General features: G+C 60.5%; 56 protein-coding genes and 1 pseudogene (1 of these 57 running past the window's edge). 22 read left to right on the top strand and 35 right to left on the bottom strand.

What is annotated here, in order from left to right:
• Positions 1-189, top strand: partial view of a DUF1697 domain-containing protein gene (locus tag NKH70_RS12935; RefSeq protein WP_352977179.1) — the end only. Its footprint begins 351 nt before the window's first position; only the last 189 of its 540 coding nucleotides appear in the window; its start codon lies beyond the left edge, outside the window; it ends in the stop codon at positions 187-189.
• 30 nt (positions 190-219) lie between these two features.
• On the opposite strand, the gene NKH70_RS12930 is transcribed toward NKH70_RS12935, so the two are convergent.
• The 5 genes from NKH70_RS12930 to NKH70_RS12910 form a co-directional block, all read right to left on the bottom strand.
• The gene (locus tag NKH70_RS12930; RefSeq protein WP_352977180.1) at positions 220-1677 is read right to left on the bottom strand and encodes an NCS1 family nucleobase:cation symporter-1; all 1458 of its coding nucleotides are present in this window, start codon (positions 1675-1677) and stop codon (positions 220-222) included.
• Between the two features lie 128 nt (positions 1678-1805).
• Complete coding sequence (otsB, locus tag NKH70_RS12925) at positions 1806-2648, bottom strand: trehalose-phosphatase (RefSeq protein WP_352977181.1); 843 nt, start codon at positions 2646-2648, stop codon at positions 1806-1808.
• Positions 2645-4426 carry an alpha,alpha-trehalose-phosphate synthase (UDP-forming) gene (locus NKH70_RS12920; protein WP_352977182.1) on the bottom strand — a complete coding sequence of 594 codons (1782 nt, stop codon included), beginning with the start codon at positions 4424-4426 and terminating at the stop codon, positions 2645-2647. The genes otsB and NKH70_RS12920 overlap by 4 nt, the downstream gene beginning before the upstream one ends.
• Positions 4427-4605: 179 nt before the next feature.
• Entirely contained in the window at positions 4606-6768 is a 2163-nt protein-coding gene (locus NKH70_RS12915) for an amylo-alpha-1,6-glucosidase (protein WP_352721458.1), read from the bottom strand.
• Between the two features lie 47 nt (positions 6769-6815).
• Positions 6816-7877, bottom strand: coding sequence for a glycosyltransferase family 4 protein (locus tag NKH70_RS12910; protein WP_352977183.1), 1062 nt, complete (start codon positions 7875-7877; stop codon positions 6816-6818).
• Here NKH70_RS12910 and NKH70_RS35800 point away from each other — a divergent pair.
• The 11 genes from NKH70_RS35800 to NKH70_RS12855 all read left to right on the top strand — a co-directional run bounded on the left by NKH70_RS35800 (position 7767) and on the right by NKH70_RS12855 (position 18372).
• Complete coding sequence (locus NKH70_RS35800) at positions 7767-8435, top strand: DUF982 domain-containing protein (protein WP_502908352.1); 669 nt, start codon at positions 7767-7769, stop codon at positions 8433-8435. The two genes, NKH70_RS12910 and NKH70_RS35800, sit on opposite strands and share 111 nt — an antisense overlap.
• Positions 8436-8927: 492 nt before the next feature.
• A complete protein-coding gene (locus NKH70_RS12900) occupies positions 8928-9089 on the top strand; it encodes a hypothetical protein (protein WP_352977184.1) in 162 nt (53 codons plus the stop codon).
• A gap of 264 nt (positions 9090-9353) precedes the next feature.
• Positions 9354-9578, top strand: coding sequence for a hypothetical protein (locus NKH70_RS12895; protein WP_352977185.1), 225 nt, complete (start codon positions 9354-9356; stop codon positions 9576-9578).
• 215 nt (positions 9579-9793) lie between these two features.
• Positions 9794-10048 (top strand): DUF6894 family protein, encoded by a 255-nt coding sequence (locus tag NKH70_RS12890; RefSeq protein WP_352977186.1) that lies wholly within the window; start codon positions 9794-9796, stop codon positions 10046-10048.
• A gap of 343 nt (positions 10049-10391) precedes the next feature.
• Complete coding sequence (locus NKH70_RS12885; RefSeq protein WP_352977187.1) at positions 10392-11018, top strand: class I SAM-dependent methyltransferase; 627 nt, start codon at positions 10392-10394, stop codon at positions 11016-11018.
• 223 nt (positions 11019-11241) lie between these two features.
• Positions 11242-13029 (top strand): ABC transporter ATP-binding protein, encoded by a 1788-nt coding sequence (locus NKH70_RS12880; RefSeq protein WP_352977188.1) that lies wholly within the window; start codon positions 11242-11244, stop codon positions 13027-13029.
• Positions 13030-13035: 6 nt separating this feature from the next.
• Positions 13036-14217 carry a glycosyltransferase family 9 protein gene (locus tag NKH70_RS12875; RefSeq protein WP_352721446.1) on the top strand — a complete coding sequence of 394 codons (1182 nt, stop codon included), beginning with the start codon at positions 13036-13038 and terminating at the stop codon, positions 14215-14217.
• A gap of 9 nt (positions 14218-14226) precedes the next feature.
• Entirely contained in the window at positions 14227-15411 is a 1185-nt protein-coding gene (locus tag NKH70_RS12870) for a glycosyltransferase family 9 protein (RefSeq protein WP_352977189.1), read from the top strand.
• Positions 15401-16579, top strand: coding sequence for a glycosyltransferase family 9 protein (locus tag NKH70_RS12865; RefSeq protein ID WP_352721442.1), 1179 nt, complete (start codon positions 15401-15403; stop codon positions 16577-16579). Before NKH70_RS12870 ends, NKH70_RS12865 begins: the two co-directional genes overlap by 11 nt.
• Positions 16580-16882: 303 nt before the next feature.
• Complete coding sequence (locus tag NKH70_RS12860; protein ID WP_352916664.1) at positions 16883-17662, top strand: sulfotransferase domain-containing protein; 780 nt, start codon at positions 16883-16885, stop codon at positions 17660-17662.
• A gap of 14 nt (positions 17663-17676) precedes the next feature.
• On the top strand, positions 17677-18372 hold the full coding sequence (locus NKH70_RS12855; RefSeq protein ID WP_353025384.1) for a sulfotransferase family protein: 696 nt from the start codon (positions 17677-17679) through the stop codon (positions 18370-18372).
• 30 nt (positions 18373-18402) lie between these two features.
• Here the strand turns inward: NKH70_RS12855 and NKH70_RS12850 are convergent, their stop codons facing one another.
• Positions 18403-19641, bottom strand: a complete 1239-nt coding sequence (locus NKH70_RS12850; RefSeq protein WP_352977190.1) for a glycosyltransferase family 2 protein — start codon at positions 19639-19641, stop codon at positions 18403-18405.
• On the opposite strand from NKH70_RS12850, the gene NKH70_RS12845 reads away from it, so the two are divergent.
• From NKH70_RS12845 to NKH70_RS12830, 4 genes are all read left to right on the top strand, one after another.
• Positions 19609-20772: a glycosyltransferase family 4 protein gene (locus NKH70_RS12845; RefSeq protein ID WP_353025383.1), complete on the top strand. Its 1164-nt coding sequence runs from the start codon at positions 19609-19611 to the stop codon at positions 20770-20772. The genes NKH70_RS12850 and NKH70_RS12845 overlap by 33 nt on opposite strands.
• Before the next feature lie 113 nt (positions 20773-20885).
• Positions 20886-21680, top strand: a complete 795-nt coding sequence (locus NKH70_RS12840; protein WP_352977192.1) for a glycosyltransferase family 2 protein — start codon at positions 20886-20888, stop codon at positions 21678-21680.
• Positions 21681-21769: 89 nt separating this feature from the next.
• Complete coding sequence (locus NKH70_RS12835) at positions 21770-22492, top strand: glycosyltransferase (protein ID WP_254817270.1); 723 nt, start codon at positions 21770-21772, stop codon at positions 22490-22492.
• 275 nt (positions 22493-22767) lie between these two features.
• The gene (locus tag NKH70_RS12830) at positions 22768-23805 is read left to right on the top strand and encodes a phosphatidylglycerol lysyltransferase domain-containing protein (protein ID WP_352977193.1); all 1038 of its coding nucleotides are present in this window, start codon (positions 22768-22770) and stop codon (positions 23803-23805) included.
• Positions 23806-24391: 586 nt separating this feature from the next.
• Here the strand turns inward: NKH70_RS12830 and NKH70_RS12825 are convergent.
• From NKH70_RS12825 to NKH70_RS12790, 8 genes are all read right to left on the bottom strand, one after another.
• Positions 24392-25468, bottom strand: a complete 1077-nt coding sequence (locus NKH70_RS12825) for an ABC transporter ATP-binding protein (RefSeq protein ID WP_352977194.1) — start codon at positions 25466-25468, stop codon at positions 24392-24394.
• Positions 25465-26265 (bottom strand): ABC transporter permease, encoded by an 801-nt coding sequence (locus tag NKH70_RS12820; protein WP_353025382.1) that lies wholly within the window; start codon positions 26263-26265, stop codon positions 25465-25467. The genes NKH70_RS12825 and NKH70_RS12820 overlap by 4 nt, the downstream gene beginning before the upstream one ends.
• Position 26266: 1 nt before the next feature.
• Positions 26267-27127, bottom strand: a complete 861-nt coding sequence (locus tag NKH70_RS12815) for an ABC transporter permease (RefSeq protein WP_502908356.1) — start codon at positions 27125-27127, stop codon at positions 26267-26269.
• A gap of 66 nt (positions 27128-27193) precedes the next feature.
• Positions 27194-28213 carry an ABC transporter substrate-binding protein gene (locus NKH70_RS12810; RefSeq protein ID WP_352719435.1) on the bottom strand — a complete coding sequence of 340 codons (1020 nt, stop codon included), beginning with the start codon at positions 28211-28213 and terminating at the stop codon, positions 27194-27196.
• Positions 28214-28296: 83 nt separating this feature from the next.
• Positions 28297-29772: an aldehyde dehydrogenase gene (locus NKH70_RS12805; RefSeq protein ID WP_352719437.1), complete on the bottom strand. Its 1476-nt coding sequence runs from the start codon at positions 29770-29772 to the stop codon at positions 28297-28299.
• Positions 29769-30827, bottom strand: a complete 1059-nt coding sequence (locus tag NKH70_RS12800; RefSeq protein WP_352914735.1) for an LLM class flavin-dependent oxidoreductase — start codon at positions 30825-30827, stop codon at positions 29769-29771. The genes NKH70_RS12805 and NKH70_RS12800 overlap by 4 nt, the downstream gene beginning before the upstream one ends.
• A gap of 5 nt (positions 30828-30832) precedes the next feature.
• Positions 30833-32632 (bottom strand): alpha/beta fold hydrolase, encoded by a 1800-nt coding sequence (locus NKH70_RS12795; protein WP_352977196.1) that lies wholly within the window; start codon positions 32630-32632, stop codon positions 30833-30835.
• Entirely contained in the window at positions 32625-33212 is a 588-nt protein-coding gene (locus NKH70_RS12790; RefSeq protein WP_352977197.1) for an amino acid synthesis family protein, read from the bottom strand. Before NKH70_RS12790 ends, NKH70_RS12795 begins: the two co-directional genes overlap by 8 nt.
• Positions 33213-33352: 140 nt before the next feature.
• Here NKH70_RS12790 and NKH70_RS12785 point away from each other — a divergent pair, with 140 nt between their 5' ends.
• A complete protein-coding gene (locus tag NKH70_RS12785) occupies positions 33353-34024 on the top strand; it encodes a GntR family transcriptional regulator (RefSeq protein WP_352977198.1) in 672 nt (223 codons plus the stop codon).
• A gap of 773 nt (positions 34025-34797) precedes the next feature.
• On the opposite strand, the gene NKH70_RS12780 is transcribed toward NKH70_RS12785, so the two are convergent.
• From NKH70_RS12780 to NKH70_RS12760, 5 genes and pseudogenes are all read right to left on the bottom strand, one after another.
• The gene (locus tag NKH70_RS12780; RefSeq protein WP_353025379.1) at positions 34798-35094 is read right to left on the bottom strand and encodes a Rossmann-fold NAD(P)-binding domain-containing protein; all 297 of its coding nucleotides are present in this window, start codon (positions 35092-35094) and stop codon (positions 34798-34800) included.
• A 14-nt stretch (positions 35095-35108) separates the two neighbouring features.
• A pseudogene (locus NKH70_RS12775) lies at positions 35109-35441 on the bottom strand (uracil-DNA glycosylase family protein); the annotation flags it as partial.
• Entirely contained in the window at positions 35381-35992 is a 612-nt protein-coding gene (locus tag NKH70_RS12770) for a glutathione S-transferase (RefSeq protein WP_353025378.1), read from the bottom strand. The gene NKH70_RS12770 and the pseudogene NKH70_RS12775, both read right to left, overlap by 61 nt.
• A 67-nt stretch (positions 35993-36059) precedes the next feature.
• Positions 36060-36533, bottom strand: a complete 474-nt coding sequence (locus tag NKH70_RS12765; protein ID WP_353025376.1) for a methyltransferase family protein — start codon at positions 36531-36533, stop codon at positions 36060-36062.
• A 22-nt stretch (positions 36534-36555) separates the two neighbouring features.
• Complete coding sequence (locus tag NKH70_RS12760; protein ID WP_353025375.1) at positions 36556-37449, bottom strand: NAD(P)/FAD-dependent oxidoreductase; 894 nt, start codon at positions 37447-37449, stop codon at positions 36556-36558.
• Between the two features lie 288 nt (positions 37450-37737).
• Between NKH70_RS12760 and NKH70_RS12755 the strand changes: the two genes are divergently transcribed.
• On the top strand, positions 37738-38388 hold the full coding sequence (locus NKH70_RS12755) for a TetR/AcrR family transcriptional regulator (RefSeq protein WP_353025373.1): 651 nt from the start codon (positions 37738-37740) through the stop codon (positions 38386-38388).
• A gap of 34 nt (positions 38389-38422) precedes the next feature.
• Positions 38423-39286 carry a class I SAM-dependent methyltransferase gene (locus tag NKH70_RS12750; RefSeq protein WP_353025371.1) on the top strand — a complete coding sequence of 288 codons (864 nt, stop codon included), beginning with the start codon at positions 38423-38425 and terminating at the stop codon, positions 39284-39286.
• 1069 nt (positions 39287-40355) lie between these two features.
• Here NKH70_RS12750 and NKH70_RS12745 read toward each other — a convergent pair.
• The 9 genes from NKH70_RS12745 to NKH70_RS12705 all read right to left on the bottom strand — a co-directional run bounded on the left by NKH70_RS12745 (position 40356) and on the right by NKH70_RS12705 (position 47712).
• Positions 40356-40451 (bottom strand): YHYH domain-containing protein, encoded by a 96-nt coding sequence (locus tag NKH70_RS12745; protein WP_352547042.1) that lies wholly within the window; start codon positions 40449-40451, stop codon positions 40356-40358.
• 629 nt (positions 40452-41080) lie between these two features.
• Positions 41081-41773 (bottom strand): amino acid ABC transporter permease, encoded by a 693-nt coding sequence (locus NKH70_RS12740; protein WP_023809599.1) that lies wholly within the window; start codon positions 41771-41773, stop codon positions 41081-41083.
• Positions 41774-41791: 18 nt separating this feature from the next.
• Positions 41792-42508 (bottom strand): amino acid ABC transporter permease, encoded by a 717-nt coding sequence (locus tag NKH70_RS12735; RefSeq protein WP_353025467.1) that lies wholly within the window; start codon positions 42506-42508, stop codon positions 41792-41794.
• A gap of 69 nt (positions 42509-42577) precedes the next feature.
• Entirely contained in the window at positions 42578-43405 is an 828-nt protein-coding gene (locus tag NKH70_RS12730) for a transporter substrate-binding domain-containing protein (RefSeq protein ID WP_353025370.1), read from the bottom strand.
• A gap of 32 nt (positions 43406-43437) precedes the next feature.
• A complete protein-coding gene (locus NKH70_RS12725; RefSeq protein WP_353025369.1) occupies positions 43438-44178 on the bottom strand; it encodes an amino acid ABC transporter ATP-binding protein in 741 nt (246 codons plus the stop codon).
• Positions 44179-44235: 57 nt separating this feature from the next.
• Entirely contained in the window at positions 44236-44799 is a 564-nt protein-coding gene (locus NKH70_RS12720; protein WP_353025368.1) for a peroxidase-related enzyme, read from the bottom strand.
• Positions 44796-45278 carry a CMD domain-containing protein gene (locus NKH70_RS12715; RefSeq protein WP_353025366.1) on the bottom strand — a complete coding sequence of 161 codons (483 nt, stop codon included), beginning with the start codon at positions 45276-45278 and terminating at the stop codon, positions 44796-44798. The genes NKH70_RS12720 and NKH70_RS12715 overlap by 4 nt, the downstream gene beginning before the upstream one ends.
• A complete protein-coding gene (locus NKH70_RS12710) occupies positions 45275-46744 on the bottom strand; it encodes an NAD(P)-binding domain-containing protein (protein WP_353025365.1) in 1470 nt (489 codons plus the stop codon). Before NKH70_RS12710 ends, NKH70_RS12715 begins: the two co-directional genes overlap by 4 nt.
• Positions 46741-47712 (bottom strand): LysR family transcriptional regulator, encoded by a 972-nt coding sequence (locus tag NKH70_RS12705; RefSeq protein WP_352460627.1) that lies wholly within the window; start codon positions 47710-47712, stop codon positions 46741-46743. The genes NKH70_RS12710 and NKH70_RS12705 overlap by 4 nt, the downstream gene beginning before the upstream one ends.
• 221 nt (positions 47713-47933) lie before the next feature.
• Here NKH70_RS12705 and NKH70_RS12700 point away from each other — a divergent pair, with 221 nt between their 5' ends.
• Entirely contained in the window at positions 47934-49004 is a 1071-nt protein-coding gene (locus NKH70_RS12700; protein ID WP_353025364.1) for an NAD/NADP octopine/nopaline dehydrogenase family protein, read from the top strand.
• 189 nt (positions 49005-49193) lie between these two features.
• Here NKH70_RS12700 and NKH70_RS12695 read toward each other — a convergent pair whose 3' ends face one another.
• The 5 genes from NKH70_RS12695 to NKH70_RS12675 all read right to left on the bottom strand — a co-directional run bounded on the left by NKH70_RS12695 (position 49194) and on the right by NKH70_RS12675 (position 54539).
• The gene (locus NKH70_RS12695; RefSeq protein WP_502908351.1) at positions 49194-49982 is read right to left on the bottom strand and encodes an amino acid ABC transporter ATP-binding protein; all 789 of its coding nucleotides are present in this window, start codon (positions 49980-49982) and stop codon (positions 49194-49196) included.
• 10 nt (positions 49983-49992) lie between these two features.
• Positions 49993-51084, bottom strand: a complete 1092-nt coding sequence (locus NKH70_RS12690) for an amino acid ABC transporter permease (RefSeq protein ID WP_353025363.1) — start codon at positions 51082-51084, stop codon at positions 49993-49995.
• Between the two features lie 2 nt (positions 51085-51086).
• A complete protein-coding gene (locus NKH70_RS12685; RefSeq protein WP_353025362.1) occupies positions 51087-52202 on the bottom strand; it encodes an amino acid ABC transporter permease in 1116 nt (371 codons plus the stop codon).
• Positions 52203-52267: 65 nt separating this feature from the next.
• Positions 52268-53302, bottom strand: a complete 1035-nt coding sequence (locus tag NKH70_RS12680; RefSeq protein WP_353025361.1) for a transporter substrate-binding domain-containing protein — start codon at positions 53300-53302, stop codon at positions 52268-52270.
• A 28-nt stretch (positions 53303-53330) separates the two neighbouring features.
• Positions 53331-54539: a trans-sulfuration enzyme family protein gene (locus NKH70_RS12675; protein ID WP_353025360.1), complete on the bottom strand. Its 1209-nt coding sequence runs from the start codon at positions 54537-54539 to the stop codon at positions 53331-53333.
• A gap of 79 nt (positions 54540-54618) precedes the next feature.
• On the opposite strand from NKH70_RS12675, the gene NKH70_RS12670 reads away from it, so the two are divergent.
• Complete coding sequence (locus tag NKH70_RS12670; protein WP_353025358.1) at positions 54619-55515, top strand: LysR family transcriptional regulator; 897 nt, start codon at positions 54619-54621, stop codon at positions 55513-55515.
• 272 nt (positions 55516-55787) lie between these two features.
• Here the strand turns inward: NKH70_RS12670 and NKH70_RS12665 are convergent, their stop codons facing one another.
• Positions 55788-56117 carry a hypothetical protein gene (locus NKH70_RS12665; RefSeq protein WP_353025357.1) on the bottom strand — a complete coding sequence of 110 codons (330 nt, stop codon included), beginning with the start codon at positions 56115-56117 and terminating at the stop codon, positions 55788-55790.
• Here NKH70_RS12665 and NKH70_RS12660 point away from each other — a divergent pair.
• A complete protein-coding gene (locus NKH70_RS12660; protein ID WP_353025356.1) occupies positions 56116-56379 on the top strand; it encodes a copper resistance CopC family protein in 264 nt (87 codons plus the stop codon). The two genes, NKH70_RS12665 and NKH70_RS12660, sit on opposite strands and share 2 nt — an antisense overlap.
• A gap of 114 nt (positions 56380-56493) precedes the next feature.
• Here the strand turns inward: NKH70_RS12660 and NKH70_RS12655 are convergent.
• On the bottom strand, positions 56494-57446 hold a 953-nt coding region (locus tag NKH70_RS12655; protein WP_353025355.1), incomplete at its 5' end, for a heavy metal translocating P-type ATPase.

Raw genomic sequence — 57446 nt, 5'->3', positions numbered from 1 at the left:
ACGGCGCTTGAGGCCTATGTCGGCAAGGGCGAGAAGCTGCGGATTGTCGGCGGCGACATCTGGATCGTCTTTTCCCGCGAGATGCCGAGTTCGCGGCTGCTTGCGGCGGTGAGCCACAAACGTCTCGGCATCGGCACCTCACGCAACTGGAATACAGTGCGCCGCCTTGCCGAGATAGTCGCAGAATAAACGGGGCGGCTCGCGCCGCCCCGAGTCCGTTCAGGCCTTGGCTATCCTGGCTCCGGCACCGAGTGCCATCGTGCGCAGCACGTAATAGATGACGCCGGCAATTGCCACTCCGAAGAACCAGCCATAGACGCCCCACCATGACGGCAGCAGGCTGGTGAAGTTGGGCAGGATCGAGGAGAAGACCGCGCCGGTACCGGCGGCGATGAAGGCATTGACATGCCAGCCGCCCTGAAAGCGGAATTCGCCATTCTCCCTGTAGAGCGCCTCGACGTCGACCTCGCCCTTCCGGATCAGGTAGTAGTCGACCATCATCACGCCGAAGATCGGCCCCATCGTCGCGCCAATGATGTTGACGAAGGAGGCAGCACTGCCTTCCCAGGGCGCGAAAGGATAAAGCACAAGCGCGATCAGCGCCGCGATGTAGCCGCCCTTCTTGAAGTCGATCTGGCGTGGAAAGACATTGGAGAAGTCGAAAGCCGGCGACACGAAGTTCGCCACCACATTGATGCCGAGCGTCGCCACCGCAAACGTCAGGGCTGCGAGCGCCGCCAGGAACCAGCTGTCGAACTTCGCCGAGATCTGGTCGGGATGCAGCAGCACCTCGCCATAGACGTCGAAGGCGGCGATCGTGGTGACGCCGGCGACCAGCGAGAACAGAATGAGGTTGACCGGCAGGCCCCAGATATTGCCCTTGCGCAGCGATGCCTTGTCCGGGGCGTAGCGCGCGAAATCGCAGAAGTTGAGATAGAGCGCGGAGAAATAGGTCACCCAGATCGCCGCCACCGCAAACAGCGAGGTCCAGGAGCCCGGCGTGCCCGGCACCCCCGCGTCCTTTGTCTTTTCCAGCAGCACATCCATCGGGATGTCGCTGGTGAAGGCGAAGGTGCCTGCCTTGATGCAAAGATAGATCGCCAGGATCAGCATCATCACCCACACCGCCGGTCCGGCCCAATCCTGGAAGCGGCGCACCGTTTCCATGCCCTTCTGGATGATCAGGAGCTGCAGCGCCCAAATGACGACGAAGCAGATCACCTCGAGCCCGGAGTGGCCAAGGAAATGTGTGCTCTGGTTGAAGTCGGCGAACCATTGCGAGCGGATCAGCAGGGCTACGATCGCGCCGGAGGCCGCCGCCGTCTGCGCGCCGTACCAAAAGCAGGCGACGATGGCGCGCACCAGCGCCGGTATGTTGGCGCCCCAGATGCCGAAGGAAGCACGCGCCAGGACAGGGTAGGGCACCCCGGTCTTCACGCCGGCATAACCGACCATGTTCATCAACGCATAGATGATCAGCGAACCGATACCGATGGCGATGATGAAGTTGACGAAGCCGCCGCAAAACAGGAACAGGCTGGCCGCGAGATAGTAGCCCCACAGGCTGTGGACGTCCGACGTCCAGACGTTGAAGATCGAGAACGGTCCCCAGTTTCGAACCTTCGCCGGAGCGAGATCCTCATTGTACAGGTCCGGTGATGCGCCTTGTATGGTCATTGCAATGTCCTCCCCTTGTTACGACCCGCGCCTCCACGCATGGCACGCAGGTTAAGCCTGACGCAGGGGAACCGGCAAGCAGACGATTTGCCGGCTTTGGACTTAAAGACATTCAATGAGAAACGCGCTTATCGGCCGGACGATGCCGTGGCTGCGATATTGAGCTTCGCCGCTGATTCGGTCGCTGCTTGCTTGCCGGCCGGTCGAGCACCGGCCACCGCCGACGTCTCGAAACTGGCCTCGAGCCAGGCTATTGCGCCGGTCACGTCGTCGAGGGCGTAGTTTGCGGCCGTCGGTCCGTTCGGCTTCACGCGGATGGAGATGCCGCCAATTTCGTTGATCGCCTCGAAACCGTGTTCGTCCGATGTATCGTCTCCGAGGAATATCGGCCGCCGGCCGATAAAGGGCGGAATGTCCATAAAACGCCGGATGGCAGCACCTTTGACGGCTTCCAAAGGCATGAGCTCGACGCCGGCGTTTCCCGGAAGCACCCGATAACCCTTCGGAAGCCGGGCCAATGCCTGTTCGACCAGCTGGATTGCGGGCGCAAGCAGTTGCGGTGCTGCTCTTGTATGAACGGCAAGGACCGGCCCCTTGCGCTCGACATAGACCTTGCCGCTGCCCAGTTCGGCCTCGATCTCGTCGGCAAGGGCGGCGATGTCCGCCGGCGCGTCGGCGGCATCGATCGGACCGGTCGGCGTCAGCCGGTGCTCCAGCCCATACAGTCCGGCGATCCGCAGCTTCAGCGGATGGAACAGCTTGTCCACGGCCGGGATCGATCGGCCGGTGATGAAGGCGACCGCACCATCCAGCCGCCGCTCGATGTGTCCAAGCAGGTTGCGCAATTCCTCGCCGACGAACACCGCGTCGGGATGGGCAGCGTGCTCCAGCAGGGTTCCGTCGATGTCGAGGAAGAGCGCCCATTGCCCTTCCGACAGGTTCAACGCCGGCGGTTGTTCAAAGCTTTTCACGACGCTGCCTTCCGTGCCCGCTCGAACATCGAGATGACGTTGTTGGTGTTCGAAGGCGGGCGCTCGCCGGTTCCGGTCACCCTGTCGAGATCGCCGCGTTTGCGCAGGCGCGCGGCATCCAGCAGCATGCTGCCGGCCCAGCGGTAGACGTTGTTGTCGCGGACCATCTCGCGCATCGGCCGCAAACGCTCGCGCTGCTCATCCGGCGTCATCGTCAGCGCCTGCAACAGCGCCTCGCTCATCATGGCCGCATCGTAGGGGTTGACGATCAGTGCTTCCAGCAATTCGCGCGAGGCGCCGGCAAAGGTGCTGAGCAAAAGCACGCCCTGTTCGTCGTCGCGCGCCGCGACGAATTCCTTGGCGACAAGGTTCATGCCGTCATGCAGGCTGGTGACCATGCAGATGTCGGCGGCGCGATAGACCTCGTAGACCTGCTCCTGCCGATGATGTTCGGCGACCATCAGGATAGGGCTGTATGTCTCGCTGCCATATCGCCGGTTGAGCTCCTCGGCACAGCGACGGCATTCGTCATGGAGTTGCTGGTAGGCGGGCAATGTCCCTCGGCTCGGCGCGGCGATCTGCAGGAAAACCACCTTGCCTATCCATTCGGGATATCTCGTGAACAATTCGTCCAAGGCATGAAAGCGATCGAGAATGCCTTTCGTGTAGTCGAGGCGCTCGACGCCAACGCATAGTTTGGTATCCGCAGACAGGCCGAATCTGTCGCGTACGCTGGCGCGGCACTCCTCCACAGACGGCAGTTTTGCCAGCAATTTGGCCGGCCATTCTATGGAAATGGGATAGGCGTGGACCAATGTGGTCTGCCCACCATAGGAGATTGCCGCGTCTGCCCGTTCGATCCGGCTCTCCAGAAAGCGGTCGACACTTTCGGTGAAGTTGTTGGCATGGAATTGGGTATGAAAGCCGATGATCGAACTGCCGAGCAGTCCTTCCAGGATCCGCTCACGCCACGGACAGATGCTGAACACTTCCGAATTGGGCCACGGGATATGCCAGAAGGTGATGACTATCGCGTCCGGCAGGCGCTGGCGAATCATGCGCGGCAGCAGCGCAAAATGGTAGTCCTGCACCAGCACGATCGGCCGTTCGTTGCGGGCTTCGGCAACCACCGTATCGGCGAATTTGCGGTTGACGGCCTCGTAGGCGTCCCAGTCCGAGGCGCGAAACACGGGGCGGGTGAAGGCGATATGGCAAAGCGGCCATAGGCCCTCATTGGCGAATCCCAGATAGTAGCCCTGATATTCCTCCTCCGTCAGCCAGACCCTGCGCAGCGTGTAGGACGGATTGCCTGGCGGCACCTGCACCCGGTCGTCCTTGTCGACGGTGAGGCGGTCTGCCGTGCCGCCGCCATAGGCGATCCAGGTGCCGGCACAGGCGCGGGTGATGGGCTCGAGTGCCGAAACCAGCCCGCTGGCCGGCACCAAAAGTTGCACCCCGTCATCCTTGATGTTGTGGATGTAGGGTTCGCGGTTGGACACCACGATGACCTGTGCGTCCGGCAGGTCGTCGGCCAGGATCTTGCGCAAAGTGTCGGGCGACCACGTGACCAGTGCCGCGTCGGCCGACTGGCCGTTCTTTTCGAACTCGCGCAGCACCTTGCGTGCCGCTTCCGACGCGACATCCTCGCTCGGCGTGTATGCGGCCGCCGTTGCGCGGCCGCGACGCTGGCGGGATATCGATAGGAGAATGGCAAAAGCGGAAAAGCCAAAACTTGCGATCAGCAAAACCCAGAGCAGGTTTACAGTATAATCTGACATGGAATGTGATCTCGCCTCCGGCCAGCTGATAGCCGTTTTTTATTTGTTTTTCTGGTTCGCGGCCGTGTGATAACAACAGCGTTCCCCAGCCGCCCATTTTTGCAACGCACAAAGAGGCTATCGGTTCCGGACGATTGCAATGCCGCGCGTCATTTTCGATGCGCCGCAGCGCGGCGGCATCAAGTGCGCACGATGAGCGGCACCATCCCCTCATACCGATCGGCGAGAAAGGCGACGACCCGGTCGCCGACACGCTGGAATGTGAGGTCGACCACTGTCGAGCCGACACCCAGATGCCGCAATGTCAGCGTGTCGATGCCGATCGGCAGCCTTGGGCGGGTGACCCGGATTTCGCTGTTCCAGCCGTCGATTTCGAGCCCAAGGCAGGCCTGCATCAGCATGAAGGCCGATCCCGCTGACCAGGCTTGCGGCAGGCACGCGACGGGATAGGCGATCGGCGCTTCGCCCGGCGACCGGGTAAAGCCGCAGAACAGTTCCGGCAGCCGCATGTTGAAATGGACAGCCGATTCGAACGTGCCGCTCATCAGCCGGACCACGCTGTCGCGCACGCCATAACGTGCCAAGCCGGCACCGCACATGGCGGTGTCGTGCGGCCAGATCGAACCATTGTGGTAGGACATCGGGTTGAAGAATATCGCATCGTCGGCCAGCGTCCTCACTCCCCAACCAGAGTGGAACGACGCGGAGAGCAGCTGATCGGCGACCATTTGCGCCCGTTCCGGCTCGGGCAGCCCGACGAAGAGAAGATGGCCGGCATTCGACGTCCGTACCTTGCAGAGCTCGCCTGCACCATCGATCGCCAGTGCATAGAAATTGAGATCGTCCATCCAGAAATGGCGTTCCACCGCGGCGCGCATGGTTTCGGCGCGTTCCTCCCAATGATCGGCCTTGTCGTCCTCGCCGCGGCGGCGGGCGAGCGCTGCCAGCCCACGGAACGCGGCAAAGACGTAGCCTTGCACCTCGACCAGGGCGATCGGCCCCTTGGGCATGCGGCCATCGGCATGGAAGACGGAATCGAAACTGTCCTTCCAGCCCTGGTTGGCGAGGCCGGTCTCGGCGCCGCGCTGGTAGGTAACGAAGCCGGTCGCGCGGCTTGTCTCCTCCGTCCATTCGGCCGCTGCACAGAGCGATGGCCACAGACTGTCGACGAATGCCATGTCGCCGGTACGATCCGCATAGGCGCAGGCGAGATGAATGTAGAGCGGCGTGGTATCGACGCCGCCGTAATAGCGGCCGAACGGGAGCTCCCGCAGCGCCGCCATCTCGCCCTTGCGGGTCTCGTGCATGATCTTGCCCGGCTGCGAATCGCTGAACGGCGACGTTTCGGTTGCCTGATGCTGGGCGAGAAAGGCGAGTACGCCGCGCGCCAGCCCAGGATTCAACCACAGCATCTGCAGTGCGGAAATCACCCCGTCACGGCCAAACGCCGTCGAGAACCAGGGTATGCCGGCATAGGGGTAAGGTCCGGTTGCAAGCTCGGTGGTCAGCAACGCCACGTCCGCGCGCGCGCGTTCGATCCAGTCGTTGAAGACGCGGCCGGAGCTGTGCACCGTCGCGCCGTGGCGGCGTTTGGCGCGCATGCCGAAGCGAGCGCGGGCGGCGGCAGCCCGAAAACGGTCGCGGTCGGGTGTCTCCGCCACTTCCGGGCCGACCTCGATATAGAGGACCTCGCTGCTGCGCTTCGTCACCGCAACCAGGAAATCCGCACGGCTGGCGGTCAAATTGTCCGGCGCCCGCGAGAACGAGATTGCCGACAGGCGCACGAGCTGGTCTAGCCCGTCATATCGAAGCACCACGGATGTCGGACTGGTCTCGGCGGCGTGGGCTATTCCGCGCTTGAGCCGGGTCGAACCGCGCACCTCGAACATGTCACGGAAATCTGCTGCGAAATGCAACGAAACCCGAATGGCCGACGATTCCTGGCTGTAGTTGGAAAGGGTGATGCGCTCGAACAGCCGGTCCTGCCAAAGCAGCCTGACGCGTTCTATGTGGATCGCGCCTTGCGGAATGTCGCGACCACCGACACTCTGGATCGGCAGATTGGTCAAGTTCGAGGTGAAAAGCACATTGTCCTGGCTGAGCGATGCGCCCAGCAGCGACATTTGCCGGCCACCGACCGTCAGCCGGAATTCCGAAAGCACACGCGTGTCGTCTCGGAAAAAGCCGTCGCCGGCGCCGCGGATGTCGCCATAGGCGTCGGCCACCGCGAAGCAGTCGCCTTGCTTGAGGGCGAACAGCCGGTGCGGCTCCCGGGGCGCAACCTCGTCGAGGGAGGCAAGGGCTACGGCGGGATCAAGCTTACGCTCGTCGAGTTGATTCATACGTCACAAGCTCTGTCGTTTCGTTCCAATGTCCACAATGACGCCGATCAGGATGCTCTCGCTTCACCGGGAGCGCCGATCAGGCGCGTATAGGCAGCCACATAGTCGTGGGCCATTCTCGTGGCAGAAAAACGGTTTTCGAATACGGCTCTCACCTGTCGCCTGTCGAGGCGCAGCAATTCCGGTATCGAGGCGACCGCAGCATCGACTGAATCGACAAGGAAACCGGTCACGCCGTGGTCGATGATCTCCGGCAGGGCACCGCATTTCCAGGCGATTACCGGCGTGCCGCAGGCCATAGCCTCTATCGCGGCAAGACCGAACGGCTCCGGCCAATCGATTGGAAACAGCAGGCCGGCCGCCTTGCCGAGGAATTCCGCTTTTCTGTCCTCTTCGATCTCGCCGACATAGTCGACACGGTCGCCGTCGATCAGCGGCTCGACCGTGTCGTGGAAAAAGGCGCGGTCGTCATCGCCGATCTTTGCCGCAAGCTTCAGTTTCAGCCCGGAGCGCAAGGCGATCTCGATGGCACGGTCCGGGCGCTTGTCGCGCGACAGCCGGCCCAGAAAGGCCAGATACGGCTGGTCCGCATCCGTCTCGAAAGTCGACTCGTACATATTGATCGGCAGCCCGTGATGGATGGTCGCCAGCCAATTGGCCTTGGCCAGCCCGGTTCTCTGGCTGCGGGAAATCGAGATCATCGGAAAACGCGGAAAATGTTCGTAGGCCGGGGCCAGGTCGACATAGTCGAGCCTGCCATGCGGTGTCGTCACCGTCCGGTCGGGCATGTGTTCGAAGAAAGGAAAATGCAGGAAGTGGCTGAGATGGAAATGGATGATGTCGAACTGTTGCGCTCGGTTCCTCACCTCTGCGAGCATCGAGAGATGCGCTGCGGTTTCGGATTTGTGCGGGCGCGGATCGAGACGGAGCGCGCGCTCGCGACACGCCACCAATTTCGCCGATGTCTTGGTATCGCCGCTGGCGAACAGGGTCACGTCATGGCCAAGCTCGACCAATCCCTCGGTCAGATAGGAGACGATGCGCTCCGTCCCTCCATAGAACCGGGGTGGCACGGATTCATGGAGCGGCGCCACATGGGCTATTCTCATGTTTTGGCATTTCCCTCAAAAAGACTGCTCGTGGCATCGAAATGCATCAGCCGCGCTAACGTTCCCGTACAATGGCGAGATGTCACCCAATTGGGGCAAGATGTCAGGCAATTGGGGCTGCCTGGCGCTTCCACCGCTGCTCGTCTGGTCCGGCCAACATTTTTCAGGCCAAGCCCTCCTTGGCCGGGAACCAAAGCCCGGTTCGCGAGTTTAGTGGGGTTCGATCGCACGCATCCGGTCGACGGGGAGGAAATGATGGACCGCTTGCAATTCTTTTCGCCCGTGCGGATTTTGCGCGGACAGGGACAGCCTGTGGAGGAGATCGACAGCGTTGCCGAAGCAATGGCATTCTTGCGAAAATGGCCGGCTGGGCGGCGCGGGCCGGTTTACCAATGTGCGGTGAATTGCTGCGCAGCGGCCATGGCCGGCCGGATGTCGGCCGAGGAAGCGCGAAAGGCTTTTGCCGGCTTCGCCCGGATCACCCGCCTGCTCGAGGGCGATAGGCCGTTGCCGATGAGCGGCGAGGATCGGCATCGCGATCACGCGTTGAGGCGATAGGCGCCAACTGCTGCAGATCGTCAGATGAAGGATGGCATTCAGCCGGAGCGCCCGATCGGCGACCGACGCGCTTTCGCTTACATTTTCGCAGGTGCATTTACGCTGATATTTGGTGCCGAAGGCATTGGGTTCATTGCTCGCCTTCTGGCAGACCAACCTATGGCAAATCAAAGTCGCTTCGGTTGTCTCGGGGGTAAGGCCCGGGATGACTATTGCGGTTGTCGTGGCCGGCATGCCCATGATTGTGAACCGGAGTAAATTCCGAAAATTTTGCATAGATAGCTCGCTTTCTGACGCCCCGCTTCTCGGGCTCGCGCCCAAGCTTCCTCGTTGTCGAGTGGGTGTTTGCGACAAGGCCGCATACGGATCGCTTACGCCTCAGCGGTCGGGGCTCAGGGCGGCATAAAAAGTTGGATGAAGCGCAGACAATGGTGCCGCATTGCGGTATTTCGACCGGAAAAGGCCAAAGATGCACTTTTGGGGGAATGGATAATGTCGAAACGGCTTAGACTGGTGCTGGGAACGGCCGGCGCAATTGCCGTCGCCATTGTCTGGGGGATCGTCGCCACGTTGATGGGTGTGCCATCGATTCTGATCACCGTAGGAGCGGTCGCGATCGGCGCGGGCATCTACAGCTATCAAAACCGGAACTGATCCGGTACCCGGCGACGCGGCATAGCCCAAAACTCCCACGGTCGCAGACTGCCTGCGGCAATGCTCAGTGTACGAAAATTACCAACGACAGCGTTCTGTGGAACGAGTGGCCTGCCGAAGCTATTGTGGTGGCGGTCCGAGACACCCCGCCTCGGGCCACTGGCTCACCCAGCCGAGTGGTCCGCTGCTACCCAATGGCAGCGGACCCTTCACCCGGAGGACGGACCCCGGAAGACGGACATTGTGCCGAATCGAGGGAGAACGATGGTCGTTGACGAGATTGCAGCGCGGCGCCTGAAAATTCTGATCGAGCAATATATGGAGACCAGGAAGAGGCGCCACGATGTGGTTTCTACCGCAGCGGCTGAGATCGCGATCAGGGCTGTCATGCCGAATTGCCCGGTCTCCGGAAAAGCCCTTGACGAAATGATTGCGGCATGTGCGTTCGAACATGGGCTGGGGGTGCTGTTCGATCGACCTGACGCATGAAGGCCTAAACGCCATGAATCCCAATGCCAAAATCGCGCGGTGCTGTCGTGTACGAATTCGAGGCTGCTCCTGAGGCGCTTGCGACTAAGGCGCGTCGCGTCGATCGGCCTCATGCGATGAGCTTTAGGTTCTTGTTTTGATACATGTTGTTGTCGCAAAACCGCTGCACATTTTTGCGCGACATGGATTAGAGAAACCGATCAACCGGAGCAGCCATGCCGAGATATTTTTTCCATTTCCGAAACAATGAGGGCCGCTTGACGGAAGATTTCGAGGGTCAGGAGTTGGACGGTTTGTCCGCGGCTCAGGATAACGCCATGGCTTCGGCCAAGGAAATCCTGGCCGAGGGCCTGCTCAGCGGCAGCCCGGTCCTGACAGGTCTTTCCTTCGAAATCTGCGACGAGAACCGGAAGCTGCTTTTCCGATTTCCCTTCTCGGAAGCTGCCGAAAAGGCTGGCACTCGACCGTGATTGGCCAACAGCCCCGCAATGCGGGCGGGCTTTGATCGAGCCTGGCTGAAAAACCGCATGTCGCGGTAAGACGGTCGTTGGTGCAAATCAGCACCATAGACAAATTAGTAGCATAGTTGCCGGCACAAAGCAAGAACAAATATGGCTTACCTTGCCGAAAAGGCGTGCGTTTCAGGAACTCGAGGGCAGGCGCGGGTAGGGGGCGCCAAGCGACATTGCGATTTCCAACCGATGTGTCGATTTGTCGGGCCGGGTGTTCGTCAACTTCCCGAAACGTCTTCGCAGGATGCTGTGATCAGGAGTTCCTTTCTCCCGCGGTTACGTTTACAGGACGCTCAGGACAGTGTCGTTTGCGCGCCAGCAACTGGACCGGATTAGGCCCGGCGCACAGTCGTCCTCCGTCAAGGAAATCAGTCCGGCGCCGTTTTTGGAGAACAATGATTTGTGGTGGTCAAATAAGCAAAAGAGATTCAAGGGAACGTGGGACGACCGGCTGGACGGGCTATTCTCCGCAGAGGTCGACTACGCCGGGAAATCCATTCTCGATGTTGGCTGCAACATGGGTGTTGTCGCCTATGAGATATCCAAGCTAGGACCGAGTTCGATCCATGGGATCGACATTCTCAAGCCGCATATCGAGACGGCCAGGATGATCTTCCTGGGTTGTCCAGTCCAAAGCCGGTTCGATTGTCTCGATCTTGGCAGCCGGAAGCTGCAAAATGTTCTCCAACCGCAGTACGACATCGTCATGCTGCTGGCGGTCTACCATCACATGCAGTGGAGCCTGGGCGCGGACAAGGCGAGAAGCGTGCTGTCCGATATCGCCAGGCGTGCTCAAACGATCGTTGCCCGCGTCCCCCCTGGCAAGGATAAGGAGATGATCGCGGTCCTTTCGGATGTGGGCTTTTCGATCAAAAGCAATCACACATCGCCTCTTGGAAGCCATCTCATGGTCCTCGCAAAACACTGACCAGGCATAGCGCGGCCGACGACGAATGGCGCAAGAGCCGCATAGCTTGGCATGCGAGGAACCGACGGTCATAAGCCGATGACGTGCAAGGATCCGGTTCGGCATTGACTGCGGTCGGGAACGAAGCCACAGACAGTGATCGAAACCGTCTCGCGCTTTTAAGACAACGCGAAGACCGGACGGGATCGCAACGGGCGGCGACGAGATGATTGCAAAGAAACGAGTGTCAACGGTCCCGGCATATCCGCTGATCAAGCGTCTGATCGGCGAAAATCTGCCGCCGCACAAGATGCTGTATGTGACAGGTTTGCTGTGCTCGATCGCCGCTGCTGCGGCGACCGGCGCAGCGGCCTGGATCATGAAAGTCATGATCAACACCATCTATGTCGAGCGAGACGCTGCCGCTGTATCAGGTATCAGCGTCGTCATCATCGGCATTTTCCTGGTCAAGGGCATAGCTGCCTACTGCCAGACCATCACGACGGGAAAGATTCGCCGGGCTATCGTTTCGGACCTTCAAAACCGTCAATTTTCCCGAATGGTGTATTTCGACATCGGCCGTTTCGCCAACCAGCATCCGGCAAAATTCATCTCCAAAATCATGTTCAACGCGCGCGCCGGGGCGACCGTTATTCTCACCCTCACGAGCAGCGCCGTCTCTGATCTGCTGACCCTGATTGCCTTGGCCAGCGTCATGGTCAAGCAGGACCCGGTAATGTCGCTGATATCCGTGGCGGTTCTGCCGATGCTGTTCCTGTCAGTCGGCGCGATAACCAGGAAGCTCAAGGCGCTGGCGAGGGGCGAGACGGAATTGGCCGCACAAGTCCAGTCGATCGGCACGGAAGCCGTCGAAGGCATCCGCACCATCAAATCCTTCCAGCTCGAGGACAAGGCGGTTGCCAGCTTTGCAAAGGCCGTCCGCAAGATGGAAAGACGTGGCATCCAGATCAACCGGACATCAGCATTGATGAGCCCATTGATGGAGACCGGCGGCGGCGTGATCATCGGGCTTTTCGTTATGTATGCCAGCTGGCAGACCCTCGGCAACGGCAAGACGCCTGGCGAATTCATGGCCTTCATTACCGCGTTCCTGCTTGCCTATGAGCCTGCCAAGCGGTTGGCCCGGGTCAACGTCGACATCCAGAAGCAAATGGTTGCCGTCGAGCAGATGTATGATTTGATCGACACGCCCGAGCAGCGGCGACTCGCAATCGCAGGCGAGCGCCTGACCGACGTCGATGGTGGTATCCGCTTTGAAGATGTGGCCTTCTCCTATGACGGCAACAGCCCGGCGCTCGAGGGTGTTTCCTTCGACGTGCGACCTCGTGAGAAGCTGGCGATCGTCGGCCGCTCCGGCGCCGGCAAGACCACCATCGTCAATCTGATCCTGCGCCTGATGGAGCCGGACAAGGGCAGGATCCTGATCGACGGAAAGGACATTTCGAAGATCAGCCTGGCCGACGTTCGCGACAATATCGCACTTGTGTCACAGGACGTCTTCCTGTTCGAAGGCTCGATCCGCGACAACATTCGTGATGGCCGCCCGAACGCTACGGATCAGGAAATCGAGTCTGCTGCGAACCTCGCCCGGGTCACCAGCTTTGCTTCGGCGCTCGAAAACGGGCTCGACACGCTTGTCGGGCCGAGCGGCACCAATCTGTCGGGCGGGCAGAAACAACGCGTCGCCATCGCACGCGCCTTGCTCAAGAATGCTGCGGTAATCGTCTATGATGAAGCGACATCGGCGCTTGACGGTGAAAACGAACGGGCAGTCATGGAGGCAGCCTTCGACAACACATTTCAGCGCACGGTGATCTGCATTGCGCACAGGCTGTCTACAATCAAGGCGGCCGATCGTACTCTCGTGTTTGACGCCGGACAGCTTGTCGATGATGGAACGCATGACCAGCTTGCCAAACACAGCGAGATATATCGTTCGATATTCCACCTGGAGACGCCCGATCCGATGGCCGAAAGCGGCAAAAAGCTGCGGCAAAGCGTATTGCGCTGAAGGCCGATGACCAGCTTTTATCACGGTTCCTATGTCCGGTATGTGATTGGTGGACTGGGCCTTCAGCTGCGCCGGTACAAAAAGGCGGTGCGCAGGTTGTTTTCCGGTCCCAAGCAGCCGCGTTCCATTCTTGAGCTGCAGGCCAAGGTTGAGGCGCTGATCGTGCGCAGGGACTGGAAAGGCCTTGAAGCCGGTACCAATGAGATGGCTGTCACGGCCGATCACAATCGCGACCCGGAGCTGATGCAGAAGGCGGGCCAGGCATTCGAACGGCTTGGCAACTTTGCGCGGGCAGCTGAGCTTCGGCTTTCCGCTCGCAGGCTGCGGAAAGGGAAAAGCGCCAACGATTGGACCGGCGAGAATCTCGGATCGGATACACTGCTGATCGATCTTGTGGAGGATGACCCGCGCAGCCTTGGCCGGGTTATCCGCCACGCGCGACTGGCCGGCGCTGCCGCTGCCTATGCGCAAAGCGCAACAATTCGGGTCGAGCCGCGCCTGGTATCAATTCTGCAGCGAACGTTCCCGAAGGCGACCGTGATCCCGGCGCAGCAGGATGTGGTCGGCGACAAACGTGCGACTTTCGAAGATCTCGCCTGGGTGTTCGGACGCGATGCCGAAAAGCTTGCTGCCGACTTCGTGCCGCTGCGGGCAGATCCTGAACTCGTCGAGACATTCCGCAGGCGCTATCGCTCGATGACGGATCTGCCGCTGGTGGGTCTCTCCTGGGGCAGTAAATCCCACACCAAGGACGTGCCTGACTTCCCGGAATGGGCAAGGTTCATCGCCCAGACGCCAGCGACATTCGTTTCGCTCCAGTACGGACAGATCAAGCCGGCGTTGCGGCGCCTTCGCAACGGCAATGACGCGCGTCTGATCTTTGACGACAGCGTCGACCAGATGGTCGACATGGACCGTTTCGCCGCACAGGTCGCCGCACTCGATGCTGTCGTGACGATCAGCAATACGGCGGCCCATCTTGCCGGAGCCCTTGGCGTGCCGACTGTTTTCCTCATCGACGACAATTTTCAGACGGCATGGCCAGTGACCGGCGACCGGACACCCTGGTATCCGAAGGGCATTATCATTCGCAAGGAGGGGCGCCCTTGGTCGCTGGTGCTCGACGGGGCCGGCCGGCGGCTCTCGTCGATCCTGACGACGCTTTCCGACGCTCCCCGAGGACGATAGAACATCGCCGTGCAGAACAGACGAACCATCCTTCAGAAAGCAAAAACCGCCGATCTGCGCCCGCAGAGCGCCGTCGGCAAGCGGCTGCAGAAGGTTCTCGAGCGGGCAAAGGAACTTCTTAGACGTCCCTCGCGCCACGCCGACGAAAATGCCGAAAGGCATACGAGGCTGATGGAGGAAAGCGTGCAGCGTGGTGACTGGCAAACTGCTCGCGACCATGCACTGGCGCTTGGCGTGCTTGGTGAGCAGCTTGGCGATCTCGGGCTGATCAAGAAAGCGGGGCGTGGACTGAGGCGTCTCGACGGAGGAAATCGCATCTGGCAGTTGATGGCGGCGAGCAAGCAGCTGCGCGGCAGGCCCGATTGGGATGGCAGTGATCTTGCGGGTCGCACGCTTCTCGTCGATCGTCGCGAAGGCGACCTGGCGATCTTTTTCCAGTTCGCGTCGCTGCTTGGTCCAGTCGCGGCTGCCGGTCGATGCATCGTCTTCGTCGAGCCGCGACTGGCACCGCTTTATCGCAGAACATATCCTGCGCTCGATGTCAGGATTGAAGGGGAAGAGGACATGGCGGCGGTGGACGCCGACGTCGTTGCCGGTTTCGAGACACTCGCAAAGCATTTCTGGCCGGACGACCCGGCGGCACGCGCGCCCTTCGTTCCGCTGGAGCCGGACCGCCGACTGGTTGCCGAGCTGCGCGGCACCTATCTCGATGGCGGCCCAGGTCCCCTGATCGGATTTGCCTGGGGAAGCCTGAACAAGAGCAAGGATCTGCCGGCTCTGGACGATTGGCGGACGCTGTTCGGCAGCCTGCCGGGGCGCCTCGTCAGCTTGCAATATGGCGATGTCGGGCCGGCCCTCTCCGAGTTCGAGCGCCACGCGCCGGGGCGCATCATCCATGACGCTTCCGTCGACCAGTTGACGGACATGGACCGCTTTGCCGCCCAAATCGCGGCGCTCGACGCGGTGGTGACGATCAGCAATACCGGCGCCAACCTCGCCGGAGCGCTGGGCGTGCCGACGATTGTCATGCTCGACGACGGGTTTCGCCTGTCCTGGCCTGCTTTCGGCGAGACCGTCGCCGCATATCCGACCGTTCGACTGGTCCGAAAAGGCGGCCGAGCCTGGGCGTCGGCAGTGCAGGAAGCAGGCGGACGGGTCATGCAAATCATCGGCGGAGCTGGCGATGGAGGGTAACCAACTTGTCGGCCGGTTGCGCCGCGCTGTCGCGCTTGCAGGCTACAAATACAAGGTCTGGTTCCGACGTCACCGCCGGCAGCTTTTCCTTCGCTGGCGCGACGGCGACATTGCCGATCAGATGGCGGATTATCGGCGAAGCGTCGAGTCGCGCGATTGGCCGGCGGCACTGCCGAAAGCCCTGGCTCTTGGATCCATTGCGAAGTCGAGGGGCGAGGTCCACCTGATCGACGAGCTCAGCAAGGCGCTGATGCGGATGGGCGCCTATGGCGCAGCCGCCGAACTCAGGATCGCACGACGCCACATCGTCAACGGCCGCGTCGATGGGGAGTGGCTGGGCCAGGATATTTCGGGCCAGACACTGCTGGTCGATCTGATGGAAACCGAAAAGCAGGGTCTGGCCACCGCGATCCATCATGCGAGTTCCGTGGGCTGTGCCCTGGCGCGCGCCGCCCGCTCGATCGTGCTGGTCGAGCGCCGCCTGGTACCGCTCTTTCAGCGCACTTTTCCGACCGCCGACGTGCGGCCGGTCGGCGCTGATGGCAAGGCTGCCTATGGCGAGGCGCAGGCCTTCGCCGGCGTCCAGCATCTGACTGCCGTTTTCGAGACCGACGAGGCGACGATCCGCGAGCATTTCGTGTCCCTTAAGCCGGATCCGGCCCGGGTCGCTGAACTTCGCGCCCGCTACCGGAAGGAAGGGCGGCCGTTGGTCGGTATCGCATGGGGCAGCTCCAATCCCGGCAAAGACCTGCCGCCGCTTGCCGCCTGGCGAAACCTGATCGGCCGCCCGGACCTTCGGTTCGTCTCGCTGCAGTATGGCCAGATCGAGACCGATCTGAAGATCCTGACCGACGGTGAGCCGGAGCGCATTCTTCATGACAGATCGGTCGATCAGCTCGTCGACATGGACCTTTTCGCCGCGCAGGTTGCCGCGATGGACGCCGTGGTGACCATCAGCAATACCGGAGCGCATCTGGCCGGCGCGCTCGGCATCCCCTCGGTTTTCATTCTGGGCGACGGCTTCAAGCGCTCCTGGCCGGTCGAGGGCGACCGCACGCCCTACTATCCATCGGCCGTGCTGGTCTCGAAACGGGAACGCCCCTGGTCCGTGGTGATGGGCGAGGCCGAGTCCATTCTGGCGCCATGGGTCACAAAAGTGAGTGGCTAATGCATGTCGTCCAAAAGCGCGTCACTGAATACGCTTCGACGCGATGCGCATTAAGGGGTTCGGCCGACGGACCGCGCAATGGAGCGCCCGTGTCGAACAGTCGTCGCAACAGGCCAAAAAACATAAGGCATTCCGAACCGGGATATAGTAAAGGCCCAATTCGCCCCGCAGAGGATCGCAATTCTTGCCGGCATTTCTGCCTTGTGTTCGAACCAGCCGTAGGCTTAGGCGCCCAGTAATAGGGTTGGTCTGGCCGGCAGCGGTTCGGGCGCCAGCTCTGATAATCTAAAGGAGGTCTCTCCCATGTCCTTTCTAAAATTTTTCCAGGCCAAAGCGCCACCTCTTCCTCTTATCGTATCCTTTCCAAAATCGGGGCGCACCTGGCTGCGTGTCATGCTGGACGATCTAGGAGTTGAAGTTCAATACATTCACGACGGAACCGACCACAAGTTACTTCGACCGAAATCGAGCCTCAAGGAGAATAAATCTCGATACAAGAAGAGAAGAACAATAATGCTTGTTCGTGATCCAAGAGATACGGTGGTCTCAGGGTACTTTCAGGTTCAGAAGCGCCACATGCTTCCAGCGGGATCGTTCAGCGATTTTATCAGAAGCGACAATCATGGGATCGAAAAGATCATTAGATTTAACCTGCATTGGTTTGCGGCAATGCCCCGGATGCGCGAAATCCGGTATCTTCAATATGAAGACATGCATCGGGATACAGCTGGTGTCCTTCGCGCGATCCTTGGATTCCTGAACCTGCAGGCTGACGATCGGACGCTTGTCGAGGTGGCGAACAACCGAACATTCGACAAGATGAAAGTGAGTGAATCGACCGGTGATCTGTCCGATCGATACGGCAAGATATTACAGCCCCGCGATGCGAATGATCCCGAAAGCTTCAAGGTGCGCAAGGGCAAGATAGGCGGTTACGGCGAATATCTTTCCGAGGACGACGTGGCCTATTGTGACGAGCAGTTGGCTAAGTTCGAATATTGGGAGAAGCTGGACAAGGTCTTTAGCACCAACGGCTTGTGCTACGCTCGCGTCGATAACCGCGCCCGGGTCGCCTTGGGTTAGGGAGCATTGCCGACATGGTGATGCGGACCGGATTCATTTGCGGCTGCGGCCATAGCGGGACGACGTTGATTGCGACGATCCTTGCGTCGCATCCTGACGTCTACCTGCCGCTCCAGGAAACCAACATTTTCTTCAAGTGGACGCCACTGGCCATGTTCCGCTTCGGGAAACTGAAACGGGCGGCGCTCGAGGCTGGAAAGAACGTGCTGCTTGAAAAGACACCGCGGCATATCCGCCGTGTCGCCCGCATTCGCCGGCTCGTGCCCGGCGCGCGTTTCGTCATGCCGGTGCGAGATGGGCGCGACGTCGTAGCGTCCCTGATCAAACGACTTGGCAACCCAAAGGAGGCTCTCGACCGCTGGATCAACGACAATGCGCTGGTTTTTGCGGAACGAGGAAAGCCGGATGTGCTGATCTATCGCTATGAGGACCTGGTCGAGAATCCGGCCAAAGTCGTCGAGCAGATCTGCGGCTTTCTCGATGTGACCTTCAGCCCGGATCTCCTCGACTACCACAAGAACCCGCAGCAATGGTTCAAGCCGACCGACGCCAGCGTCGAGACCCAACATGAGGTGCTCCGGAACCAACAGGTCAATCAGCCGATCTACGACGGAAGCGGGAGATGGCGCTCCGAACTTGGAAACGCCGAGTTACAGGACCTGGTACAAGGACGAGGTGCCCAGCTTATGAAAGCATTCGGTTATGCATGATGTCGGTTCGGCATCTGCTGGAAATGCCGTCTACCAATCAATCTTGTCGATCAAACCCGTTTTGAACAGGCTGTGAGCTCCTTCGTACAGCATTGACTGTTCGCTCATCGCGCTGAGAGCAGCTTTACCGCTCGATACCTCATGATACTGGCGATATTTGGAAGCGCCGTTCCAATACTGACCTTCCGCCACCGCGACCTGCGCCTTGTCGTTGAAATCGGCGAAGAACTTGAAATGAAGCAGGCCGCCCAATCCCTTTATATAGTTTCGCCAGTAAGGCAGCGGTGAGTGAATCGACGTAAAAATCGTCTGGCGATCAACATATATCAGAGGAAACTTGGTCAACTTGTGCTGCCTGGCGAAAAGCCGGGTCCTCGGGCCGCCTGTGATCTTGAGATGCCGAGGGCTCCTCGTCACCTCATAGCCGCTGCCGTCGAAATGGTCCGCAACTTGCCATGGCGGCACGATGGGATCGAAGGGTACGTCCCAGATGTTTCCACTCGGATACATGTCGATCATCGGCGCCAGCAGGCGTGTCATTCCGCGCCGCTTGAGCCAGTCGGCCATCGCACCGAGCGGATGCTGATCCATGCCGTCATAGACAAGATATTCGTCCGCATCGACGGTCAGATACCAGCGAGGCTGACCATAAATCTGCACAATCCGCTGCCGCCAAAGGTTTCCCAGGTCCGACTGCGAATAGGTGATCGGCGAGCTAAATAGATCGACATCTGGCTGCTCGGCCAGAAGCTCAGCTGTTCCGTCTGTCGAGCGATCATCGAGGACGGCGAATCTGGTGACGCCGAGCTCGCGATAGTGCTTCAGGAACGGGCGTAGCCTGTCCGCCTCGTTGCGGATGACGAGGATCAAAGGCAGGTCATTGGCTTTAAGGGGCGTTATCGGCCGCAGCGATGACACTTCTGCCCGTCTTCCGAAGGTGTGTCTCAGCCGATATATGGCGGTGTCGGTAATCGTCCGGCGGACAATGGCGGGCCAGGTTGCTTTGCTCAAGCCGTCGATTCCCCTCATGGCGGTCACCGCCCGGCTGGAGCTGGCGCGGATCCGCTGTTTGCTGTTAATTTCTACATGCAGCACCGTTAGGCAAATCGCAAGCAGTTGCGGACAATGGACATAGGCCTGTTCTGAGTTCCGGCGGGTGAGCTTTCCAACTGTTGCCGATGCGCGCTGGCCTCTATAGACATCGTCAGATGGCAACAAGGCCGGAGCCCAGACCCCATGCACGCCGGCATTCGTGGCACCGAAATTCAATTCGACAGGCCGATCCTGTTCGTGCGCCAGCGTTATGCGCCTTTTGGTGGAGGCGAGATCATGCTGGAAAACATCATGGCGGCGTTCGCCGCGCGTCAGCGGCCGGTGGCCGTGCTCTCCGGCGACTGGCCGCGTTATGAAGGCATAGAATTCATTCATTGTGCCGGCCGCCGGTTTCCGCGTTCGCTGCGGGCGACGTCCTTTGCTCAAGCCGCCTGCCGCAAGATCGCCGAGATGCCACCGGCCCTGGTGCAGAGCAACGATCGCCTCCCGTGCTGCGATGTCTTCCGGGCCGGGGAGGGCGTTCATGCCGCCTATCTTGCCGAGCGGCGGCGTTTCGAGACGCGGCTTGGCAGGGCGGCAATGGCGCTGAGCCCCTTTCACCGCCAGACGCTGCGCCTCGAACGCGCAACCTATGCCAGCCCTCGGCTCAAAGCTGTCATTGCCATTTCGAAAATGGTCGCAGACGACATTGTCCGTCACTATGATTATCCGGCGAAAAATGTGCACCATATTCCGAACGGAGTGGACCTCGACCGCTTCAGCCCGCAGCTGCGCCAACTGCATCGGGCGACAATGCGCGCGCGGCTCGACGTCGACGAAAACAGGACGGTCGTCCTGTTTGTCGGCTCGGGCTTTGCGCGAAAGGGACTGCTTGCACTGATGAAGGCGGTCGCCAGGCTCGATGGCGAGCCTGAATTATGGGTCATCGGCCATGATTCGCGCGCCAACGCCTTCAGGCAGGCCGGCGACAGGCTCGGTCTCGGCGCACGACTCAAGATGCTGGGGCCGCAGAAAGACATGCTGCCGTGGTACGGCGCGGCCGATATGGCCGTGCTGCCTTCCATCTATGACCCTTTCGGCACAGTGGTGATCGAAGCCATGGCCAGCGGCTTGCCCGCCGTGGTAAGCACCGGCTGTGGAGCGCGCGAGCTTGTCGAGCGGTTCGAGCCGACGCTTGTCTGCGATGCGGCCAGCGAAAGCGACCTCGCAGCAGGGCTCGCGCACGCGCTGCAGTTGTCGTCACGACCTGAGACCGCAGCCAGGGTGAGAGCGGCGGCCGAACACTATGATTTCAATGTCATGATCAACCGAATGATGGCGCTGTATGAAAGCCTTGATCTGAAATGATTTTCGACTTTGTTAAATCAGGTTAGTATCCTCGGTGTGCCAACAGGCCGGGAGCCGATGCTGCAGATGCATTCGAATGACAGTGGCAGCTTTGATGCCGGAACATTCTGACCGTGCCGGCGCTCTCGGTCATTATCATCACCCGCAACGAGGAGGCGTCCATCGCGCAATGCCTTCGGTCGGTCCATTTTGCCGATGAGATCGTCGTTCTCGACAACAACAGCAGCGACAGGACCAGGGAGATTGCCGGTGATCTGGGGGCCAAGGTTCTGATGACCGTTGATTGGCCCGGTTTCGGCGCGCAAAAAAACCGTGCGCTGGCCGCGGCAACGGGGGATTGGATCCTCTCGCTGGATGCCGATGAGTGGGTGGAGGCGCCGCTCGGCGCGGAAATCAGGGCCGCAATCGCCGACCCAAAAGCCTATGACGGCTTCGAAATGCCGAGAAGATCGCGCTTTTGCGGTCACATTGTCCGCCATAGCGGCTGGTCGCCCGATCTGGTGCTCAGGCTCTTCCGTCGCCGCTCCGGGCGCTTCAGCGACGACACCGTGCACGAGAAGGTATTGGTGAACGGGAAGGTCAGCCGATTATCCCAGCCGATCGAGCACGATTCCATTACCGACTTGGCAGATGCCCACGACAAGATCGGCCGGTACGCAGAAGCGTCCGCCGCGCAACTGCTTGCCGAGGGCAAAAAAAGCTCGATAGGCAAGGCGGTCTTGCGCTCCGTCTGGGCCTATGTGCGCAGCTATATTTTCCGGCTGGGATTTCTGGACGGTTCCATTGGCGCGATGGTGGCCGCGTATTCGGCCAGCTACACCTATCAGAAATGGGCGCGTGTCGCATTGGGAATGCCAGGCCAGGTGCACCCAAAAAAAAGCAAGGCTGAGACCAGGACAAATCTGTGAGAAACCGGCTTGGTTGACCGCCATTGTTGCCGAGCCATCGCCAACTAGTTAGTGTACGACCGTTAAAATCGAAAGCCAGGGTAGTGAATATGACTGATGCGTTTAGGGTATTTATCGGATGGGACAGCCGTGAGCCGATCGCGTACGACGTCGCGCGGCATTCGCTGCTCAAACATGCGTCGGCGCCTGTCTCCGTCATTCCGATCAAACAGGACGAGATGCGTGCCCGTAGGCTGTACTGGCGGGAAAAAGATCCGCTCGCCTCAACGGAGTTCACCTACACGCGCTTCCTCACGCCCTTTCTCGCCGACTACACGGGTTGGGCCCTGTTTTGCGATTGCGATTTCCTGTGGCTTGGTGACGTCGCGGGCCTGCTGAAATACACGGACTCGGACAAGGCGGTCTATTGCGTCCAGCATGACTATACGCCGAAGGCCACGACCAAGATGGATGGCGTGGTCCAGACGTCCTATCCTCGGAAAAACTGGTCGTCGCTGATGCTGTTCAATTGCGCGCATCCTTCGGTCAAATCGCTCACGCCAGAGGTCGTGAATCAGGAAAGTGGCGCCTATCTTCACCGAATGCAGTGGGTTGCCGACAAGGATTTGGGTTCATTGCCGGTAGAGTGGAATTGGCTCGAAGGCTGGAACGAAAAGCCTGCTGTCGGCACGCCTAAGGCGGTCCACTATACCAGCGGCGGCCCGTGGTTTGCCGAGTGGCAGAATGTCGACTACGCCGATTTGTGGATAGCAGAACGCGACGAGTTCCTGGCTTCCGATCAAGCAGAATCTTCTCAGAGCGCAGTTCGATAAGAGCATCGTGTTTGGCAGGTGACCTGAGCGCTTCCGAAGTGGCATCGATTTTCGTGTCGCCAGGGGCGCAGCAGCAACCAGCCGTCAGGCGCTGGGCGTCGGCAACAATGCGCGGCGCGCCTTTGGGCGGGACCGGGGGCAGATTGCGCCTAGGACTCTGGCAGTTTCGGCCGGGTAGGCATGCCGCACCCAGTTAAGGATCAGCTCGCGGCAATATGATCGGTTTGGGGTCCGTCAGCTCTTTCATCGGCCTAGCCGGCACGCGAAAGTCGACCATGCCGTCACTGCGAAGACGCCTCGATCGATTCCTGGAAAACCGCGGGCCTAAAATGCCGCGGCTGCAGCTGAACCATGTCGAGCGCCTGGCGCTGGTTCGTCGCCATGGTGATTTTTCCCTTGCCTATTCGACCGCCGTGCAGAAGGGGCTTCATTACTTTGGCGATGCCCACGGCTACATCGCTTATGGCAGCAAAACGCGACATCATTTCGCGCTCGGTGATCCAGTGGCTGATCCGGCCGATCGGCGCGACTATATCAGACGTTTCATCGAGGTTGCCGGCAGCCCGTGGTTCGTGCAGATCGGCGAACAGACGGCGCGCGTGCTTGCCGGGCTTGGCTATCAGGTCAACCGCCTCGGCGTCGACACCAGGCTTGTCCTGCCCGGACACGACTTTTCCGGAAAGCGCAATGAGACAGTGCGCTATTCCGAACGCTGGCTCTTCAGGAAGGGGTTTTCCTTCGCGGAGGACAACGGGACCGTCTTCCTCGACGAGATTGCCAGGCTCTCCCAGAATTGGCGGGCCGACCGCATCGTCAAGCGCTGGGAGATGAGGTTTCTCAACAGGCCTTTTGCCGATCACCTTGGCGTCGATATGCGCCGTTTCGTCCTGCACGGTCCGGATGGGGAGCTCGCGGCCTTGCTGGATTTCGATCCGCTGTTCAGCGACGGCAAGCTCATCGGCTACACCACCTCGTTCAAGCGCAAGCACATCGATGCCTCGGCGCATGCCGAGATCGGCCTGACCAAATTTGCGGTCGACCGTTTTCGCGACGAAGGTGTTTCCGTCATCACCCTCGGCCTGTCGCCGCTTGTCGAAATCGAACCTAGCGGGTTTGCCGAAAGCGATTTCTGGCGGCGCGCTTTCCAGCGCGCCTATGACTCGCCGTGGGTCAATCGCACCCGCTTCAACCTGCAGGGGCAGGCGGCCTTCAAGCGCCGATTCCACGGTGTCGAAGAGCCGACCTATCTCGCCTTTCGCAAGGGGAGCTTTTTCGAAGCGCTTTCTCTGCTCCGGCTGATCAGGGCCGTCTAGTGCTTGGCGCGGATGAGGCTCGTCGGCTCCCAATTTGGTCGATCTGCCAAGCTTGATTGTTTAGGCGGGAAAAGGAATGCCGCGGTGGCTGCGAAAGACCGGCTGTGAAGCGCCGGACCATTCTTGCGGTCTTCGCCCCAGTCCCGCCGGGGCACTTTTGGCAGCCTGAGAACAGCTCCGCATCAGCGCCACGGGGTCGGATTCACGGTTGCTGCAGCGTACCGCCGGGAATAACGAGAGTACCCTGGCCCGGCCTCGAGTATCTGAAGCCTATGAAGAACAAAGCAACGATGACCAAACAAATGACGATGACCGCGACGACGCTGCCAGGATGGTGTCCGGTATCTGGCGGTTGGACCATTGCCTTCCCGTATGGCTATCGCCGCTGACCTTCTTCATCTTCCAACCGAGCATGACGACTGTCAATGGACAGAGGAGCTGCCCCCCGCCATCCAATCAGCCGCCGGTAGTGTCGAACACGTTACGCGCTTGCCGACGAAGCTGATGATGGACCGAACCACAACTTGTCCTAAGCACGCCTCCATCGCTGCGAAGCGTTGGATGGCGGCGATCCACCGCGGCTTAGTCAAGCCGGAAACAGGAACGCCGCCGCCGGATCGAAAAAGACCTGCCGGCTGCAGGGCGACACACCCTGCGATTGCATGGCGGCGGAGGTCGGCCTGATGTCAACCTCCTGTCCAGCGGGGGTGCGCGCGACGATCCGCCGGCGCTCGCCGTAAAATGCGATATCGACGATCTCGACATTCAGCTCCGCGCACGCCGGGCTCCGCTCCATGCTAAAGGCTTCGGGCCGGATCATCAGCCTGGTCTTCTGGCCTTTGCCGAACGTGCCGTTGGGCCTCACTCCGGATATGACCGAACCGTCTGTCATGCGGATCGTTGTCGTGCCGTTGGTGGTGTCGAGATGTTCGGCGGCGAGGAAATTCGAATTGCCGATGAAGCCGGCGACGAAGTCGGTCGCCGGCCTGAGATAGAGATCCTCGCCGGTGCCGGTCTGCTCGATGCGGCCATCCTTGAACAGGGCGATCCGGTCCGACAGATGCAGCGCCTCTTCCTGATCGTGGGTGACGTAGAGAATGGTGACGCCGGTCTGGCGATGGATGCGGCGGATTTCGCCCTGGATTTCCTCGCGCAGCTTCTTGTCGAGCGCCGACAATGGCTCGTCCATCAAAAGGATCGGAGGATCGTAGGCCAGCGCCCGGGCCAGCGCGACGCGCTGCTGCTGGCCGCCCGACAGCGCGCCGGGTAAGCGCCCGGCAAAGCTTTCGAGCCGCACCAGGGCCAGCATGTCGGCGACCTTTTTCTTCACCTCAGCATCCGGCCGGCGGCGAACCCGCAGCGGAAAAGCGACGTTTTCGGCCACCGTCAGATGCGGAAACAGCGTGTAGCGCTGGAAGACCATGCCGATGTTGCGCTTGTGCGAAGGCACTGCAAGCAGTGATTTTCCTTCCAGCAAGACATCGCCGGAAGTCGGGTCCTGAAAGCCGGCGATCGCGTAAAGCGTCGTCGATTTTCCCGAGCCGGAGGGCCCGAGGAAGGTCAGGAATTCGCCCCTGGGTATGTCCAGCGTGACATCGTGCACGGCGACGATCGCCCCGAACGCCTTGCGTAGATTGCGGATGGAGAGGAAAGGCTGGGTCATGTCCGGAACTTTCGCTGCAGCAGCGCCGTCACCACCATCAGGGCAAGCGTCAGCCCGACAAGCAGGCTTGAGGCGGCGGCGATCACCGGACTGAGGTCCGACCGCAGACTGCCCCAGATCTTGACGGGCAAGGTTTGCAAGCTGGGGCTGGCCATGAAGATCGCCACCACGACTTCGTCCCATGAGGCGAGGAAGGAAAAGATCGCGGCGGAGAAGATGCCGATCCGGATCGACGGCAAGGTGATCCTGAGCCTGGCCTCGAGCGGGCTTGCCCCGCAGACGATTGCCGCGTCCTCGATCGACTTGTCAAACCCTTCGAGCGCGGTGGCGATCGGAATGATGGCGAAGGGCAGCGCCAACACGGTGTGGGCGATGACGAAGCCGATGGTGGTACCGCCGAGGCCGAGGCGAAGGAAGAAGGCGTAGATGGCGATGGCGAAGACGACGACGGGCAGGACCATCGGCGTCAGCAGCAGGCCGCGCAGGATCTCACGTCCGGCAAACCGTCCGCGAACCAGAGCAAAGGAGGCGAGCTGGCCGATCGCCACTGCCAGGATCGCCGTCATGGTGGCGATCCGAGCGCTGGTCAGCGCGGCGTCGAGCCAGGCCGGATCGGCAAAAAGCTCCTGGTACCATTTGAGCGTCCAGCCGGGCGGCGGAAAGGCCAGCCAGCGCGACGAGCCGAAGGAGAGCAGGACGATGAAGACCACCGGCAACAGAAGAAAGCCGGCGACCAGCGCGGTGAAGCCGAGCAGGGCAACCCGCAGTCCACCCATGCGGTCATAGTCGAGCAGCATCTCAGATGCCTCCGCTAATGCGCCTGGCACCGACAAGGCGCAGCTGCAGCGCGTAGAGAGCCATGGTGACGACAAGCAGGATGAAGGCTGCGGCGCTGCCGAGCCCCCAGTTGAGCAGCGACTGGACCATCTGCGCGATCATTTCGGCAAGCATCATGTTCGACGTGCCGCCGAGCAGTGCCGGCGTGACGAAGTAGCCGAGCGACATGACGAAGACCATCAGGCCACCGGCGGCGACGCCGGGCAGCGACAGCGGCAGGAGGATGCGGCGGAACGCCTGGAAAGGGCTTGCGCCGCACAGCGACGCCGCACGCAGCGTCATCGGATCGATCGCCCGTAACGTGCCGACCAGCGGCAGGATCATGAAGGGCAGCATGATATAGACCATGCCGATGGTGACGCCGGTGAGATTGTTGATGAGCGGCAGCGGCTGGTCGATGACGCCGATGGTCATCAGCGTCCGGTTGATGACGCCGGTACGCTGCAGGAGCACCATCCAGGCATAGGTGCGGGTGAGCAGGTTCGTCCACATCGACAGAATGATGATGCCGAAGATGATCGAGGCCAGTCCCGAAGGCATGATCGCCAGCATCCAGGCGACCGGAAAGGCGACAAGGACCGTGACGATGGTGACCAACGCCGCGACCAGGAATGTGTTGAAGAACACCCGCGCATAGGTGCCGTCACCAAGCAGGGCAGCATAGTTCTGCAAGCCTGGCTCGGGCTCCGTGACACTGCGCAAAAGCAGCGCCAGCACGGGGACGACGAAGAACAGCATAATCAGAATCAGGGCCGGCAGCAGGCCATTGAGACCTGCCGGCACCCGCACCGTTCCAAAGTTCCGGCGTGTTTCGACCGACATGACAGCGACCCGGCTACGGGACGAGACGGCGCGAACCGTCTCGTCCATTGCGGTTCAAGGGCGGGCTTATTTCGCCTGCCAGGCATACCAGCGCGCGGCGATGGTGTCGCGATTGGCGGCCCAGTAGTTCATGTCGAGATTGATCTGTCCGTCGACATGAGCGTCCGGCAGCGATTTCACGGCATCGGCCGGCATCTCTGCCTTGGCCTTGGTGTTGATCGGCGCATAACCGCTGGCTTCGGCAAATTTGGCCTGGCCAGCGGGGCCGCTCGCCGCAGCGAGGAATTTCATCGCCGTATCCTTGTTCTTGGCACCCTTCGGTACCACCAGAACGTCGGCTGCGGTCAGGTTCTGGTTCCAGGAGACACCGACATCGGCGCCATCCTTGTCCAGTGCGAAGACGCGGCCGTTCCACAGCTGGCCGAACGTTGCTTCGCCGGATGCGATCAATTGCTGCGACTCCGCCCCGCCGCCCCACCAGACGATGTCCGACTTGATGGTGTCGAGTTTCTTGAAAGCGCGATCGAGATCCAGCGGATAGAGCTTGTCCGCCGGAACACCATCGGCCAGCAGCGCGATCTCGATGACACCGGGCGCCGACCATTTGTAGAAGGTCCGCTTGCCCGGGAATTTCTGCAGGTCGAACATGTCGGCCCAGCCGGCCGGTTCACCCGAAACGGCGCCCTTGTTCCAGGCGAGCACGAACGAATAGTAGAAACTGCCGACGGCGTGATCGGTGGTGAAGCGCGGATCGAGGTCGGCCTTCGGCACGGTCTTGAAGTCGATCGGCTCCAGCAGACCGTCCTTGGCCGCCTTGATGGCGAAATCCATCTCGACGTCGACGACGTCCCAGTTGACACTGCCGCTGTCTACCATCGCCTTCAGCTTGCCGTAGTCGGTCGGGCCGTCCTGCATGACCTTGATGCCGGATGCAGCGGTGAACGGCTCGGCCCAGGATTTGGTCTGCGCTTCCTGGGTCGTCCCGCCCCAGCTGGTGAACACCATGTCCTCGGCCTTTGCGGCCGTCGTTGCCAGAACTGTCGTTGCAATAAATCCGGCAAGGATGCCGGTGATGATCAGTTTCATGTCGTTCTCCTCTGTTGTTTTCGTTGTTGTCTGTTCGCGATCGGTCGTTTTCGCCTTGATCGCGCATCTCCGGCCAGCGGCGGCTACCGCATGACAAAAGGATCGGGAATCGGGTCGTCGGAGGTGCGTATCCACACCGATTTCGAACGCGTGTAGTCGCGGATCGCATCGAGGCCGCCCTCGCGGCCGAGCCCGGATTGGCCGTAGCCGCCAAACGGAACCAGCGGCGAGACCGCCCGATAGGTGTTGATCCAGACCACGCCGGCATGGATGCCGCGCGCCATGCGGTGGGCTTTTGCCAGATTGGTGGTGAACACGCCGGACGCCAGGCCGAACTTAGTCTCGTTGGCGAGCGAAAGCGCTTCAGCTTCGCTGTCGAAGGCTAGCACACATAGCACCGGGCCGAAGAGCTCTTCGCGCACGCAGGCAAGGGTCTGATCAGGCGCGTCGATAATCGTCGGCGCGTAATAGAAGCCGTCCGACATGCCCGCGGGGCGGATGCCGCCGGTGACCAGTTGCCCGCCCGCGGCCAAGCTTTCAGCAATGATCTTCTCTATCCATTCGCGCTGGCGCGAGGTGGCGAGCGGTCCCATTTCGATCGCGGGATCCTGCGGATCGCCAATCCTGATCGCCTCGGCCTTGCGCTTGAGCCGGGCGAGGAATTCGTCCTTCACGGAGCGCTGGACCAGCAGCCGCGAGCCGGCGACGCAGCTCTGGCCGGTGGCAGCGAAGATGCCGGCAACGACCGCGTTGGCGGCGCTGTCCAGATCGGCATCGGCGAACACCACGACCGGGCTTTTGCCGCCGAGCTCGAGCGTCGTGAAGGCGAGGTTTTCCGCCGTATTCCTGACGATCTGCCGAGCGGTCGAGGGACCGCCGGTGAAGGCGACGCGGGCGACGAGTGGATGACTGGTCAGCCGGTGACCGCAATCGTGGCCGAAGCCGGTCAGGATGTTGACGGTCCCGGCGGGAAATCCCGCCTCATGGACGAGTTCGGCGAAGGCCAGCAACGGGGCAGGGCCGTCTTCCGATGCTTTCAGAACGATGGTGCAGCCGGCCGCCAGCGCCGGCCCGAGCTTGACGGCGGACAGGAAGAGCTGCGAATTCCACGGCACAATGGCGGCGACGACGCCAATTGGCTCCGGCCGGATGGTCACTTCCATGTCGGCCTTGTCGATGGGGACAAACGAGCCCTCGTGCTTGTCGGCCAGCCCGCCATAATAGCGGTAATAGTCGCCGACATAGGCGATCTGGGCGCGGGTCTCGCGGATGATCTTGCCGGTGTCGCGCGTCTCGAGTTCAGCCAGCCGGTCGGCATTGGCGACCACCAGATCGCCGAGCCGCACCAGAAGCTTGCCGCGTGCCGTTGCCGTCATGGCTGCCCACGGGGCGGAGCGCAGCGCCCGGTGAGCGGCTTCAACGGCGCGGTCGACATCATCAGACGATGCAGCGGGCATCGTCGCCCATGGCGCGCCCGTCGAGGGATCGATGCTGTCGAAGGTCGCCGCCACTTCGACGAAGCTGCCGTCTATATAGTTCCTGAATTGAGTGGTGCTCATCGCAATCCAACTTTCGGCTCGGAAAAGGCCGGCATCACCCTGTCGATGAAGAGCTGCAGCGATTTCTTCTTGCGCCGATGGGAAAGGCCGCTGTCGATCCAGATCGAATACTGATCGTAGCCGAGCGCTTCGTAGGCTTTCAGCCTGGCGATCACCTCGTCGGCTTCGCCAATGACAAGGTTCTGCCTGATCTTGTCTGGCGCATATTGCGGCAACGCCACGATCTCGTCCTCGGTCAGCGCTTCCATTATGCCCTGGTGCACCGGCTTCTTGTTCTGGAACCAGGCGCCGAACTGGCAGTAGAACTGCGACAGATCCTGCGCGAGCCGGTCAGCCTCCGCGGCGTCCTCGGCAACGAAAGTATGCATCAGCAGCATGATCTCCGGCCTTGATACGTCGGGGTGGGCATTGCACGCCGCGTTGAAACGCTCCATCAGGCTGGCCACTTCGCCATCGCCGGAGGCAAGCGGCGTCACCTGGACGTTGCATTTTCTGGAAACCGCAAAGTCGTGCGAGTTCGGATCGCGTGCGGCCACCCAGATCGGCGGATAAGGCTTTTGCAACGGTTTGGGCGACGAGGTGGTTGAAGGAAACGACCAGAATTCGCCGGCGAGTTCGAAATCGCCATCCCACAGGCCGCGGATCGCCGGCACCATCTCGCGCATACGCTGGCCGGCACCCCAGGCCTCGAGGCCTGGGAAAAGCCGCTGGTATTCGTAAGCGTAGGCGCCGCGCGCAATGCCGATGTCTAGACGGCCGCCGGTGATGACGTCGGCCATCGCTGCTTCGCCGGCAAGCTTGATCGGGTGCCAGAACGGCGCGACGATGGTTCCTGTTCCGAGCCGGATGCGCCTGGTTTTGGCGGCGAGCCAGGCGATGTTGATGAACGGGTTCGGCGAGATGGTGAATTCCATCCCGTGATGCTCGCCGATCCAGGCAGTCTCGAATCCTGCCTCTTCCGCCTGCAGAACCAGCTCCTCCAGCTCGCCGACAAGCTCGGAATGCGGCTTGGCCGGATCCGATCGCTCCATGTGCACGAAAAGCGAAAACTTCATCGGTTTCACCCGCGGCCGGAAAGAGGAATTTGAGAAGGCGAGGGCTTGGCGAGCGGCCGGACTTCGCCTTCGACCTCGTTGCCGACATAGACGCCGAATGCATCTTCCGCACGCTCGCGCGCATAACGGGCAAGCATCGAACGAACCGCGGGATCGGCGATGTTCAGATCGGCGATCTGCTCGATGTCGACAAGCCGCATCTGGCGATCGTCGGAATAGGGGCCCTCGACCGTTCCGCGATAATAAACATGCGTGCGCCAAGGTTCGGCGGCATCGTCCCACACCGCGAACAGGAAGCCGAGCTGGGCGTCTATGGCCCTGGCGGCAAGGCGCCCCTTGAGGCTGCGCGCATCGTTTGGCGTGCCCAGTCCGCGTCCGGCAGGCAATTCATGAAACCCGTCGGCCGTTTCGACGAACAGCACACGGCCATCGTTCTCGAGAATGGCGCCGACCTCCGTATCGGGGGGAGCTGCCGCCAGCGCCTCCTGGCTGAGGCCGGGCGTGACGTAGGTGCCTCTGCAATAGCCGAGGGGCTGGGCGCCGTTGTGGCTGAAGTCGCGGACGCGGCCGATGAGGATCGAGTGATCGCCAGCATCGACCAGCTGCTCCATGCCGCAATCGAACACCGCAACGCAGCCGTCAATCAGCGGATTGCCGGTGCGGCCCGGTTGCCAGGCCACGGCCGCGAACTTGTCCGCTGCTTTGGAAGCGAAGATGCCGGAATGGGCCTTCTGGCTCTCCGACAGGATGTTGATGGCGAAACCTCTCGATGTCGAAAAAGCACTGTGTCCCAGCGCCCTCTTGGCGATGCAGACAAGCACCAGCGGCGGCTCGAGCGAGACCGAGGTGAACGAGTTGGCGGTGAAGCCGCGCGGTTCGCCTTCCGCGCCGATCGTTGTGACGATAGTGACGCCGGTCAGGAACGAGCCGAGTGCGCGCCGGAATTCGCCGCTGTCAAAGACGGTATCCGTCCCCGGCTTCACGCCGGCGTCTCCTGCCGTGTCGAGAAATTCCGTGATGTGTTTGGTCACTTTTTCAGGAGAAGCCATTGCCATCATGTGCCTTTCTCCGCTGATGGCAAGGCATTGGCCGCGCGGCGTGAGCCTCGCCATCGCCGCCGACATGGCCGGCGTCGAATTGCTGTCCTGCGACCCGGTCATGAACAGGGCCGGCGCGGCAAGGCGGGGGAGAGCATCGGCATGCTCGGCATCGGCATGGGCAAAAAGGCGATAGGTGCGCGCGTAGCCTTCGGGGTCGACGCTTTCAAGGGCGGCGCGAGCGGTGGCGGCCGCGCCGGCAAGGCTCGCCGGCAGCGGGTCGCCGAACCAGCGGGCAAGCGTTGCCGAGACGGCCGAAGCATCGCCATGCGAGCCGAGTGCTGCCGCACGTTCGCGCACGGCCTGCGCCAGCGCTGGGGGGCGGCGGAACACCGCGTTGAGGCAGACGACGGAGCGGATGCGCGAAGGCACGCGAAGGGCGATTTCCAGGGCGACCAGCGCGCCCATCGAATGGCCGACGATCGACACCGAAGCAAGGCCAAGATGGTCGAGCAGGCGCAGCGCCTGATCGGCGAAATCCGACAGGGCGGCGTCTTCCGGCGGCAGCGGTGAAGCGCCGTGGCCGAGCATGTCGATGGAGATCAGCTCGTAATGGTCTTTCATCGATGCAATCTGGTCGTGCCAGATCGTCGCGTTCATGCCGACGCCGTGAATGAGCAGAACCGGCGCGCCGGAGCCGGCGCGGATGAAGGCGGTTCCATCGGGAGCCATGTCCCGGACCCATGCGGAGGCGGCGGTATCAGCCATGCAGATCTCCGACCTCTTTCAGATCCTGATAGCGGTCGCCGATACGATGGTGCGGGCGGCCGCCGATCGAAGCGCCAAGCGCCACCACCAACTCGTCGGGCGCCGGTGCGTCACCGATCTGGAAGTGCACGGTCAGATAGTGAGAGCGGCGGCCTTCGTCGTTCTTGTCCATCAGCGGGATCATGATCGGCGTGTTCGGCCCGCCGCGCAGATTGGTGAAGGCGAGATAGGTCTTGGCGCCGACCGCGCGACGGTAGTGATTGCCGAAATGCAGCGTATGGATCAGCGCCGATGCGTGCTCGATCTCGCCCGAAGTTCCGCAGATTGCGGCCTTGCCATAGCCTTCTATCGCCTCGCCGGAACCGGCGACGGCGAGGATCTCCCGGGTCAGCATCTCGCCGAGGATGGGAGCAATGGCGCGGATCTCCGGGGACAGATCCTCGATGAAACCGCGGCCGGCCCAGGGATTCGTCAGAACCGCGGCAACGCCGATCAGGCGCAATGGTTTGGGCGCTGCCTTGCCGCCCTCGATAAGCGTGTTCTCGATATAGGTGACGGTCTTTCGGATGGCCGGTTTCATAAAATCCTCGGTCGCGATGGCACCATGTAGCACTGTCACCTCTATATCGTCTTATGGTATACCATGCTATGGAGCGCCAAGGACCTTGTCAATCGGCTGCGGAATCTGTTTTGTGGCGGCCCAAGCGAGGCGGAGAAGAAATGTCAGACGATACGCTGCGGATCGACCGCTCGGCCAAGACGTTGAGGGCGCTGGCACTGGAGCGCATGCGCGAGGCGATCATGGGCTTCCATTTCCAGCCCGGCGAAAGGCTGATCGAACGGCCGCTTTGCGATCAGCTTGGGGTGAGCCGTTCCGTCGTGCGCGAGGTTCTGCGGCAGTTGGAGGCTGAAGGCTTGGTGCAGATGATACCGGGCCATGGGCCGGCCGTGGCCAGGCCGGATCTCGGCCGCACCGACGAAATCTACGAATTGCGGGCGCTGCTGGAGGGCATCGCCGCACGGACTTGCGCGCTATCGGCGACCGACGCGCAGATCGCTTCGCTCGATGCCGCCTTGACGAACTTGCTTGACGCGTGGGCGTCCCGCGCGCCGGTGGAGGTGATGCGGGCGACGACCAAGTTCTACGAAACGCTGTTCGAGGCGGCCGACAAGCGCATAGCCTGGGAAATCGTGACGGGTCTGAACGTCCGCATCAACCAGCTCCGCTCGATGACGATCGCGTCGGAGAACCGTCGCGAGCCGGCGATCGCCGAAATGACCGAAATCATGGATGCCATCAGGTCGCGCAAGCCGGAAGAGGCGGAGGCGGCAGCCCGGCGACACGTCGAATCCGCGTGGCAGATCGCCCGCAACACGCTTCGCCTTGGCTGACTGGTATGCCGCCGGCGGTGCATCGTTCCACGGCAGGCATCTAACTGGTGCGTACAGTGACATATGTGACATGCCAATTTGCTTCCAGTTGCGGCGGCAAAATCGTATATCATGTTAGTTGGGTGTGCATCTCTTGCCAAATTGCTCTGTCATTCAACGGAGTATCGGACGGACCGAGACAGAGAAAATAGTAAAATGAATACTTTACGCCACAGACTTGCGGTGGCACCTATGATGGATGGGGCAGATAGATAAATAATATCAGTTAGTTATGAATGTTCGTGTGCAAAAAATGCACACGAAAGTTCTGCTTCTCTTCTTTTTTCGTTCCCACGACAGAGTCGCCGACAGCCCTTTTCGGACGCTCTTCTGCCGGCGATATTGACCGTTCCCATGCGGATGTTCGCCGAGATATCCGTGAACCTCATTGTCCGCCGCGGCGTCCAGTTTGCCTGAGGCTCCTGGAAGCTTTTCGAACTTTCTGCCTTGCACCTCCAGCCGAACTGCGCGGGCTTATGAAGAAAGTTGGAGTGTCTGAATCAGCCGCGGCAAACTTGATCGAGACACTCCATCTGGGGTTCGAGTCGGTAGAGCGTTACCGCCTTTCTCCCCACTCAAAAGACTTGCGGTATTTTCTGCGAAGTTGGGCGTGACGGAGTGTGGAACGCGAAAGTCTGACCGAAGCCGATGAAGGTTTTTCGTGACGCGAACGGCAGCTTCGCGCCTAATATCGCCCAGCGTCGTAGGAATTGATGCGATGACTGATCAGCGCGTCACGAGCAATTGAGGCTCCATTCACAAGATTGGAGTGCACCCATATTTCGATCGAAAGTTGTCGCCCTTGCGTCGCTTGGCCTCGTCCTGGGACTTGCCGCTGCCCCCCGCGACCCCTGCAACGGAGTAGGCGTCGGCAGGATCGGTGCGAACGCCTTCGCGACGCGAAGCCGGCCATAGACGTTGACGTCGAACATCTCGGCGACACCGTCGAAGCCAACGGTCAACAGGGGCTCCGGCATCAGGGTGCCGGCGTTGTTGACAACGATGTCCACGTCGGTCGCGATTTTCGCCAAATCCGAGACTGCCTGAAGCCCATCGGCACGATGACGAATTTCTCAAGGTAGAATTCGTCGCCGGTCACCTCAAGCCGGCTGCGCAGGCGGTCGCCCGAGGCATCGGTGAAAGGCATTGCCCGACAGGTGCACTTTGGATCCCGGCGCCTGGCTGGCGATCAGGATGCGGGCGCTGGATGATGGCCGCAGCATCGGCGCGGCTCATGCGGCAGCGGTTTGCCGACGGGATTTTCGACGCAGATGCGGCAGGCCCGAACCGTCGCTGCAAACCTGTCCAGTTCCACGCTCAAGCGGCGGCACTTGGCCGGCTGGAGACCGCCTGATGCCAGCGCAACACATTGGTGTATTTATCCGGCACCTTGATGCGCGCCGGATTCATGAAGTCGACCGCGATCAGACCGGCAATATCGGCAATCGAATAGCTGTCGCCGGCGACGAATTCCCGGCACGCCAGCTCGTCGTCGAGGATTTTCAGGAATGCGACCGCCTTCGGTTTGTTGGCCTCGCCCCATTCGGGGATCTGCGGAATTTCCAATTCCTTCATGGCCGGATGGATATGGCGAAAGGCCTGCGCGACGGAACTGAGCAGGTTGAACTCCATCCGCCTCTGCCACATCTCGACCTGCGCCTTGCCGAGCGCGTCACGCCCGAACAGGGCGGGCTCGGGGTGCAACTCCTCGAAATAGCGGCAGATGGCGACGGATTCGGTGATGATGGTGCCGTCGTCAAGCTCCAGCACTGGCAGGCGTTGCAACGGATTGCGCGAGCTGACCGTCTGGCTCTTGTGCTCAAGCGCGCCCATGTCGACCGACACCAAAGGAACCGCGATCCCCTTCTCAGCAAGGAAAACGCGAACCCGCCGCGGATTGGGCGCCCGGTCGCCGTCGTAGAGTTTCATTCGATTCTCCCTTTTTCTTCCCAGCCAATGCTGGTTTCGGGCCCCGCAGGCGGCAGCGGCGGAATGGTCAGAGCCATCGGCGAACCTCGGCCTTGTAGCGGCGGTAGTCGTCGCCGAACTTCGCTTCGAGATAGCGCTCCTCGCGGGCGATCACCTGCGTCTGGATCGCGATCAGCACCAACGGGAGCAAGGCGAAGGCGATCGGCCCGTCGAAGCCGATCGCAAGGCCGGAATAGATAAGCGCCATTCCGAGATACATGGGATTGCGGGTCCACCGATAAGGACCGGTCGTTGCGATGAGGGTCGTTGGCTGCGACGGCGGAACGTTGGTGCCCAGCCGCCGGAACAGCCCCGCCGCCGCAAGCATCATCGCCGCGCCGGCAACGAACAGCAGCGCGCCCGTCGCGACCAGCAACCGCCAGTCGATGCCGAAAGAGCGCAGGGCGACGAACCGCTCCGCCGCCAGCCCCAACAGCAGCGCTCCCAGATAGAGGAAGGGCGGAGGGAAGCGCACACCCGCGCTGTCCGGTTCGACGGTCATGCTCATCCTCCAGTCTGTGCTCTCAAACCAGCATCGACTGCTGGGCCGAGATACCCGCCAGCGCGCCGTGCGATATTGCTGTGGTGACCGAAGCCATGGCTGGGTTTGCAAGATCGCCGGCGGCGTACATGCCGGGTATGCTGGTTTCGCGGCGCTCGTCGGCCTTGAGGGCGATGCCGAGGGGCGTATTGACGGTGGCGAGTCCCAGTGATTCATGCAGGCTTGCGGACGGCTTGTTGCGCGGATGCGCGAACAAGATATCGACTGCGACATCGGGGGCGGTATCGAGCTTGACGGTGGCATTATGGCCCCCTTGACGGGCGATTTCGGTGATCCGGCCATCAACGACAGGTATGTTGCGGCGCGCCAGATCGGCCCGGATATCGGGTGCAATGTCGTGACCATCAGCGAAGACCGTCAACGTGTCGGTCCAATCGTGGTACAGCCTGACATAATTGTGCGACGGTGGGCCGGACCAGACGAGGCCCCAATGCTGGCCGGCGACTTCAAAGCCATCGCAATAGGGGCAGGGTACGATGGACGTGCCCCAGCCTTCGGCAAAGCCCGGGACATCAGGCATCTGGTCGGCAACGCCATAGCTCAGGATCAGTCGCCGCGCCCCAAGGCTTTCGCCATCGCCAGTGAGGACGGAGAATTCGTCGATGGCGCCGGAGACCCTGTCGGCCCGGGCATTGACCAGCCTGATCGTGGGATAGCGCGCCAGCTGCTGCCGCGCTTCGGCCAGGATGTCCAGCGGTGGCTTGTGATCGTGGCCGAGCAGACCATGCGAGTGGCCGGCGAAGCGGTTGCGCGGCAGGCCGGTATCGAGAACGGTGACCTTGCGGCGGGCACGGCCGAGCTGCAGGGCGGCGGCGAGACCGGCAAAGCTGCCGCCGATGATGATGACGTCATCCATAGTGATGGGCTCTGTGTTGCGGTTGGAGGGGTGTGGGCTGGGCCTGGCGCGAAATAGCGTCCAGCGATACGCGCTCAAGACGGGCAGCGAGCAGGGCTCCGGCATCGCCGAGACAGTCGCCCATCACTGTGTTGACCGGCCGGACGATGCCGCATTCGATATCTCCGGGCGGCCTCGGGAAACTTGATTTGGAGGACAGGGTAAAATCCAATCTTTGGCTTGCATATTTCTGAAACTGCGTGGTATCGTAATTCAACAATTAAGATACTGTCAAGGACTGTAATTGCCGTGACCGAAAATAGCCAGGGCCGGCGCGGCCGGCCCGCCAACGAGGCGCTTGGCCAAACGATACTCGACGCTGCGTCCGAACTCTTTGTGGAATTGGGTTTTCAAGCGACGACATTGGACAAGGTCGCCCAGCGGGCGAAGATATCCAAGCTCAGCATCTATCGGCACTTCGAGAACAAGGAGGCGCTGTTCAGCGCGGCCATCGCGTCCGGCTGCCATCAGTTGTTTGCACCACAGGCCCTTCTTGAAGGCGTCGACGGTTCGGTCGAAGATCAGCTCATGGCGGTGGGATCATCCCTGCTTCGCACGCTGTTGAGATCAGACGTCCGCAGTGTCGAAGCCATGGTAATGGCCGACCAGACGAATCCAAAGTCGTTAAGCAAGCTCCATTACGAAGCCGGCCCCGCCCATGTCATCGCCCAAATCGAGGCCCTGTTGCGTCAGTTGCACGCGAAGGCGGTTCTGAACGTGCCCGATTCTCTCCGGTCCGCCCGCTTGTTTGCCGCGCTTTTCAAAGGATCCGATCTCCTGATTATCGCACGCTTCGATGAGGCGAGAGCAGCGGACGACAACGAAATCGAATCCTATTGCCGGTCGGCCGTCGCCATGTTCATCGCCGCGCACGGTGGCAACGACCACGCGGGCCGATAGCCTGGTTAAGAACGGATCAGAACAAGGATATGGCATGGCAGAGAAAAATGTTTATCAGGTAGCCGACTGGAAAGGCCAAAGCGGGGAGCGCTGGGTCACTTACCAGGCCCGGCTCGATGCCATGATGGCGGTGTTCGGCCAGGCCGCGATCCAAGCCGCTGCGCCCGTTACAGGCGAACGCGTGCTGGACGTCGGCTGCGGCGCGGGAGCGACTAGTCTGGATCTGGCCGCCCGCGTCGGCGCGGAGGGCCATGTGCTGGGCGTGGACATATCCGAACCGCTGATCGGCAGAGCGCGCGCGCTAGCGCCACAGGATACGCCGGCCGTGTTCCAGGTGGCCGACGCCAGCAGCACCGAATTGCCCGAGGGCGCGTTCGACATCCTGTTCTCGCGCTTCGGAGTGATGTTCTTTGACGATCCTACGGCGGCCTTCACTCATATGCGCTGTGCGCTCAAGCCGGGCGCGCGGGTCGCTTTCGTCTGCTGGCGCGGCATGGCCGAGAACGATTGGGTGCGCTTGCCGATGGGCGCGATGAAGGGCATCCTTCCGCCGATGACGCCGCCCGGTCCCGAAGCGCCCGGCCCGTTCTCGTTTGGCGACCAGGGGCGGGTGGCGCGTATTCTAACGGTGGCTGGCTTCACCGATGTCGCTATCGCGCCCTTCGATGCCTCCATCCCGTTCGGCAAGGGGGAGACGCGGGACGCGGCGCTCGACGACGCGGTGAAGATGACACTCGAGGTCGGCCCGCTGGCGCGCTCTCTCGCTGATCAGCCCGACGATATCCGCGCCCGCACCTCGGCTGCGGTTCGTGCCGCCTTCGCGGGCTGCCTCGGTGAGCGGTCGGTGATGATCGACGGCGCGGCGTGGATCGTCACCGCGCGCAATCCAGCAAGCTGACAGGGACTAACAGGGGTAGACGCCCCGTCTCGATGGCTCGGCGTCGGCCGTGACGCGATCGACCCGCACTGCTTGCGGTCGGAACGCAGAGGAGATAGGGCGGCGAGCTCTTGTCCCAGGTCGCACCGATGCCATTATATCGCGCTCATCGGCGATTACCTCTGGAACTATATTGACCGCCCCCTCGAACGACTCAGGCCAATCCGAATGTCTGGTCGGCAGCGGATGGGAGCATCCTGTTCGTAGCGCCAGCCGTGCAGCATTGAAATTATTGAGAAATTTTTCCGAAGGCGCTACCAAATATGCAGAAATTTCTAACTATTTCAATAACTTATTCGATTTTTGGTAGCGGGAGGGCGCTACCGCATTTCCCTATATTCGGCCGCGCCGCATTTCGCACTCGCGCGTAACGAAAAGCGGAATCGTGACATTGAATGGACCCCCGGGGCAGTTGTCGCGACCTGTGATCCAGTGTGAGCTGAAGAGCCCAATGCCTTTCGTGGAAGCCGCCTTCAATTTGGGGCGCCATAGTGGCGACGCCGTCGTTAGGTCAAGATCTTCATGATCGCATTCGTATCCTAAAGTGCGATGATGGGCTCCGGCAGGCCTGGACTATTGACTGGCCGCATGAAAACAGCACCGCCCGTCCCGGCATCTCCATTGGTCCGGTCAAGTTCGCCAAAGGTGCTGAACCTGTTGCGCGTCTATTCCTTTAGATTGGATAGATTTCAGCGGGTGAGGACGCTGTGCCCGAACGACAGCTCGGTCGGGGCCGCTTTTCGTCAGATGCGCATGGTCCATTCCGGCGCAGCAGCTCTCGGCCAGTACCAGTTCGATCCGTGTCTTTTATCTTTGCGGGTTAGCCCGTCTGATGAGCGAGAGCACCATTTCCCTCTTCGAAAACAGCCGCATTCTTGCGATGGCAGGCGATTGGGCCTTATCAGTTGACTTCAGCGAGGTGATGCCCGGCACGGTGACGCCGTTTACTACGTCGCGGACCAGACTGGACAAGAAGGTATCGTCTCCCCGACGGGGATCAGGCCTTGGCGCTTCACTAGGTGCTCGAGAACTAATGACAATGATATTCGCCGGTCTTGTGGTTCGTATGGCACCCGTTGCTATCAGTGCCGCCACTATGCGCATAGGCATTGGTCACAAGAGCCATAGTCAAAGCGGTCAACGCGGCCATAATTGCTGTTTTCATATTCCCCCTCCGAAGTAATGTCGGCACCAAAGCACTATTCGTGCGTCGGCACAACGCCTGGGGGGAACGTTTCTCGCGTTCGGCAAAAGAAGTTGGCCGGCGTCAGGGTGGGAGCTGTTGGGCTGTGCGGCGCCGGCCAAGCGGACATCAGGTCCGCCGCCCAACACACATCGCCGATTCTTCCAAGCGAAGTTATGGTGTGATCACGGAAGAACAGAAGCTGTGCTGCCTTTCGTGGGCTGATACCGCGACATCCTTCGCCGGCAGCTTTCCGAGCTAAGAGACGGTGAACTGGTGGGCTCCGTTTATCGGCCCACAATGCCTGCCCAGCCGATTGAAGCGGAGCACGACATGCCTTCAAAGCACGTGGGATGCCAGGTGCCTGGGCGCGGTTGCGACTGCGCGATCGGTGCTTCAGTCGGCATGAAGCCCGTCAGCAGCGACAAAAGATGCTATCAACCAAACGCATGAAATTCACCGGTACATACATCGGCTGCTTGGGTTTCTCCTCAAGCTTTTCATCCCCGAAAGAATTGCCTCCCAGGTGCGGCTCGATATCCGAAGCTTGACGAGTCTATCCCAGATCCGCCTCACGTCCGCACCCTCAGCGCCTGCTCCAGCCTGTCGGCAATCTGCGTGACGATATAGGCAATCACCATATAGATCACGACGGCAATCACAAACGCTTCGAGGTAGTAATAGTTCAGCGCGGCGGTCAACTGGGACTGGGCGAAGATATCGACAACCTCGATGGCGAATCCGAGAGAAAGGGCCTTCATGATGACCATCATCGAAGTTGTCAGGTCAGGAATTGCCGTGAGGGCCACCTGGGGAAATAGGATACGTCGGAACAGTTGGCCGCCCGTATAGCCCAGGGAATGGGCTGCGTCCGACTGACCGGTGTCGAATGCATTCAGGGCTCCCTTTATGATCTCCGATTGGAACGCGGCGACACAGCCGGTAATCGCAACGACAAGGATGACCCAATTGGGGGTTTCGTGGGCGTTGAAGTTGATCCCCAGCAATGAGAACAGGAACTGGAATGCGGGCGGCAGACCGAAATAGGCGAGGAAAATCACGATGACCATGGGAACGCCCTTGAAGACGATCTTGTAAGTCATGATGAGCTCTCGCAGCACCGGTACCCGTCTGTATTCGATAAGCGCGAATATGCTGCCGACTATCGTCGACAGGACGAAAATCATGAGCGCCATTCCAATTGTCACGGGTACGGCACTCAGAATTTCCTGGGTGTCCTGGAGCAAAATATCGGTATCAAACATGGTCGAATACCCCTTACGTCAGACGCTCGCGAGGAGCTCGTTCTTGATCGGAGTTGTTGTCGTCGCCTCTGGCGCTTGCATCGGTGATCGAAGCTCGAAGAAGCGCACGATGAGCCATGCGACCAGGCACATCAGCGAATAGATGACCGCCAGGACGAGGTAGGTTTCGAACTGGTACTGGTTATAGTCGCGCTCCATGATCAAATGCGCAGTCGCCATGACGTCGGCCGCGCCGATATACATGACCAGCGCAACGTTATGGATCAGGTAGATGATGGAGTTCCCGTAGCCCGGCAGTGCGAAGTGCACCGCTTGCGGGCCGACGACGCGGGTGATCTTCTGTCGGAAGGTATATCCCAGACTGTCGGCCGCATCATGCTGGCCGCGATCGACGGCCAGGTATGCAGGCCGCATGACTTCTGACAGATAGCCGCCGTGGTAGAGGCTCAACCCCACCATGGCAGCGATCGTCGCCGAAATAAAATCTTTGGCGCCGAACAGGATCACCAACAGGGGAAGCCCGTAGAACGCGACGAACAACTGCAGCACGACGGGAACACTGCGGGCATAGGACACGTAGAGGTCCACCAGGTGACTGATGACCGGCACCCTGCGAACCCGGAGGGTTGTCGCAATGAGAGCCAGGCAGAACCCGGTAATGAGGGCCGTAAACGTGATGGCGAGCGTCAGCGGCAGTGCCGAGATCAACTCGGGGATCATAGCAGAAACATCCACTTGAAACGCTCCTTCTTGCAATTCAGCCTTGCCGCTGACTAGCGAATATGGTCGTCGTCGACGGCCGTGTTATTTCATGTACTGGACGATGCCCTCGCCGAACCACTTCTGCGAGAGCTTTTCGATCGTGCCGTCGTCTTTCAATTCCTTGAGAACCTTGTTCACATCGTCGGCCAGAACCTTGTTCTCGTCTGATCTGTGGATCAGCATGTAGGTGTTGTTGCTGAACACTGGTTCGGACGCCACGATATCGAGTTTCTTTTCCTCGATGACGGTCTGCTCACCCAGATTCGAGGGCAGCACGAGAGCGTCGAACTTCCCGTTCTGGACTTCGTCCAGACGGTTCGGGTACGGAATACCGGCGCTCGATGCCGTTACATCGAGCTTGTATTGCGGGTTTTCTTTCTGCCAGTTCATGATGAACTTGTAGGTTCCGCCGCCGGCCGTGGTCGGAACGATCCTCTTGCCGACCAGGTCCTTCATCTCCTTGATTCCGCTGTCTTTCTTGCTGTAGATCTTCATCAGGCTGGCGCCCATTGGATTTTCCGGAATCAAGAACTGCTTGGCGCGCTCGGGGGACTTGTAGTAGCCGCCGACCGCGATGTCGTACTTGCCCGTGGCCAGGCCGGTTTCCTGCGCGATGTCGGAGACACCTTCCATCTCGAACTTGTACTGTGGCAGCTTTGCGTTGATCGCCCTCAGGAGATCGGGTTCATAGCCCTGCGGCTCGACGCCTATCGCGCCCCACGCCAGGGGCTTGGATTCCGCCGACGTCGCGATCTTGATCGTCCTGACCGTTTCGCCGTGACTGATCCCCACGGTTGCAAGGGCGATTGCGATGCCGCCGGCAACAGTCAAGGCAGCGCGGCGGGACAAACTGGATATGATTGTAGACATTTCTTAGGTTCCCTTCTTGTTGAGTTGTTGAGCTATTGAAAAGCGAGCTCCGACTGCAGGAATTGCGCCAGTCTTGGGCTGGAAGGTGCATCGAAGACCTCAGCCGGGCTGCCATCGGCGGCAACCACGCCACGATCCATGAAGACAATTCGGTTCGAGATGTTCTTTGCGAATTGCATCTCGTGGGTCACAAGCAGCGAAGTGATCCCTGACGAGGTGACATCCTTGATCACCTTCAGGACTTCACCGACGAGTTCGGGATCCAGCGATGATGTAGGCTCATCGAAGAGTATCACGTCGGGACGAACCGCCAGGGCGCGCGCGATGCCGGTGCGTTGAAGCTGGCCGCCCGACAGCTGGGAGGGATAGCTGTCTCGCTTCGGGGAAAGGCCGACCCGCTCGAGCTCCCGCAGGGCGATCTCGCGCGCCTCGTCGGTGGACTTGCGCTGCACGACGACCAGGGGATCCATCACGTTCTGGAGGACCGTCATATTCTTGAAGACGTTGAATTGCTGAAAGACCATCGCTGTCCGAAGCCGGATCGCCTGGATAGCTGTTTTGTCGGCGCGTTGGTAATCCATCCGAATCTGATCGAACGCGATGGTTCCTGACGACGGCTTGGCCAGGTAGTTGATGCATTTCAGCAGCGTGGTCTTGCCGGTGCCGCTGGGGCCGATGATCGACACCACGTCACCCCGCTTTACCGAGAGATTGACGCCGTTCAGGACCTGCGTGCTTCCGTAAGACAGCTTTACATCTTTGAGTTCAAGCATTTCTGGTTGGTGCCCTTCACAGTGTGAGACGGAGTGCCTTGACCGCATGCGACATCATCACCCGCTCTCCGCATGGCCGAGAACGTGCATCAGCCGGTTTGCCCAGCCGAAGATCGATATGGCGTGGATCAGGTCGATGATCTCGCGGTCATCCATGCCGACTGATCGAAGCGCCGCGATATCGTCTGCCGTCGCTTCCGACGGCGCCGCCGACAGGCGGCGGGCAAAACTGTAGATTGCCGCATCGCGCGGGCCGAGCGCTTCAGGTTTGTCGAGATACAGCGCGGTGACCACTTCGTCGCTCTTGGTCAGCTCTGCATGCCTGCGGGCGTGAACGACGGCACAGAATTTGCAGCCATTGACGATCGAGGCACCCAATGCACCAAGTTCGCGGTCAGGACGGGCAAGCCCGCCTTCGACATACATGATTGCGTTGAACAAGATCGTGCGGGCGAGGTAGCTCTCCGGGTCATGCGCAAGGGTGCGCACATATTCCGAAACCTTCTTGGCCGATGGCGTGACCTTCATCGCTTCAAGCTGTTCCGGGGTGGCCTCGGATAGCTCGACCGGCGCGATGTACGGGTGCCAATTCAATGGCTTCAGACGAACCGCGGATATCATGTCGACCTCATCAGGCGCAGGCCGGCCGCCACTCGCGTCTGGAAATTTACAAATGCAATCAGTTCGGAGAGCGCGACGATTTGGGGACTGTTCAATCCGGCCTGGGCGAGCAGGGCGATATCGCTGGCTTCCGCCTTTTTCGGCGTCAGGGTGATCAGGTCAACATGACGGACGATGGTCGCCAGGGGTTCACTCAAATCCGTTTCCCCCTGGGCCAAGGCCAGAAGCTGCTCAGTCGGACCAAGCTGAGCCAGTTGCACATCATATTCGGCCATCAGGACCGGATCGCGATTCAGGGCGGCCATGCGACGGGCCAGGGCAACCCTTAAATTCGACGCCAGCCCCTGATCGTTTGCCGGCTGCAGGACGGAGAGGCGACATTCTTCGGCCCCCTGCACGAATTCGGGCCGAAACCGCCGCGCGGCGAAAAGGGCATCGTCCGGGGAAATACCGGCGGCCTTGTCCATTGCGTCGATCACAGCGCGGCCTCCTTCTGCAACAAGGGGGTTGAATCGACCCATTCGTCGCCCAGGAGCTCGGGCGTGTCGTAGGCGATCAGATTGGCGAAGTGGGTTTCGACATCTTCGGCAAACAGCGATGCGGCGATGCCGCGGACCAGACGGTCGGCACCGGCGCTGACGGCTGGGATATCGCCGGAAACCTTGCCGTGGGTCAGCATGGCGGCGTCGTTGAAGCAGTGGATATGCGACAGCATCGGGCAGGAGCCGGGAACGCGTTCGCGAAATTCGAAGGCGGGACCAAGATCCGGCGCGTCCGACATGCCCGCACGCGGCGGCCCCATCTCCTGCGTATATCGGCTATCCGACCAGGTGCGGATATGTGGCGCGATGGCTGCAAATTCCGGGCGGCCGTTGAAGTCGTTTGAAAAGCCAGTTGCCGCGATCAGGAAGTCGTAGCGCATCGGCCCTTGTGTGGTTTCGACCAGGAGGCTTCCCGCATCTTCCTTGACCGCGACGATGCCGCAGTCGAGAAAGAACCGAGCATTCGCGTGGCGAGACACGCGAAGCGTCGATGAACGTGGCGGCGGCGTCTGGGTTAAGGCGGTGTAGTCGAAGAACTTCCACTTCCAGGCATCGGGCAATTGATGCATGCCGAGTACAACACCCGGGCTGCCGATGCCGGTCAGCTTGTTAATACGCGGCATTTCCTTACGCCGGATCAACATATCGACAGAGCCGGCGCCCGCCTCGAGTGCAGTTGCGGCATTGTCCATGGAAGAGGCACCAGCGCCGATAACCGCCACACGCTTACCTTTCAGCGCATCGAAATCGATGTCGTCGGCAGAATGGGCCCAATAGGCGCGATCGATGCCGTTAAGGAAATCGGGCACGGCAAAACCGCCCAAACCGGACCGACCGGTGGCCAGAACGAGACGACGGCTGAGAACCCGGCCGGTTTCCGCGCCCTCGATGTCGATCGCAATCAGATCTCCAACGGGTGCCAGTCCGATCATGCGCACGCTGTTGCGCACAGGCAGACCGAGAACCTTGCGGTACCAAACCAGGTAGTCCATCCACTTGCCCTTGGGGATTTTGTCCAGCGACCGCCAGGCCTCAACGCCCCATTGCGCCGTGAACCAGGCGCGGAACGTCAATTGCGGCAGGCCGAGCGACGGACCGTTGAGCGTCTTCGGCGACCGGAGCGTTTGCATGCGGGCAAACGTTACCCATGGTCCTTCGAGCCCGGCCGGAGCCGCATCGTAGGCGACGACGTTGGTAATCCCGGTAAGCACCAGCTTTGCAATGGCTGCAAGTCCGCACATGCCAGCGCCAATGACAACGACATCACGGACCGGGGCGCCCTCATGCATGCGTGTGGGGACCCAAGGCTTGGCAGGCAGCTCAAGCAAGTCGAGATCCTGCGCGAGTTGGGCTTCCAACGCGGCAAGGCCTGTCGATGCTGCCGGGGTAGGAGTATGCTTCATATTCCAGTTCCGTTATTTGTGCCCGACGCGGGATCGTTCACCAATTGGCTGGCCAAGGCCGGATCGAGTTTCTTGAAGCCGACGATCGATCGTTCAGCCACCGCTTCGACCGCATCCATCAGCGCCTGCGCGACTGGGCGAAGGGGACGTTTTGCGGCAGCCACAACTCCCCAATAAAAGAGAACGGTCGCGTCGATCGGGCGGATGGCGACCCCAGGCAAGGCCACGCCATAGGCGGTGAGGGGATCAATGACAGCGGCAACGCCGGTCCGGCGCACAAGCTGCAACGCGCCATAGGCAGTATTCGTCCGGATCACTGGCCCGGTGTCGATGCCCCTGGCGGCCAATGCCTTGGAGACGTGCAGTTGGAAACGCAGCGGGTTGAGCAACGTAGCGACGCGACGGCCGGCAAAGGCCGAAAGCGGTATGACATCAAGTTCTGCCAGCGGATCGTCCTCCCGCACGGCGGCAACATCGGGCGCCGAATAGAGCCGCAGGACATCCAGACCGGGCGTATCGAGCGGCAGGCTTGAAAAGCCGATCTCGGCACGACCGCTGCGCACTTCCTGGGCGACGATGGAGGGAAGAAACTGTCCCAGATGTGTCTCGTGCGGAAGCTCGACACCCTTGAGCTCGGCCATGGCCGTCGGGATTAGGCCAGTGCCGATCGCCGAGGTTGTGACAATCTGCAGGATCCGACCCCGGCCGGCGGCGATCATCTTGGCCCGCGCCGCGAGTTCGGTGAAGGACATCAGCAGTCGCCGCGCTTCTTCTTCAAATGCGACACCCTCTTCAGATAGCTGCACCCGTCGACCGACCCGGTGCAGCAATTCGAAGCCAAGTTCGGCCTCGAGATCCTGAATGGTGCGTGTCACCGCAGGTTGGGAACGCCCGAGCATGTCAGCCGCCTTGGTAATGCTGCCGCTGGCAGCAACCGCAAGGAAGGTCTGAAGGTCCCGAGTTTCCATCTTCTCCCTACATGTGAAATCCGTATGATTGACATCGTCTCATTCATTTTTGATATATGTCAAGCGGAAACTAATGTTCACAGCGGCGCTTGCCGGCTCAGAGCCGGAGCCCTTGATCGAGCAACCGACGTGACTCCAATTCGAAACCTCGTGATGAAAAAACTTGTAGGCGGGGACGGCAAGGATTCTCGAACCATAAAGCCTGCAACAGGAGGAATGTTATGCGCGTGAGTATTCTGGGCGCCGGAGCAATTGCCTATGGCCTTGCGGCCTATTTGGCACAATCGGGACACTCGCCAACACTTTGGTCACCGTCGGGACACCGCACCAGAACGTTGGCTACTGGCGAATTATTGAAGGCGACGGGTGATATCGAGGCGACGGTGCCGGTGCGCATTGCCAAGGATTGTAGAGATGCCATCGACCACGCGGACGTGGTGGTGATCGCGCTTCCGGCTTACGGCCACAAGATGGTGATGGACGCCGCCGCCCCTCATCTGGCAGATGGAATTCCGGTCATCATCAGTTCGCATAGTTCGTTCGGGGCTCTGTATCTTCGAAAGCGGTTGACGGAGCGCAAGGTCAGGTTGCCGATCGTCGTCTGGGGCACAACACTACTGACTGGTCGCCAGCTCGGATCAACCGAAGTCAATGTCACTTCCATTCGCCAGAAGCTTGACGTTGCGACGCTGCCTTTCAGTTACCAGGATCAAGGACACGAACTTTGCACGGCCTTGTTCGGCGATCGTTTCGTCAAGCGGGATGGTCTGCTGGCGATTGCGCTCAGCAACCTCAATCCGCAGAACCATCTGGGAATTGCCCTTCTCAATCTCACACGCATGGAGAAGGCCGAGCAGTGGAGCCAAGGGGGGAATGTCACTCCTGCCGTTGGTCGCTTGATCGAGGCTCTGGATGCCGAACGGTTGGCCATCGCTGCCCATTTCGGTATCGCGGTTCGTACCGTCCAGGAACATTTTTCATTGTCGTTCCACGTCCCCATGAGCACTGTTTCGGAAATGAACCAGGAGATGGATCGTCAAGGCCGCGGCGGGTTTGGCCCGACAACCATCGAGAGCCGCTATATTCTCGAGGATGTTCCGTTCGGCCTGCTACCGACTGCCGTTCTGGGGAAGATCAGCGGAAATCCGGTGACACTCCATGAATCCGGAATTTCCATCTTGTCGGCGGCTTATGGCCGGGATCTCAAGGCCGACAATGATATTCTTCCTGCGCTCGGCATCGAGGGAATGGCAAAAGCGGATCTTGAAGCCCTTTGCCGCAACGGGTTTTAACAGTGGATTTCAGCATCGGCCAATACAAACAAAGCCGGTCGTCCAGGATGCTATCAACGCATCGGCCGACGCGCTCACAGCGGATACCAATCCAGTTGTCGGCAAGCGTCGGGGATCGATTTTGGCAGAATGTGCGAACAAAATCGACATAGAGTAATTGAACTCATCAAGGCCGACGAGTTCGATTACCTAATTCAGAATCTGGCTAAGAAACAGCTTGCTGCGTTCGTGAAGCGGGTTTGTGAAGAACTCGACCGGAGTGTTGGTCTCGACAATCTCGCCCTGGTCCATGAACACAACGCGGTCCGCAACCTGGCGGGCGAATCCCATCTCGTGGGTGACGCACAGCATTGTCATGCCATCACCGGCCAATGACGCCATTGTATCTAGCACCTCTTTGACCATTTCGGGATCAAGTGCCGAGGTCGGCTCGTCGAACAGCATAATTTTCGGGTTCATGCAGAGTGAGCGAGCAATGGCTACGCGCTGCTGCTGGCCACCAGAGAGCTGACCCGGATATTTGTGCGCCTGATCGAGAATCCCTACGCGCTCGAGATAGTGGATGGCTGTCTCTTCAGCCTCCTTGCGCTGAAGTCTGCGCACCCAGATCGGCGCCAATGTCAAATTCTCCAACACGGTCAGATGCGGAAAGAGGTTGAAATGCTGGAACACCATGCCGATGTCGCGGCGGATTTCATCGATCTTCTTCAGATCGTTCGTTAGCTCAGTGCCATCTACGACGATATGACCTTTCTGATGCTCCTCCAACCGGTTGACGCAACGGATCATCGTCGACTTGCCAGAGCCAGACGGTCCACAGATCACCAGCTTTTCGCCGCGACGAACCGTGAGATTGATGTTCTTCAAGGCATGGAAGGTCCCGTACCACTTGTTGACGCCAATCATCTCGACGGCAGCCATCTCGGCAGTAGAAGATCCAGGTTCAGCATGTCGCGTGCGAGGGGTGGATGACACCATGTTCTTGTTCCTAGTGCGATGTCGGACCGCGCCGTTCTAGGAAGTCGGCGAAACGGGCGAAGGAGAAGGAGAGCGCAAAGAAGATCGCGCCGATAAACAGGAAGGTCTCGGCCGCCGGCGATGGCCATTCGGGATCCGCAAGCGCTGCCTTGCCGGAACTGATCAAGTCGAACAGGCCCACGACGAGGACAAGACTGGTGTTCTTGATCATGACGATGATTGTGTTGGCTAGTGCAGGGATGGCCACGCGGATGGCCTGTGGCAGGATAACGAGGTACTGGGTGCGCCAGAAGGGAAGGCCGAGCGCGGCGGCGGCCTCGTATTGCCCATTGGGGATAGCCTGAAGCCCGCCGCGGATGACCTCGGCCAGATAGGCCGCCGCAAAAATGGTCAGAGCAACCAGCGCGCGCACGAATTTGTCGGGCAGCAGCGATTCCGGCAGGAAGAGCGGCATCATGATCGATGCCACGAACAGGATAGACAAGAGGGGAAGGCCGCGCACTGATTCAATCAGTACCACCGCGCCGATCCGCACCGCAGCCATGGAAGAGCGTCGGGCCAGCGCAAGCAGAATGCCGATCGGAAAGGCGACACCGATGGCAACGACGGTCAGTATCAACGTTACAGGCAGTCCGCCCCATAAGGACGTGGGGACTTCGACCAGCCCAAGGCCACCACCCATCAACCAGACGATCAACGCGAATGCTGCCAACCAGAGCGCGAGTAATCGGGGCCTCCAGCTAGCCGGACGAACGGACCAGCCCAGCAGCGCCAGGATGAGTAGGCACACAATGGCGGGACGCCAGCGGTCATCAATTGGATAGATGCCGAACAGGAGCTGGCCGGACTTGGCGTATACGAAACTCCAGCAGGCTCCAGCCGCCGCACGACAGGCGTTCGGGTCGGATTCGAACAGCACTGCGTCTACGACGAGCCAGCGCAGCACTGGCGGGACGGTGACCATCAGCAGAGTGCCAAACACCAGCGTCAATGCGGCGTTGAAAGGCGTACCGAATAGGAGCCCGGCAGAACGCTGCAGGACTGGGAAGCGAACACGTCGCTCCAGGGGATCGACCGGTAACGGGAGAGAAACGGCCTTCATGATTATCGCTCCACGATGGCGATGCGGCGGTTGTACCAGTTGGCTGCGCCCGACATGGTGAGATTGAGGGCGAGATAGACGCCGAGAATGATGAAGACGCCTTCAATGGAGTGGCTGGACTTGCTGATGGTCGTATTCATGACTGCAAGGAAATCCGGGTAGCCAACCGCAATTGCCAAGGTCGAGTTCTTGACGACGTTGATGTACTGGCTGTTGAGCGGTGGCACGATTACCCGCAGCATCTGGGGAATGACGATCAGGCGCAATATCTTGCCGCGCGGTAGGCCAAGCGAATGGCCAGCGTCCCACTGGCCGCGGCCGATCGACAGGACACCGCCACGCACGATTTCTGCTACGAAACCCGTTGTGTAGAGGGTCAATCCGATGAGGATCGTGCTGAGCTCCGGAGTCAGTTCTTTGCCACCTTCAAAGTTCGAGCCGGTGAAGACCGGCCAGTCGATGGTGAACCGCGCGTCAGCGAGCCAAACTCCTGCGGCGCTAATTGCCAGCACACTGGGCACGACAGCCTTCGGCGACCAACCTTTGCGTACTGCGATCCAGCCTGCGATGGCGAGCGCGATGGCGCACAAGATCATGAGGAAACCGGTCATGCCTGCGTCGATGCCAACGGATGGCACCACGAAACCGCGCATGGAAGCATAGACGCCAGGCAGCGGGTTGAGCGCCTCGCCGACTGGCGGCAACATTTTCCACCACAGCGAATAGAGGAAGATCAGAAGAACGATAGGGGGCGAATTGCGCGCCAGTTCCACCCACACGCGACATGTGCCCGCAGCCAGTGGGTTGCTGCTCAGCCGCGTGATGCCCACGATCAGTCCGAGAATGGACGAGAAGACGATGACCAGCGTGGAAATGAAGACTGTGTTGGTCAGGCCGACTACAATGGCCCAGTAGTACGGATCCCGCGACTTGTATGTGAGGATTGCCTCTGAGATGACTATCCTGGACGGCATGGACAAGAAGTCAAAGCCTATCGGGATACCGCGCGCCTCAAGGTTGGCGAAGGTGGTGCTGACGAGTAGCGCGGCGAACGCCAGGAGAGCAGTCGCCAAGGCGGCCTGAATGATGATTGATCTGGTTTTGGCGTCACTCAACATGCTGACCTCGGGTCCACATCGCTATCGGAAGCGAGGAGCGCGTCAGGCGCTCCCCTCGACGCACCTCAATCCCACGGGAAAGGGTAGTTCAGGCCGCCATCTTTCCACAGGGCGTTCAAGCCGCGTTCGACCTTGAGCGGGCTATCCTTGCCAAGATTGCGATCCCAAATCTGGGCGTAATTGCCGGTCTGCTTGATGACGTTGTAGACCCAATTGTCATCCAGCCCGAGGGGCTTGCCGAAGCCGGCTTCCTTGCCCAGCACTCGCTGGACCTCCGAATTGCCCCCAGCGAGCTTTTCGTCGATATTTTCCGACGTGATGTTGTTGGCCTCTGCCCAGAACAGGGCATTTATCGTCCATCGAACGATGTCGAAGAGCTGTTCATCGCCGCGCGCGATCGCCACGCCATTGGGCTCGGCAGCCTTTCCGACTTTGATGATGTCGTAATCGTTAGGATTCTTTGCGACCGAGGCACGCTGCCCTGCTGCCGCGGTTCCATCGGTGACGTAGGAATCGCAGCGGCCGCCGAAGAAGGCATCGCGGGCCTGGAGGGTCGAGTCGTAGTAGACCTTCTTCATCGAGATCCCGAACTCCTCCTCGGTTTCCTCGATCGCCTTCTCGGTTAAGCTGCCGCCGCCTTGAAGGCAGACAGTCTTTCCGTCGAGCAGCTTCGGCTCGGTGATTTTGTCCGCTTTGCGGACGAGGATGCCATCCGTGTCATAGAGGTTGATCCAGACGAAACGGACCACGGCATCGCGCGTGTAGGTGATGGTGGACGTGCGCGACAGAATGTCGATTTCTCCAGTCTGTAGCGCAGGAAGTCGCTGAGCGGCATTGAGCGGCACGTATCGGATCTTATCCTTGTTCCCAAGAATGGCGACCGCGAATGTACGACAGATGTCGGAATCGAAGCCGCGATAATACCCCTTTTCGTCGGGTCGAGAGAGACCGGGCACTCCCTGGCTCGCGCCGCAACTGACGTAGCCACGTGCCTTTATCTTTTCGACGACGCTTTGCGCGGCCGCATCTCCCGCGCTTGACGCCAGGCCGACCAGCCCGATCGCTAAGGCGGCAAGCCATTTATGCCCTTCGCATTTCATATCCGTTCCCCTTTCGTTGAAGTTGTTGTCATTCTGCAGCCTTGGCTTCGCCAACTGTGGTTCGTCGCGTTTCCGCAAAGTGCTCGAAGGCCTGTGACAGATCGGCCAGAAGGTCGCCGATGGCCTCCAGGCCGACAGAGAGCCGCCAAACTGGGCCAGGCTTCAGCCAGTCGAGGCCGCTGCGGCCCTTTCGAGGATCACTGACGGAGATCAGCGAATGCACCCCGCCCCAGCTTGCACCTAGCCTGAACAGTCGCATGCGACGCAGGGCCTCGGATTGGTGGGGCGCTAGTTCCGGCTCCAACACAAACGAGAAGACACCTGCCGATCCGGCGAAGTCACGCTTCCAAGTCGAGTGGCCGGGATGGTCGGGCTCACTCGGATGCAGGATCTGCGCAACCTCGGGACGCTCCGACAGCCACGATATGATGTTCTGCGCGGTGCTGTCGGCTTGGCGCATGCGCACCGGCATGGTCATCAGGCCACGCTCGCACAATGCGCAATCCTCCGGCGAAACGCCGTAACCGAGAAAACGCGCGGTATCCTTTAACCGCCGGAACAAGGTGTCGTCGTTCACCGTCACCGAGCCCATCAGCAGGTCGCCGTGGCCGCCGGCGTGTTTGGAAAGCGCCTGCATCGAGATGTCGACACCATGCTTGAGCGGTTTGAACAACAGGTGCGAGGCCCAGGTGTTGTCGGCCGCGACAAGCGCGCCAGCCTCGTGGGCCGCAGCCGTGATTGCTGGCACATCCTGTACCTCGAAGGTCGCGGAACCCGGTGATTCCACCCAGACCAGGCGCGTCCTGTCATCGATCAACGCCGAAATGCCTCCATCGAGCCTGGGGTCGTAGGTCACGGCATCGATGCCAAGGGTAGCGAGAAGGCGGGCAGCCATTTCGCGTGCCGGCCCATAGAACGTCTCCGGGATCAGAACCCGATCGCCACCATGGCAGACGGCCATGGTCGTCAGCGTTATGGCCGCCATTCCGGAAGGGACGACGAGCGCCCGAGATCCACCTTCCAGTGCAGCGATATGGTCTTCCAAGTGGCGGCTGGTCGGAGTCCCGTAAAGTCCGTAACTGAAGCCATCGTACAGTCGATCGACGCGGCGCTCGAAGGAATCCAAATCGTCGAAGACGACCGTGGAGGCGCGTTCAACTGGCATCGCCAACGACTTGAATGGCTCCTCCGAGCGCTTGGGAGGATGGATATGTGAAGTGTCGTCGTGTCGGGTCATGGGCGGACTTTAACTGGCTCGCCCATTGCCATCTATGACCGTGGCGATAAAGGTAATCCACTTTTGATATGGAATGCCAATGAACCCGCGCGACATCGATGTGTTCAACGCAATAATGATCACGGGTGGCGCCGGCGCAGCGGCGACGCTGCTGGATACTTCGCAGCCCGCGATAAGTCGGTCTCTGACGAAGCTGGAATCGGAGCTCGGTTTCAAGCTGTTCGACCGTATCCGCGGCAGGCTGGTGCCGACCCGGGAAGGAGAACTTTTCCACATCGAGGTAAAGGCCAATCTGGTGGGGTTGGGTCGGCTCAAGCTGCGCGCGGCCCAGATCAAGGAAGTCGGGACGGGGACGATCCGCGTTGCCAGCCTCTCGGCACTCGGCCACGGTCTGGTGCCACGTGCCATCGCGGCTTTCTCGAACAAACATCCACAGGTTCGCATCAGCTATCAGGTGCGCACGTCCAACGTCGTGCGCGATCTGGTGGCATCTGGCAGTTTCGACATCGGTCTCGCTGCCGACGAGATCGACACGACAGGCGTGCTGCACAGCATCTTCACCACCCCGCGCGCTGTCTGCGTGATGCCGAAGAACCATCGGTTGGCCCGCAAGCCCGTGGTCAGGCCTGCTGATCTTGAGGGTGAGGCGTTCCTGGCACTGTCGCCGGAAGACACGGTGCGGCTCGCCATGGACAAGATCTTTGCCGAGCATCGTGTGCGGCCGCGCGTCGTGATCGAAACACCTTACGGTCTGACCATTGCGATCCTTGCCGCGAAGGGCATGGGTATCGGTCTGGTCAATCCTTCCGTCATTGCCGACCGCATGATCGACGGCATCGTCGCCAAGCCATTCGAGCCAGCCGTGCATTTCCGAGCACTGATTTTGCGCCCCCCAGACGGCATCAACTCGACGTTGACAACCGATTTCATCGCCGAGCTTTATGCAGCGCGCAATGCGCTGTCGAGCGAGGTCTAGGCGAAGGAACTATCGCATTTGTGAGCCCAACCCCAGTGACCGCCCTAGGTGTTTGGTGATGGCCTTGAATTCGTCGATCGACTGACGCTGGTCTCGATCCAGCATGCCGTATCAGGCCACAGAATAGTAGACAGCTCAAGCCAGAGCTTGAATCTCACGGCCCACGCTCTCGGGTTGGGTCAGGTTTTAATTGTGTGTGTTCGCTGAACGAGAGATTTCGCTTGCCGCATAGTTGTCGGCCCTGCTCCTTGCCCTAATGGAGGCTATCGAACTCACTCAAAGTCCGCGCGGCTGGTCTCTTCCCGAATGGATTTCAGCACTCTTGCCTGAAGCTCCAGGACATCGCGATCATGCTGAATGCCGGTCGGCCGCGGCCTGACGGCAGGCACCGTAATGCACTCCTTGATACGACCCGGGTTGAGGCCCATGACGAAGTCGGACAGATAGAGCGCCTCCTCGACATCGTGGGTGACGAAGATCACGGTCAGGCGATGCTCCTGCCAGATCTGCATCAAGAGTTCCTGCATCTGGCCACGGGCTGGCTGATCCGCCGCTTCATCGACCCGGATGCACAAGATCAACTCAAACCGGAGAACGGCCATGAAACGGCTTCTGACGGTCGCTGCTCTTTTGGCGGCAGCCAGTTTGGTTACGATGCAAGGCGCAGCCGCCGACGACGCTGCGATGATCAAGAGCGCTGATCCGCTGCACCTCCTGCCGTGGCAAGCGGCGCTGCCGTCTACGCCGCGGATGAAAAGGGCGCATGCTCGATTGCTCGAGGCTACTCCAGAGATCAATAGCACCATTGCCGCTCCGCCCACTGAGATTCGACTGCGCTTTAGCCGCAAGCGCCTGGCCGGATAGTGCCCCAGCAGTAAGCGTGCTCTGGTTGCGGTTGCCCGGTTTCGTGGACCATGCGAACTGGACGCATTTGTCGTCCAAAGAACTGCTATAGCGCTTAGGCTCCAAAGAGATGCGCTAAACATCTTGGATTCGAACGCGCAGCAGTTTTGCCGAATTCAGGAACACCAGGACATCTGGCCCCAAGTGCAAAATCGCTGCCTGGATAGGACCGATCCAGCCCATCAGCGCTGCGGTAATGCCTAAAACGTGCACAACACCGACACCGACGAAGATATTTTCCTGAATTGTCCGGTAAGCGCGTCGCGCAATCGCGCGGGCGCTGACAATTCTTGCCAGATCATCCTTCATCAATGCGATGTCGGCGGCTTCCAGAGCTGCCTGCGCGCCGCCGCCGCCCATCGCAATGCCGACATCGGCGCGTGCCAGCGCCGGCGCGTCGTTGATCCCGTCGCCGACCATCGCCACGCGATGGCCCTGCTTTTGCAGTTCGGCGATGGCGGCGACCTTGTCCTGCGGCATCAGATTGGCACGCACTTCATCCATGCCGAGCTCCTTGCCGATGGTCCGCGCTGTGGCCTCATTGTCACCCGTCACCATCACCATGCGCTTGACCCCGGTTGCACGGAGCTTTGCCAGCGCTTCGCGCGCACCTGGTCGCAATGTGTCGGCAATAAAAATCACGCCCGCGAATGTCCCATCGACCGCGACGTGAACCGGCGTCTGTCCGCCCTTTTCGATCGCATCGGAAAGCGGCACGCCGGCCTCGCGCAACAACGATGCATTCCCGACCAGAACGGTGCGTCCGGCGACCGTCGCCTTCACACCGCGCGCCTGCAACTGATCGTACTGCTCCGGTTCCGGGACATCGATTTTCATCCGGGCGGCATAGTTGACGACCGCCTTCGCCAGGGGGTGAGCCGAGCGCCGATCGGCGGCGGCGGCAAGGCTGATCAGATCAGCTTCCGAAAGCGTGCCGTCCTGTATCTCCACACCGACAACCTCGGGCTTGTTCGCCGTCAGGGTGCCTGTCTTGTCGAACACCAGGACGTCGACCTTGGCCAAAGACT

This window comes from Mesorhizobium sp. M0991 (assembly GCF_040318915.1).
In the GTDB taxonomy this organism is placed as follows: domain Bacteria; phylum Pseudomonadota; class Alphaproteobacteria; order Rhizobiales; family Rhizobiaceae; genus Mesorhizobium.
Note: the sequence above shows the minus strand (reverse complement) of the source record. Positions and strands in the feature narration are given on the sequence as shown.

Bases quoted from the DNA above. Each gene is read 5' to 3' on its own strand.
- NKH70_RS12930 (WP_352977180.1), bottom strand. From the start codon at position 1,677: ATGACCATACAAGGCGCATCACCGGACCTGTACAATGAGGATCTCGCT.
- NKH70_RS12920 (WP_352977182.1), bottom strand. From the start codon at position 4,426: ATGTCAGATTATACTGTAAACCTGCTCTGGGTTTTGCTGATCGCAAGT.
- NKH70_RS12915 (WP_352721458.1), bottom strand. From the start codon at position 6,768: ATGAATCAACTCGACGAGCGTAAGCTTGATCCCGCCGTAGCCCTTGCC.
- NKH70_RS35800 (WP_502908352.1), top strand. From the start codon at position 7,767: ATGGCCAAGCTCGACCAATCCCTCGGTCAGATAGGAGACGATGCGCTC.
- NKH70_RS12910 (WP_352977183.1), bottom strand. From the start codon at position 7,877: ATGAGAATAGCCCATGTGGCGCCGCTCCATGAATCCGTGCCACCCCGG.
- NKH70_RS12900 (WP_352977184.1), top strand. From the start codon at position 8,928: ATGTCGAAACGGCTTAGACTGGTGCTGGGAACGGCCGGCGCAATTGCC.
- NKH70_RS12895 (WP_352977185.1), top strand. From the start codon at position 9,354: ATGGTCGTTGACGAGATTGCAGCGCGGCGCCTGAAAATTCTGATCGAG.
- NKH70_RS12890 (WP_352977186.1), top strand. From the start codon at position 9,794: ATGCCGAGATATTTTTTCCATTTCCGAAACAATGAGGGCCGCTTGACG.
- NKH70_RS12875 (WP_352721446.1), top strand. From the start codon at position 13,036: ATGACCAGCTTTTATCACGGTTCCTATGTCCGGTATGTGATTGGTGGA.
- NKH70_RS12865 (WP_352721442.1), top strand. From the start codon at position 15,401: ATGGAGGGTAACCAACTTGTCGGCCGGTTGCGCCGCGCTGTCGCGCTT.
- NKH70_RS12860 (WP_352916664.1), top strand. From the start codon at position 16,883: ATGTCCTTTCTAAAATTTTTCCAGGCCAAAGCGCCACCTCTTCCTCTT.
- NKH70_RS12855 (WP_353025384.1), top strand. From the start codon at position 17,677: ATGGTGATGCGGACCGGATTCATTTGCGGCTGCGGCCATAGCGGGACG.
- NKH70_RS12845 (WP_353025383.1), top strand. From the start codon at position 19,609: ATGCACGCCGGCATTCGTGGCACCGAAATTCAATTCGACAGGCCGATC.
- NKH70_RS12835 (WP_254817270.1), top strand. From the start codon at position 21,770: ATGACTGATGCGTTTAGGGTATTTATCGGATGGGACAGCCGTGAGCCG.
- NKH70_RS12830 (WP_352977193.1), top strand. From the start codon at position 22,768: ATGCCGTCACTGCGAAGACGCCTCGATCGATTCCTGGAAAACCGCGGG.
- NKH70_RS12825 (WP_352977194.1), bottom strand. From the start codon at position 25,468: ATGACCCAGCCTTTCCTCTCCATCCGCAATCTACGCAAGGCGTTCGGG.
- NKH70_RS12820 (WP_353025382.1), bottom strand. From the start codon at position 26,265: ATGCTGCTCGACTATGACCGCATGGGTGGACTGCGGGTTGCCCTGCTC.
- NKH70_RS12815 (WP_502908356.1), bottom strand. From the start codon at position 27,127: ATGTCGGTCGAAACACGCCGGAACTTTGGAACGGTGCGGGTGCCGGCA.
- NKH70_RS12810 (WP_352719435.1), bottom strand. From the start codon at position 28,213: ATGAAACTGATCATCACCGGCATCCTTGCCGGATTTATTGCAACGACA.
- NKH70_RS12805 (WP_352719437.1), bottom strand. From the start codon at position 29,772: ATGAGCACCACTCAATTCAGGAACTATATAGACGGCAGCTTCGTCGAA.
- NKH70_RS12800 (WP_352914735.1), bottom strand. From the start codon at position 30,827: ATGAAGTTTTCGCTTTTCGTGCACATGGAGCGATCGGATCCGGCCAAG.
- NKH70_RS12795 (WP_352977196.1), bottom strand. From the start codon at position 32,632: ATGGCTGATACCGCCGCCTCCGCATGGGTCCGGGACATGGCTCCCGAT.
- NKH70_RS12790 (WP_352977197.1), bottom strand. From the start codon at position 33,212: ATGAAACCGGCCATCCGAAAGACCGTCACCTATATCGAGAACACGCTT.
- NKH70_RS12785 (WP_352977198.1), top strand. From the start codon at position 33,353: ATGTCAGACGATACGCTGCGGATCGACCGCTCGGCCAAGACGTTGAGG.
- NKH70_RS12770 (WP_353025378.1), bottom strand. From the start codon at position 35,992: ATGAAACTCTACGACGGCGACCGGGCGCCCAATCCGCGGCGGGTTCGC.
- NKH70_RS12765 (WP_353025376.1), bottom strand. From the start codon at position 36,533: ATGACCGTCGAACCGGACAGCGCGGGTGTGCGCTTCCCTCCGCCCTTC.
- NKH70_RS12760 (WP_353025375.1), bottom strand. From the start codon at position 37,449: ATGGATGACGTCATCATCATCGGCGGCAGCTTTGCCGGTCTCGCCGCC.
- NKH70_RS12750 (WP_353025371.1), top strand. From the start codon at position 38,423: ATGGCAGAGAAAAATGTTTATCAGGTAGCCGACTGGAAAGGCCAAAGC.
- NKH70_RS12745 (WP_352547042.1), bottom strand. From the start codon at position 40,451: ATGGCTCTTGTGACCAATGCCTATGCGCATAGTGGCGGCACTGATAGC.
- NKH70_RS12740 (WP_023809599.1), bottom strand. From the start codon at position 41,773: ATGTTTGATACCGATATTTTGCTCCAGGACACCCAGGAAATTCTGAGT.
- NKH70_RS12730 (WP_353025370.1), bottom strand. From the start codon at position 43,405: ATGTCTACAATCATATCCAGTTTGTCCCGCCGCGCTGCCTTGACTGTT.
- NKH70_RS12725 (WP_353025369.1), bottom strand. From the start codon at position 44,178: ATGCTTGAACTCAAAGATGTAAAGCTGTCTTACGGAAGCACGCAGGTC.
- NKH70_RS12720 (WP_353025368.1), bottom strand. From the start codon at position 44,799: ATGATATCCGCGGTTCGTCTGAAGCCATTGAATTGGCACCCGTACATC.
- NKH70_RS12710 (WP_353025365.1), bottom strand. From the start codon at position 46,744: ATGAAGCATACTCCTACCCCGGCAGCATCGACAGGCCTTGCCGCGTTG.
- NKH70_RS12705 (WP_352460627.1), bottom strand. From the start codon at position 47,712: ATGGAAACTCGGGACCTTCAGACCTTCCTTGCGGTTGCTGCCAGCGGC.
- NKH70_RS12700 (WP_353025364.1), top strand. From the start codon at position 47,934: ATGCGCGTGAGTATTCTGGGCGCCGGAGCAATTGCCTATGGCCTTGCG.
- NKH70_RS12695 (WP_502908351.1), bottom strand. From the start codon at position 49,982: ATGGTGTCATCCACCCCTCGCACGCGACATGCTGAACCTGGATCTTCT.
- NKH70_RS12690 (WP_353025363.1), bottom strand. From the start codon at position 51,084: ATGAAGGCCGTTTCTCTCCCGTTACCGGTCGATCCCCTGGAGCGACGT.
- NKH70_RS12685 (WP_353025362.1), bottom strand. From the start codon at position 52,202: ATGTTGAGTGACGCCAAAACCAGATCAATCATCATTCAGGCCGCCTTG.
- NKH70_RS12680 (WP_353025361.1), bottom strand. From the start codon at position 53,302: ATGAAATGCGAAGGGCATAAATGGCTTGCCGCCTTAGCGATCGGGCTG.
- NKH70_RS12675 (WP_353025360.1), bottom strand. From the start codon at position 54,539: ATGACCCGACACGACGACACTTCACATATCCATCCTCCCAAGCGCTCG.
- NKH70_RS12670 (WP_353025358.1), top strand. From the start codon at position 54,619: ATGAACCCGCGCGACATCGATGTGTTCAACGCAATAATGATCACGGGT.
- NKH70_RS12660 (WP_353025356.1), top strand. From the start codon at position 56,116: ATGAAACGGCTTCTGACGGTCGCTGCTCTTTTGGCGGCAGCCAGTTTG.
- NKH70_RS12665 (WP_353025357.1), bottom strand. From the start codon at position 56,117: ATGGCCGTTCTCCGGTTTGAGTTGATCTTGTGCATCCGGGTCGATGAA.